The organism is Pseudomonas sp. FW305-28 (assembly GCF_017351395.1).
Taxonomy (GTDB): Bacteria; Pseudomonadota; Gammaproteobacteria; order Pseudomonadales; family Pseudomonadaceae; genus Aquipseudomonas; species Aquipseudomonas fluorescens_AA.
The window spans coordinates 1-57,671 of the sequence record NZ_JACNDD010000007.1; the positions used below are offsets into that span (position 1 = coordinate 1).

Annotated in this window: 48 protein-coding genes, 3 tRNA genes and 1 pseudogene; 14 read left to right on the forward strand and 38 right to left on the reverse strand. The window is 61.0% G+C overall.

Going from position 1 to position 57,671, the window contains the following annotated elements:
• Positions 1-52: 52 nt before the first annotated feature.
• The 3 genes from J4E53_RS03060 to ptsP are packed head-to-tail and all read right to left on the reverse strand — an operon-like array spanning position 53 to position 5,615.
• Positions 53-1,795 (reverse strand): PTS fructose-like transporter subunit IIB, encoded by a 1,743-nt coding sequence (locus J4E53_RS03060; RefSeq protein ID WP_103308372.1) that lies wholly within the window; start codon positions 1,793-1,795, stop codon positions 53-55.
• 14 nt (positions 1,796-1,809) lie between these two features.
• Positions 1,810-2,751 carry a 1-phosphofructokinase gene (pfkB, locus tag J4E53_RS03065; protein WP_103308371.1) on the reverse strand — a complete coding sequence of 314 codons (942 nt, stop codon included), beginning with the start codon at positions 2,749-2,751 and terminating at the stop codon, positions 1,810-1,812.
• Complete coding sequence (gene ptsP, locus J4E53_RS03070; RefSeq protein ID WP_103308370.1) at positions 2,751-5,615, reverse strand: phosphoenolpyruvate--protein phosphotransferase; 2,865 nt, start codon at positions 5,613-5,615, stop codon at positions 2,751-2,753. Before ptsP ends, pfkB begins: the two co-directional genes overlap by 1 nt.
• Before the next feature lie 288 nt (positions 5,616-5,903).
• Here ptsP and cra point away from each other — a divergent pair, with 288 nt between their 5' ends.
• Together cra and J4E53_RS03080 are read left to right on the forward strand one after the other, a co-directional pair.
• Positions 5,904-6,899, forward strand: a complete 996-nt coding sequence (cra, locus tag J4E53_RS03075; RefSeq protein ID WP_060739206.1) for a catabolite repressor/activator — start codon at positions 5,904-5,906, stop codon at positions 6,897-6,899.
• Between the two features lie 20 nt (positions 6,900-6,919).
• A complete protein-coding gene (locus J4E53_RS03080) occupies positions 6,920-7,696 on the forward strand; it encodes a TatD family hydrolase (RefSeq protein WP_103308369.1) in 777 nt (258 codons plus the stop codon).
• 101 nt (positions 7,697-7,797) lie between these two features.
• Here J4E53_RS03080 and J4E53_RS30950 read toward each other — a convergent pair whose 3' ends face one another.
• The 5 genes and pseudogenes from J4E53_RS30950 to J4E53_RS03100 all read right to left on the reverse strand — a co-directional run bounded on the left by J4E53_RS30950 (position 7,798) and on the right by J4E53_RS03100 (position 13,802).
• Positions 7,798-8,727, reverse strand: coding sequence for a methyl-accepting chemotaxis protein (locus tag J4E53_RS30950; protein ID WP_409077842.1), 930 nt, complete (start codon positions 8,725-8,727; stop codon positions 7,798-7,800).
• Positions 8,704-9,795 (reverse strand): annotated as a pseudogene (locus tag J4E53_RS30955) (methyl-accepting chemotaxis protein); the annotation flags it as partial. The gene J4E53_RS30950 and the pseudogene J4E53_RS30955, both read right to left, overlap by 24 nt.
• A gap of 335 nt (positions 9,796-10,130) precedes the next feature.
• Positions 10,131-10,967, reverse strand: coding sequence for a regulatory signaling modulator protein AmpE (ampE, locus tag J4E53_RS03090; RefSeq protein ID WP_103308367.1), 837 nt, complete (start codon positions 10,965-10,967; stop codon positions 10,131-10,133).
• Positions 10,964-11,524 carry a 1,6-anhydro-N-acetylmuramyl-L-alanine amidase AmpD gene (gene ampD, locus J4E53_RS03095; RefSeq protein ID WP_060739210.1) on the reverse strand — a complete coding sequence of 187 codons (561 nt, stop codon included), beginning with the start codon at positions 11,522-11,524 and terminating at the stop codon, positions 10,964-10,966. The genes ampE and ampD overlap by 4 nt, the downstream gene beginning before the upstream one ends.
• Positions 11,525-11,588: 64 nt before the next feature.
• Positions 11,589-13,802, reverse strand: coding sequence for a DUF1631 domain-containing protein (locus J4E53_RS03100; RefSeq protein WP_103308366.1), 2,214 nt, complete (start codon positions 13,800-13,802; stop codon positions 11,589-11,591).
• Between the two features lie 223 nt (positions 13,803-14,025).
• Here J4E53_RS03100 and nadC point away from each other — a divergent pair, with 223 nt between their 5' ends.
• Entirely contained in the window at positions 14,026-14,874 is an 849-nt protein-coding gene (gene nadC, locus J4E53_RS03105; protein ID WP_060739212.1) for a carboxylating nicotinate-nucleotide diphosphorylase, read from the forward strand.
• 38 nt (positions 14,875-14,912) lie between these two features.
• Here nadC and J4E53_RS03110 read toward each other — a convergent pair whose 3' ends face one another.
• Positions 14,913-15,218 (reverse strand): DUF6388 family protein, encoded by a 306-nt coding sequence (locus tag J4E53_RS03110; protein WP_060739213.1) that lies wholly within the window; start codon positions 15,216-15,218, stop codon positions 14,913-14,915.
• A gap of 305 nt (positions 15,219-15,523) precedes the next feature.
• Between J4E53_RS03110 and J4E53_RS03115 the strand changes: the two genes are divergently transcribed.
• Positions 15,524-16,072 (forward strand): hypothetical protein, encoded by a 549-nt coding sequence (locus tag J4E53_RS03115; protein ID WP_060739214.1) that lies wholly within the window; start codon positions 15,524-15,526, stop codon positions 16,070-16,072.
• 14 nt (positions 16,073-16,086) lie between these two features.
• Here J4E53_RS03115 and J4E53_RS03120 read toward each other — a convergent pair.
• The 16 genes from J4E53_RS03120 to rlmE all read right to left on the reverse strand — a co-directional run bounded on the left by J4E53_RS03120 (position 16,087) and on the right by rlmE (position 31,627).
• A tRNA-Thr gene (locus J4E53_RS03120) sits at positions 16,087-16,159 on the reverse strand.
• Positions 16,160-16,284: 125 nt separating this feature from the next.
• Positions 16,285-18,390, reverse strand: a complete 2,106-nt coding sequence (gene pnp, locus J4E53_RS03125) for a polyribonucleotide nucleotidyltransferase (RefSeq protein ID WP_060739215.1) — start codon at positions 18,388-18,390, stop codon at positions 16,285-16,287.
• A 194-nt stretch (positions 18,391-18,584) separates the two neighbouring features.
• Entirely contained in the window at positions 18,585-18,854 is a 270-nt protein-coding gene (gene rpsO, locus J4E53_RS03130; protein ID WP_011332409.1) for a 30S ribosomal protein S15, read from the reverse strand.
• A gap of 143 nt (positions 18,855-18,997) precedes the next feature.
• A complete protein-coding gene (gene truB / locus J4E53_RS03135; RefSeq protein WP_060739216.1) occupies positions 18,998-19,915 on the reverse strand; it encodes a tRNA pseudouridine(55) synthase TruB in 918 nt (305 codons plus the stop codon).
• Between the two features lie 3 nt (positions 19,916-19,918).
• On the reverse strand, positions 19,919-20,320 hold the full coding sequence (gene rbfA, locus J4E53_RS03140) for a 30S ribosome-binding factor RbfA (protein ID WP_060739217.1): 402 nt from the start codon (positions 20,318-20,320) through the stop codon (positions 19,919-19,921).
• Positions 20,321-20,479: 159 nt separating this feature from the next.
• Positions 20,480-22,999, reverse strand: coding sequence for a translation initiation factor IF-2 (gene infB / locus J4E53_RS03145; protein WP_060739218.1), 2,520 nt, complete (start codon positions 22,997-22,999; stop codon positions 20,480-20,482).
• Between the two features lie 27 nt (positions 23,000-23,026).
• Positions 23,027-24,508: a transcription termination factor NusA gene (nusA, locus tag J4E53_RS03150; protein ID WP_003177868.1), complete on the reverse strand. Its 1,482-nt coding sequence runs from the start codon at positions 24,506-24,508 to the stop codon at positions 23,027-23,029.
• A gap of 59 nt (positions 24,509-24,567) precedes the next feature.
• Positions 24,568-25,026 carry a ribosome maturation factor RimP gene (rimP, locus tag J4E53_RS03155; protein ID WP_053118762.1) on the reverse strand — a complete coding sequence of 153 codons (459 nt, stop codon included), beginning with the start codon at positions 25,024-25,026 and terminating at the stop codon, positions 24,568-24,570.
• A 140-nt stretch (positions 25,027-25,166) separates the two neighbouring features.
• Positions 25,167-25,243: transfer RNA gene (locus J4E53_RS03160), tRNA-Met, on the reverse strand.
• A gap of 97 nt (positions 25,244-25,340) precedes the next feature.
• A tRNA-Leu gene (locus J4E53_RS03165) sits at positions 25,341-25,426 on the reverse strand.
• A 21-nt stretch (positions 25,427-25,447) separates the two neighbouring features.
• Positions 25,448-25,831, reverse strand: a complete 384-nt coding sequence (secG, locus tag J4E53_RS03170) for a preprotein translocase subunit SecG (protein WP_003197714.1) — start codon at positions 25,829-25,831, stop codon at positions 25,448-25,450.
• 4 nt (positions 25,832-25,835) lie between these two features.
• Positions 25,836-26,591, reverse strand: a complete 756-nt coding sequence (tpiA, locus tag J4E53_RS03175) for a triose-phosphate isomerase (protein ID WP_060739219.1) — start codon at positions 26,589-26,591, stop codon at positions 25,836-25,838.
• Positions 26,592-26,657: 66 nt separating this feature from the next.
• The gene (glmM, locus tag J4E53_RS03180) at positions 26,658-27,995 is read right to left on the reverse strand and encodes a phosphoglucosamine mutase (RefSeq protein WP_060739220.1); all 1,338 of its coding nucleotides are present in this window, start codon (positions 27,993-27,995) and stop codon (positions 26,658-26,660) included.
• Between the two features lie 16 nt (positions 27,996-28,011).
• Entirely contained in the window at positions 28,012-28,863 is an 852-nt protein-coding gene (gene folP, locus J4E53_RS03185) for a dihydropteroate synthase (RefSeq protein ID WP_060739221.1), read from the reverse strand.
• 8 nt (positions 28,864-28,871) lie between these two features.
• Positions 28,872-30,785: an ATP-dependent zinc metalloprotease FtsH gene (gene ftsH, locus J4E53_RS03190; RefSeq protein ID WP_053118351.1), complete on the reverse strand. Its 1,914-nt coding sequence runs from the start codon at positions 30,783-30,785 to the stop codon at positions 28,872-28,874.
• A gap of 191 nt (positions 30,786-30,976) precedes the next feature.
• Positions 30,977-31,627: a 23S rRNA (uridine(2552)-2'-O)-methyltransferase RlmE gene (rlmE, locus tag J4E53_RS03195; RefSeq protein WP_060739222.1), complete on the reverse strand. Its 651-nt coding sequence runs from the start codon at positions 31,625-31,627 to the stop codon at positions 30,977-30,979.
• Between the two features lie 106 nt (positions 31,628-31,733).
• On the opposite strand from rlmE, the gene J4E53_RS03200 reads away from it, so the two are divergent.
• Entirely contained in the window at positions 31,734-32,042 is a 309-nt protein-coding gene (locus J4E53_RS03200; protein WP_003177852.1) for a YhbY family RNA-binding protein, read from the forward strand.
• A gap of 10 nt (positions 32,043-32,052) precedes the next feature.
• Here the strand turns inward: J4E53_RS03200 and J4E53_RS03205 are convergent, their stop codons facing one another.
• From J4E53_RS03205 to grpE, 8 genes are all read right to left on the reverse strand, one after another.
• On the reverse strand, positions 32,053-32,457 hold the full coding sequence (locus tag J4E53_RS03205; protein ID WP_060739223.1) for a hypothetical protein: 405 nt from the start codon (positions 32,455-32,457) through the stop codon (positions 32,053-32,055).
• Between the two features lie 28 nt (positions 32,458-32,485).
• Positions 32,486-32,962 carry a transcription elongation factor GreA gene (gene greA, locus J4E53_RS03210; RefSeq protein WP_030139783.1) on the reverse strand — a complete coding sequence of 159 codons (477 nt, stop codon included), beginning with the start codon at positions 32,960-32,962 and terminating at the stop codon, positions 32,486-32,488.
• Between the two features lie 2 nt (positions 32,963-32,964).
• Positions 32,965-36,186, reverse strand: a complete 3,222-nt coding sequence (gene carB, locus J4E53_RS03215; protein WP_103308365.1) for a carbamoyl-phosphate synthase large subunit — start codon at positions 36,184-36,186, stop codon at positions 32,965-32,967.
• A 105-nt stretch (positions 36,187-36,291) separates the two neighbouring features.
• The gene (gene carA / locus J4E53_RS03220; RefSeq protein ID WP_053118343.1) at positions 36,292-37,428 is read right to left on the reverse strand and encodes a glutamine-hydrolyzing carbamoyl-phosphate synthase small subunit; all 1,137 of its coding nucleotides are present in this window, start codon (positions 37,426-37,428) and stop codon (positions 36,292-36,294) included.
• A gap of 255 nt (positions 37,429-37,683) precedes the next feature.
• Entirely contained in the window at positions 37,684-38,490 is an 807-nt protein-coding gene (gene dapB / locus J4E53_RS03225) for a 4-hydroxy-tetrahydrodipicolinate reductase (RefSeq protein ID WP_053181926.1), read from the reverse strand.
• Positions 38,491-38,499: 9 nt separating this feature from the next.
• Positions 38,500-39,624: a molecular chaperone DnaJ gene (gene dnaJ / locus J4E53_RS03230; protein ID WP_103308364.1), complete on the reverse strand. Its 1,125-nt coding sequence runs from the start codon at positions 39,622-39,624 to the stop codon at positions 38,500-38,502.
• 322 nt (positions 39,625-39,946) lie between these two features.
• Positions 39,947-41,899 (reverse strand): molecular chaperone DnaK, encoded by a 1,953-nt coding sequence (gene dnaK / locus J4E53_RS03235; RefSeq protein ID WP_256211756.1) that lies wholly within the window; start codon positions 41,897-41,899, stop codon positions 39,947-39,949.
• 65 nt (positions 41,900-41,964) lie between these two features.
• Entirely contained in the window at positions 41,965-42,531 is a 567-nt protein-coding gene (grpE, locus tag J4E53_RS03240; RefSeq protein ID WP_060739227.1) for a nucleotide exchange factor GrpE, read from the reverse strand.
• 243 nt (positions 42,532-42,774) lie between these two features.
• Here grpE and recN point away from each other — a divergent pair, with 243 nt between their 5' ends.
• Positions 42,775-44,448 carry a DNA repair protein RecN gene (gene recN, locus J4E53_RS03245; protein WP_103308363.1) on the forward strand — a complete coding sequence of 558 codons (1,674 nt, stop codon included), beginning with the start codon at positions 42,775-42,777 and terminating at the stop codon, positions 44,446-44,448.
• A 75-nt stretch (positions 44,449-44,523) separates the two neighbouring features.
• On the opposite strand, the gene fur is transcribed toward recN, so the two are convergent.
• On the reverse strand, positions 44,524-44,928 hold the full coding sequence (gene fur / locus J4E53_RS03250) for a ferric iron uptake transcriptional regulator (protein WP_003197684.1): 405 nt from the start codon (positions 44,926-44,928) through the stop codon (positions 44,524-44,526).
• Positions 44,929-45,025: 97 nt separating this feature from the next.
• Between fur and J4E53_RS03255 the strand changes: the two genes are divergently transcribed.
• Positions 45,026-45,553 carry an outer membrane protein assembly factor BamE gene (locus J4E53_RS03255; protein ID WP_060739229.1) on the forward strand — a complete coding sequence of 176 codons (528 nt, stop codon included), beginning with the start codon at positions 45,026-45,028 and terminating at the stop codon, positions 45,551-45,553.
• Positions 45,554-45,612: 59 nt separating this feature from the next.
• On the opposite strand, the gene J4E53_RS03260 is transcribed toward J4E53_RS03255, so the two are convergent.
• From J4E53_RS03260 to J4E53_RS03270, 3 genes are read right to left on the reverse strand one after another with little or no spacing between them, the layout of a single operon-like run.
• A complete protein-coding gene (locus tag J4E53_RS03260; protein ID WP_060739230.1) occupies positions 45,613-45,915 on the reverse strand; it encodes an RnfH family protein in 303 nt (100 codons plus the stop codon).
• Positions 45,912-46,355: a type II toxin-antitoxin system RatA family toxin gene (locus tag J4E53_RS03265; RefSeq protein WP_060739231.1), complete on the reverse strand. Its 444-nt coding sequence runs from the start codon at positions 46,353-46,355 to the stop codon at positions 45,912-45,914. Before J4E53_RS03265 ends, J4E53_RS03260 begins: the two co-directional genes overlap by 4 nt.
• 7 nt (positions 46,356-46,362) lie before the next feature.
• A complete protein-coding gene (locus J4E53_RS03270; RefSeq protein WP_072411349.1) occupies positions 46,363-47,766 on the reverse strand; it encodes a sodium-dependent transporter in 1,404 nt (467 codons plus the stop codon).
• A 118-nt stretch (positions 47,767-47,884) separates the two neighbouring features.
• On the opposite strand from J4E53_RS03270, the gene smpB reads away from it, so the two are divergent.
• A complete protein-coding gene (gene smpB, locus J4E53_RS03275; protein ID WP_042730880.1) occupies positions 47,885-48,367 on the forward strand; it encodes an SsrA-binding protein SmpB in 483 nt (160 codons plus the stop codon).
• A 195-nt stretch (positions 48,368-48,562) separates the two neighbouring features.
• Here smpB and J4E53_RS03280 read toward each other — a convergent pair whose 3' ends face one another.
• Positions 48,563-49,330 carry an FCD domain-containing protein gene (locus J4E53_RS03280; protein ID WP_103308923.1) on the reverse strand — a complete coding sequence of 256 codons (768 nt, stop codon included), beginning with the start codon at positions 49,328-49,330 and terminating at the stop codon, positions 48,563-48,565.
• Between the two features lie 263 nt (positions 49,331-49,593).
• Here J4E53_RS03280 and J4E53_RS03285 point away from each other — a divergent pair, with 263 nt between their 5' ends.
• The 6 genes from J4E53_RS03285 (at position 49,594) to J4E53_RS03310 (ending at position 57,645) form a co-directional block, all read left to right on the forward strand.
• Entirely contained in the window at positions 49,594-51,288 is a 1,695-nt protein-coding gene (locus tag J4E53_RS03285) for a lactate permease LctP family transporter (protein ID WP_103308925.1), read from the forward strand.
• Between the two features lie 150 nt (positions 51,289-51,438).
• Entirely contained in the window at positions 51,439-52,263 is an 825-nt protein-coding gene (locus J4E53_RS03290) for a (Fe-S)-binding protein (RefSeq protein ID WP_103308922.1), read from the forward strand.
• Positions 52,260-53,729 carry a LutB/LldF family L-lactate oxidation iron-sulfur protein gene (locus tag J4E53_RS03295; protein WP_103308921.1) on the forward strand — a complete coding sequence of 490 codons (1,470 nt, stop codon included), beginning with the start codon at positions 52,260-52,262 and terminating at the stop codon, positions 53,727-53,729. Before J4E53_RS03290 ends, J4E53_RS03295 begins: the two co-directional genes overlap by 4 nt.
• A complete protein-coding gene (locus tag J4E53_RS03300; protein WP_103308920.1) occupies positions 53,726-54,397 on the forward strand; it encodes a lactate utilization protein C in 672 nt (223 codons plus the stop codon). The genes J4E53_RS03295 and J4E53_RS03300 overlap by 4 nt, the downstream gene beginning before the upstream one ends.
• The gene (locus J4E53_RS03305) at positions 54,394-57,261 is read left to right on the forward strand and encodes an FAD-binding and (Fe-S)-binding domain-containing protein (protein WP_103308919.1); all 2,868 of its coding nucleotides are present in this window, start codon (positions 54,394-54,396) and stop codon (positions 57,259-57,261) included. The genes J4E53_RS03300 and J4E53_RS03305 overlap by 4 nt, the downstream gene beginning before the upstream one ends.
• A gap of 96 nt (positions 57,262-57,357) precedes the next feature.
• Positions 57,358-57,645, forward strand: coding sequence for a hypothetical protein (locus tag J4E53_RS03310; RefSeq protein ID WP_060739237.1), 288 nt, complete (start codon positions 57,358-57,360; stop codon positions 57,643-57,645).
• Positions 57,646-57,671: the final 26 nt, after the last annotated feature.

Genomic DNA, 57,671 nt, shown 5'->3' on the forward strand with positions numbered 1-57,671 from the left:
ATCGCGAGCAAGCTCGCTCCCACAGAGGGATTTCATTGCTTCAAAGAAGCGATCAGGCCTTGGCCGGCTCCAACGCCATCTCCACCACCTCAGGCCGCTTGAGCAGCGCGTATGCCACTGCCGTCAGCAGGCTCCCCGCCACGATCGCCAGCAAGTACAACAACGCATGGTTGATGGCGTTGGGGATCAGCATCACGAACAGGCCGCCGTGGGGGGCCATGAGCTTGCAGCCGAAGTACATCGACAGCGCACCGGTCAGCGCACCGCCGGCGATGCTCGCCGGGATCACCCGCAGCGGATCCTTGGCCGCGAACGGGATCGCGCCTTCGGAGATGAAGCACAGTCCCAGCACCAGTGCCGCTTTACCGGCCTCGCGCTCGGTCTGGGCAAATTTGCGTCGGGCGATAAACGTGGCGATGCCCAGGCCAATGGGCGGCACCATGCCGGCAGCCATGGCCGCGGCCATCGGTGCATAACTCTGCGAAGCCAGCAGCCCCACCGAAAACGCATAGGCGGCCTTGTTGATCGGCCCGCCGAGGTCGACGCACATCATCGCCCCCAGCAGCACGCCCAGCAGAATCGCATTGGTGGTGCCCATGCTGTCGAGGAAGTGGGTCAGGGCTTCGAGCATGCCCGCCACCGGTTTGCCGACGATGTAGATCATCACCAGGCCGGTGAACAGGCTCGCCAGCAGCGGGATGATCAGGATCGGCTTGAGCGCTTCCAGGCTCTGGGGCAAACGCGCGTAGCGGCTGATCGCCTTGGCCGCGTAACCGGCCAGGAAACCGGCGATGATCCCGCCAATGAAGCCGGCGCCCAGGGTACTCGCCAGCATCCCGCCGATCATGCCGGGCGCCAGGCCTGGCCGGTCGGCGATGGAATAGGCGATGTAGCCGGCCAGCAACGGCACCATCAACTTGAACGCGGTCTCGCCGCCGATCTGCATCAGCGCGGCCGCCAGGGTTCCAGGCTCCTTGAAGGCCTCGATGCCGAACACGAACGACAAGGCGATCATCAAACCACCGGCCACCACCATCGGCAGCATGAACGACACGCCCGTCAGCAGATGCTTGTAGGCGCCGGTCTTCTCCGACTTGGCCGGGGCGCTCGCGCCGCTCGACGCACTTTCCTGGCGAGCTTCGACCAGCGCTTTGTTCAGCGTCGCTTCGGCCTGTTTCAAGGCGATGCCCGTGCCGCAACGGTAGATCTTCTTGCCGGCAAACCGCTCGGTGGCGACTTCAATGTCGGTCGCCAGCAGCACCACGTCCGCTTCGGCGATGGCCTCGGCGCTCAACGGGTTGCGCGCCCCCACCGAACCCTGGGTTTCCACTTGCAGGTCATAGCCAAGCTTCGTCGCCGCCTGCTGCAAGGCCTCGGCGGCCATGAAGGTGTGGGCAACACCTGTTGGGCATGCGGTGATGGCGACCAGACGCGGGGCACGCTCGGCCGACGCCGCCGGCGCTTGCGCGAACGCGTCTGCCTCGCCCAGAACCTCAGCCTCTACGGCGCCACGACGCAGCACCGCATCAACGTCCTGGAGGGCCAGGGCCGGTGTGCTGCGGAAAACCCGCTTGCCGACGAACCGCGACAGGTCCACCGGGCCGCTGGCGACCAGCAACACCCACTCCGCCGCTTCGAGGGTCGCCGCCGACAACTGGCGTTCCGGATGGGCCGCGTCATGGACCTCGACGCTGGTGCTCCAACCCTGGCGCTGCGCCGCGGCGTCCAGCAGGCGGGCGCACAACACACTGGTAACCATGCCGTTCGGGCAGGCCGTCACAATGGCTAGTTTCATTCTTGCGAACCCTCTTATTGTTCTGTCAGGGGGCGCACGCGCACGCCCTGTTCAAGCGACGCCAGCAACGCGGTGTCGTGGATGCCAAAACCGATCTGCGTGACCGCCATGGCGGCGATGGCCGTGGCAGTGCGCAGTATCTGTTCCGGGGTGTCGGCGCTGAGCAGGCCATGGAGCATGCCCGCCAGCAGCGAGTCCCCGGCGCCCACGGTGCTGGCGACGCTGACCTTGGGCGGCGAGGCATGCAGCGCTGCACCGACACTGAACCAGTTCACGCCATCGGCACCGTGGGAAATCACCACATGCTCGATACCCTGGGCATGCAGGCGCTGCGCCGCTTGCGCCTGAGCTGCTTCGCTCACCACCTCGCACCCCAGCGCATCGGCCAGTTCCTCGGTGTTCGGCTTGATCAGCCACGGCCCCGCCGCCAGGGCAACGCGCAAGGCTTCGCCACTGGTGTCGAGGGCCACGTGCAGGCCGAGTGTCTTCAAGCGTGCGATCAATGCCTGCAACCACTGCGGACTGACGCCCCGGGGCAAGCTGCCCGCCACCACGACCACGTCGTGGCCGGGGGCGATCTGTTCCAGCCGCGCCAGCAAGGCCTGCTGTGCGGCGGCATCGACCACCGGGCCCGGCCCGTTGAGGTCAGTGATGCGACCGTCCTGCTCGGCCAGCTTGATATTGCTGCGGGTCTCGCCGGGGACACGGATAAAGGCGTCGACAAAACCCCGTTGGGCGAACAGCGTCTCGAACACCTGGGCATTGTCTTCACCCAGAAAGCCACTGACCGTCAGCGTATGACCCAGATCGGCCAACACCTGGGCCACGTTCACGCCCTTGCCTGCGGCGTGGGCATGCATGGCGTCGCTGCGGTTGACCTGGCCCGGCTCCAGGCGCGCCAACTCTACCGTGAGGTCGAGCGCCGGGTTGAGGGTCAGGGTTAGAATCTTCGCCATTACAGCGCCTCCACTAATGCGCGCACGTCATCGGCGCTGCCCACGGCCAAGGCCGCTTGGGCCAGGTTTTGTACTTGCGCCAGGCTCAGTTCGCGAACCCGCGCCTTGACCTCGGCAATGCTACGGGCCGAGACACTCAGCTCGTCCACGCCCAGGCCCACCAGCACCGGCACCGCCAGCGGATCGGCCGCCAATTCGCCACACACACCGACCCATTTGCCATGGGCATGGGCGGCGCGCACGGTGATGTCGATCAGTTGCAGCACCGCCGGGTGCAAGCCATCGGCCTGGGCCGAAAGGGTCGGATGCCCCCGGTCGATGGCCAGGGTGTATTGCGTCAGGTCATTGGTGCCGACGCTGAAGAAGTCGACTTCCTTGGCCAGCACGGGCGCGAGCAACGCGGCGGACGGCACTTCGATCATGATCCCCAGTTGCAGATCCGCCACCGGGATTTCCAGGCGCAGACGCTCGGTCATGGCCCGGGCCTGGCGCCACTCATCGACGCTGCCCACCATCGGGAACATGATCCGCAGTGGACGGCTGTCCGCCGAGCGCAGCAAGGCCCGCAATTGCGCTTCCATGACTTGCGGGCGCTGCAAAGTCAGGCGAATGCCCCGCACGCCGAGGAACGGGTTTTCTTCTTTCGCGATCGGCCAGTACGGCAGCGGCTTGTCGCCGCCCACATCGAGGGTACGCACCACCAGCGGCCGCCCGGCCAGGCCATCGAGCACCTTGCGGTATTCGGCTTCCTGGGTCGCTTCGTCCGGCGCCTGGCTGTGGGCCATGAAAATCAGTTCGGTGCGCAACAGGCCAATGCCTTCGGCGCCCTGCTCCACCGCGCTGGCGACGCCGGCGCTTTCACCAATATTGGCGAACACTTCCACGGCATGCCCGTCACGGGTCAGCGCCGGTTCGTGGCGCTGCTCGGCCGCGACCTTGAGACGCTGTTCGCGGGTATCGCGCTCTTCCTTGGCGCGCTGCAACGTAGCGGCGTCAGGGTCGACGTGCAGGCGACCGCGCTGGCCATCCAGCAGCAAGGACGTACCCGGCGCCAGCAACAATACCGCCGCACCAGCGCCCACCAGCGCCGGAATGCCCAGGGCGCGGGCGACGATGGCGCTGTGGGCGGTGGCGCCGCCACGGGCGGTGAGAATCCCCGCCACACGGGTCGGGTCCAGGCGGGCCACGTCGGACGGGCCGACTTCGTCCATCACCAGGATGTAGGGTTGATCGGGCTCGTTAGGGGTTTCGACGCCACACAGTTGCGCCAGCACCCGACGGCCGACGTCTCGCAGATCGGCGGCCCGTTCGGCCAGCAAGGCATCCTGCAAGGCTTCCTGCTCTTTGGCGGCGGCTTCGATCACCCCCATCCACGCCGCTTGCGCACTCTCGCCCAGCTTCAAGCGGGTATCGACTTCGTCGGTCAGTTCCGGGTCGTCGAGCATTTCCTGGTGGGTGATGAAGATTTCGCGGATGGCCTTGGCCTTGGCGCGTTCGATCAGGCCTTGGATATCACTGCGCACCTGGTTCAAGGCGTTCTGCAGGCGCTCGCGCTCGATGGCCGCCGATTCACCGCGCAGCGGATAGTCGATGGCCTGCAATACCTGGATGTGAGCCGGGCCGATGGCGATGCCCGGGGCGGCGGCGACGGCCTGGATCAGGCTGCCGGATTCGGGCGCCAGCATGACGGTCGCGACCTCGGCCATCACGGTTTCCCGTGGTGCACTCGGTGGCGGCAGCGGTTCGACCTCTTCGCCCAGGCCTTCTTCGATGGCGGCCAGCAGTGCCGGCAACGCGTCGTTGGCAATGCTCGGTTCGGCGATGAACTCCAAGACCTGGCCGCGACGGGCGCCCAGGCTCAGCAGTTTGCTCAAGCTCTTGGCCGACACGGCGCTGTCCTGGCCGTCGACAATGCGCACACGGATTTCGCCGTCGAAGCTTTTCGCCAACTGGGCGAGGATCTTCGCCGGGCGTGCATGCAGGCCATGGGCGTTGGCCAGGCCGATGCGCGCGCTGGGCCAGTCGGCGGGCAATTCGCCGCCGAGCACTTCCAACACCTTGCGGCTGCTGGTGGCGCGGCCCAATTCGTGGCCGCGGCCCTCGATCAGCAAGGCACAGAGCCTTTCCAGCAAGGCCTGGTGGGCCTCGCCGAGGCTGGCGAGGCAGAACAGTCCGCTCAGCGGTTGGCCCAGGTAACGGATGGGTTTGTCCGGGGTGACGAACGCCAGGCCCGGGCGCTTGACGGTCTGCTCGCTGTGCAACCACCACAAGCCATCGCCCAGGGGCAGCGCATCGACTTGCTGCAACACACCGGCAAAGCCGTTGCTCACGCAGTCGGCCTGGCGCAACAGGCGGGCACCGCGCCATACCAGTTCTTCAAAATCGTCAGCCGACACACCGAGGCCGATCATCTGGGCATCCAGGGCCAGTTCCTGCGGCGCGCCTTGCAGCAGCTTCAGCAGCGCTTCGGCAGAACCGGCGCGGCGCAAGGCCTGGCCCAGGTCCGTCTCGCCGAGGGCGCGGGTCAGCAGTTGCAGCAGGCGCAGGTGTTCGTCGGACTTGGCGGCGATGCCGATGGCCAGGTAGACAATCTGACCATCGCCCCAGTCCACGCCTTCGGGGAATTGCAGCAGGCGCACGCCGGTGGAGTAGACCAGGTCGCGGGTCTGCGGGGTGCCGTGGGGGATGGCAATACCTTGGCCAAGAAAGGTCGAACCCTGGGCTTCACGGGCCTGCAAGCCAGCGAGGTAACCCTCGGCTACCAGACCATCGGCCACCAGTTTGTCGGCGAGCAGTTGCAGTGCAGCGTCTTTATCCACAGCCGTCTGCGCCATGGATATCTGCTCTAGAGTGAGCTCGAGCATGCTTTCTCCTTTTTGGCGTCCGGTTGGCGCCAGGTATTGTTTTGAATGAATCAGCTTAGCGTTACAGGACGGCTTTTGGCGGTATCGCGGCAGCACGGCCAAAAATCCTGCTAGCCTTGAAAATACGCTTGCTGAAACGTTTAATCTAGAAAGATTGGCACGTTACTCGATAATCTCTCATCGTTGAAGTGCAACTTGTCGTAAGCGCTTGGACGGTAACCGTCAGCTTGAATCGGGTAGGATGGCCCTTATCCTCGGGGCTAACTCGAAAAAACAAGGAAAACCGGGTTGAAACTCAGTGATATTGCTCAATTGGCCGGTGTGTCTGTAACCACCGCCAGCTATGTCATCAATGGCAAGGCCGAACAGCAACGCATCAGCAGCGCCACCGTCGAACGGGTGCGGGCGGTGGTCGAGGAACACGGCTTCACGCCCAACCCCCAGGCCGCCGGGCTGCGCAGCCGGCACACCCGCACCCTGGGCTTCATCCTGCCAGACCTGGAAAACCCCAGTTACGCACGCATCGCCAAGTTGCTGGAACAAGGCGCACGGGCACGGGGCTATCAGTTGCTGATCGCCAGCTCCGACGATGCACCCGACAGTGAACGGCAACTGTTGCAACTGTTCCGCGCCCGGCGCTGCGATGCGCTGATCGTCGCCAGCTGCCTGCCGGCCGGCGACGACAGCTACCAGCAGTTGCAGGCCAAGGGCATACCGATCATCGCCATCGACCGGGTGATGGAACCGGCGCATTTCTGCTCGGTAATCAGCGACGACCGCCAGGCCAGCCTGCACCTGACGCGCAGCCTGCTGGAGACCCACCCTCGGCAAATCGCCTTGATCGGCGCCCGTCCCGAATTGAGCATCAGCCAGGAACGGGCCGCAGGTTTTCGCGAAGCCTTGGCCGGGTTCGAGGGCCAGGTGTTGATCGAGCATGGCGAGTCGTTCAGCCGTGAATGCGGCCGGCAGTTGATGGATGAAATGCTCGCGCGCCTGGGGCATCTGCCTGATGCATTGATCACGACGTCCTATGTGCTGCTGCAAGGGGTGTTCGACGCCCTGCATGATTTCCCGCTCAAGTCGCGGCCATTACGCCTGGGCACGTTTGGTGACACGCAGTTGCTGGATTTCCTGCCGCTGCCGGTCAATGCCATGTCCCAACAACATCAGCTGATCGCCGACAAGGCCCTGGAACTGGCCCTGGCGGCCATCGAAAACGATGACTACCAGCCTGGCGTGCAGGCCATCGCGCGGACGTTCAAGCAGCGGATCCACCAGGGCTGACGTTTTCTCAGGATTGATGCATGGAGTTGATCGACACCCACACCCACCTGGACTTCCCGGACTTTGACGCGGACCGCCCGGCGCTGCTGGCCGAAAGCCGCGCCTTGGGCGTGCGGCAAATGGTGGTGCTGGGCGTGTACCGGGACAACTGGCAGCGGGTCTGGGACCTGGTGCAAAGCGACCCGGACCTGCATGCCGCCCTGGGCCTGCACCCGGTGTACCTCGACCAGCATCGACCCGACGACGTGGCGCTGTTGCGCGACTGGCTGAGCCGCCTGGCCGGGCACCGGCAATTGTGTGCAGTGGGCGAGATCGGCCTGGACTATTACATCGAGACCCTGGACCGTGACCGCCAACAAGCGCTGTTCGAAGCGCAGTTGGAACTGGCCGTGGAGTTCGAACTGCCGGCACTGATCCACGTGCGCCGCAGCCATGCCGCCGTGATCGCGACCCTCAAGCGCATCAGCCCCACCCGGGCGGGGATCATCCATGCCTTCGCCGGCAGTTTTGAAGAGGCCCGCGAATACCTCAAGCTCGGTTTCAAGCTCGGCCTCGGCGGTGCGGCGACCTGGCCTCAGGCCCTGCGCATGCACCGGGTGCTGGCGAAACTGCCGCTGGATGCGGTGGTGCTGGAAACCGACTCACCGGACATGGCCCCGGCGATGTTCCCGGGGCAGCGCAACAGCCCGGCGCACTTGCCGGCGATTTGCGAGGCACTGGCCGGGATCATGGCGGTGACGCCCGAGCGACTGGCCGAGGCCAGCACCGCCAACGCCCGCGATTTGTTCAACTGGTAAAAACCCTGTGGGAGCGAGCTTGCTCGCGATAGCGGTGTATCAGTCGAAAAACAGCTTGCCTGACACTCCGCTATCGCGAGCAAGCTCGCTCCCACAATGGTCTACACCCGAAACGCATTGATCAGTTGCTTGAGCTGCACCACCTGGGCAGACAGCTCACGGCTGGCGTTTTCGGTCTGGTGCGCGCCTTCGGCCGTGCGTTCGCCGGCGCGGTTGATCTCGACGATGTTCTGGTCGATGTCATGGGCCACGGCCGTCTGCTGCTCCACGGCGGCGGCGATCTGCTGGTTCTGGTCGACGATCATGCCGACCGCACCGAGGATATTGTCCAGGGCCTGTTGGACCTGTTCCGATTGACCGACCGTGCCGCTGGCCATCTCATGACTGGTGCCCATCGCCTTGACGGCGGCACCAACACCGCCGTGCAGGCGGGTGATCATCGCTTCGATTTCTTCGGTCGATTGCTGGGTCCGCTTGGCCAGGGTCCGCACTTCATCGGCCACCACCGCAAACCCCCGACCCTGTTCACCGGCACGGGCGGCTTCGATGGCGGCATTGAGGGCCAGCAGATTGGTCTGCTCGGCGATGCTCTTGATCACATCCAGCACGCGGCTGATGGCCTGGCTGTCGGTCGCCAGTTGGTTGATCACCTGCACCGACTGATCGATCTCACTGGCCAAGCGGGCGATGCTGCCCTGCTGCGACTCCACCAGCACGCGCCCGCTGAGGGTCTCGTCGTTCACGCTGTGGGCACTGCTCACGGCAGCGGCGGCACTGCGGGCCACTTCCTGGGCCGTGGCCGACATCTGGTTCATCGCCGTGGCCACCAGTTCGATCTGGCTGCGCTGGCCGGCGACGGCCTGGTTGCTCTGGGCCGATACCGTTTCCACCTGCCCGGCCTGGCGTTCGACTTCCGCGACGGTGCGGCCGACCTGTTCGATCAGGTCATGGATCTTCGCCACCGTACCGTTGAACACTTCACCCAATTCGCCCAGTTCATCCTTGCTGCGCGCCACGAAATTGACCGTCATGTCCCCCGCCGCCACTTTGTCCATCATCTGGCCCAAGTGCTGGAGCGTGGTGCGGGTCGACGCGTAGAAGCCGGCGTACAGGTAAAAAATCAACAGGAACACCGCCACCAGCGCCACGGCTTGCAGCACCATATGGCTACGATTCTGCTCAAGCCGCTGCTGCAACTGCACACCGAGAAAACCCTGGGTCGCTTCGTTCAGCCGATACGTCTGCTCCATCAGGCCGCTGACCTGCTCGAAGAACGCCGGCCACGGTGCATCGAGGGTGTCGGCCATCACCACTTGCTCCTCGATCAGCTCCGACGCTTTCTTGAGGCTGCTCTTGCTACCGTCGGCCTGAGCGCCAAGGGTTTGCCCGGCAGCCACGCTGGAGCCGAGGGCGTCCTGCAGTTTCAGGTCGTACTCGCCCTGGAGCTTTTCGATCTGCGCCAGCAACTCGTCGAAGCGGGTGCTCGATGCCGAATTGAGAAACCCCAGCCCCAACGAGGACGCGCCCAGCGCCCGGCCATCGCCGAGGATCTGGGTGACCTTGGGGGTGGTACCGATGATCAGTTCGCTGAGTTGGCGGATGTCGCTCTGGTTGTCGCGGCTCAGCCCCGCCTGGCTGGCGATGATCTGGCTGAACATCTGGGCGCTGTTGAGCAACTTGCCGATCAGCGCACTTTTGCTCTGCAGGGAGTTTTCCGCCTGCTGGGCCTTGAAAGCAGCGATCATCTCATCGCGCTTGGCCTCGAAGGCACTGACCTGCTCGGGCTCGATGGCCATGGCGGTCATGCCTTGCAGGCGCGTGAGGACCTGTTGTTCCAGGCTGCCGATCTTCGCTTCGACATCACCAGCCTTGCCGGACTGGCCCAGGCTGGCGTTGATCTGCACCAGGTTGTTGAGGGTTTCCAGGTCCCGGCGCAGGGCCAGGCTGCTGCCCAGCAGGTCGAGGCTTTGCAGCTCCACTTGGGTGCCCTGGAATTCCCGATAGGAATCACGCACCAGAAAGAAGTTGGTCACCAGCATGGGTAGCAGGAACAGCACGCTGATCAGGCTGAACTTCATGCCGAAGCTCAGGCGGTTCATCAGCGCGACGGCGGGCCAGAGCAAACTTTTCACAAGGAAGCCTCCCGGTAGTGTTCTTATTGTTATGAGCTCGCGCACGGAGACAGCAGAAAGCCACTATTCGGGCGCTGTCCCTGTATAGCCTAAATCGGCGGGGAGATTTGTAACTTAAGGTTAACGAGCCTGGTCGTGGCTCAATCCCTTGTGGCGAGGGAGCTTGCTCCCGCTGGCCTGCGAAGCGGGCCCCCGAGTGCCTTCAGGAAAATCGCTTGCCCAGGTTTGCGGTTGCTGCGCAACCGAGCGGGAGCAAGCCCCCTCGCCACAAAAGCGCCTGGCCACAACCCTGCTTACGTTGATCAGGCCAACACCGTCCACAACGCAAACCCGGCATACCAGAGCACCGCCGCACGCAGCAGCAATTCCCACAGGCGGTCCAGGCTATTGATGCCATCCGGCCCGGCGACGGGCTTGGGGATTTCGCCAGCCACCAGGCCGACCTTGTCGATGAGATCGGCGGCGCTGATGTTCCAGTTCAACAACTCATGCAGCATGACCCGGCTGACCGCGACAAAATTGCCCACCAGGGCGAAGCTTGCCGCCAGCAACCGCACCGGCACCCAGTCGAAGGCATGGCGCATTTGCGCGGCCCGCTCGGCCACGCCGGGGTTCTGGCTGTGCTCGGCGGCCAGCGCCAGCAGTCGATAGCTCAAGGCCGCGACCGGGCCCAACAGGAAGTACCAGAAAATCACCGCGAAAAAGCTCTGGTAGGCCTGCCACAACAAATGCCCCTGGACCCGCTCCAGCAATTGCTCACCGTCATCGGCCTCAATGTCCAGGTCGCGCTTGGCCACATGGGCTGCCGCTTGCAGGTCCTCCCGACGCCAGGCGTCACGAAACGGCCCGAGGGCAGCCAGCAGATCGCCGCGCCCCAGGCTGTAAATCACCACCAGCAAATGCACCGGCAGCGCCAGCAGACCATAGGCCACTGGCTCCAGCACCCACAAAAGCAGCGCCAGCAGGGCCACCGGCAGCAGGACCATTACCGTCAGCACCAGCCAGGGTCGGTTGACCCACCGTGGGCTCGCCTCGAGCTTGTTCAGCTCGAGCAGCCAACCACCGTCGCGCTGGACCCGCTGGCGCAAGGCCGAGAATTTCTCGATCCAGACGGCCAGCAGCAACACCAGAAAACTCATTGTCCTTCCCCTTCTGTCAGGGCCGCGCGATAGCGCACCCAGTCGAATGCCGGTCCCGGATCGGTCTTGCGCCCCGGTGCGATGTCGCTGTGCCCGCAGATACGCTGCACAGTGATCGCCCTGAACGCCGCTTGCAACTGCCGGGTCAGGTCCACCAATGCGACATATTGCGCGTCGGTGAACGGCAGATCATCCGTGCCCTCAAGCTCGATGCCCAGGGAAAAATCGTTACAGGTCTCGCGCCCCTCGAAGCACGAGACGCCCGCATGCCACGCACGGTCCAGACAAGAGACAAATTGGGTCACGGCGCCGTCACGCTCGATCAGAAAATGCGCAGAAACCCGCAGGTCGGCGATACCGGCAAAGTAGGGATGTTCCGTGACATCCAGACGATTCTGGAAGAATTCCTGCACCTTGCCGGTGGCGAATTGTGCCGGGGGCAGGCTGATGTTGTGGATCACCAGCAGGGAGATTTCGCCCTCGGGGCGCCCATTGAAGTTGGGCGATGGGCAATGACGCACCCCCTCGCACCAACCGCTCGCGGAGTCCAACTGCATACAGGTTCCTTCGGTGACGACGGTGAATGCCGTCAGTATGCCGTGATCGGACCGGACTGCGCGATCACTTGCCGCGATTGAGCTGGCGCAGATTGCCCAGCACCGACTCCAGCGCCCGATCGAACAACAGGGTGTCGTCCAACAGCCGCGCCGCGCCGCGACGAAACTCCAGGGCCAGGCTGGTGCGGCTGTGCTCCAGCACCTTGAGGCCGGTGCGATTGACGAAGACGTATTTGCCCGTGGCCTCGATGATCGCCGCCAGTTTGCAACGCAGGGTATTGTCATCGTCCTCCTGGAACTCGACCCAGCTCCCCAGGTGCAACTGATCGACTTGCAGCAGGCCGACATCATCCGCCGGCAAATGCACCGCCACGCTCTCCACCGCCGTTTTTTGCGGAGGGCGCAGGACGATTTTTTCCAGCACCTCGACCATCGCCGGCGAATCGAACGGCGGGGCCTGTTCCGTTGCCTGGCCCGTGCGTTCGAGCGCCTGCACATGCAGGACTTCCAGCTCACTGAAAAACTCGCTGGTGGCGAACGGGTCGAACGCCGAACGGCTCAGGCCGTCACGCAGGGCCTTGAGCAACTCGGGCACCATTGCCAGCAAACGCAGGCCAGCGTCGGGCTCGTCGTGAGGCTGGACGCTCCAGATCAATTGCTCCAGGGTCAGGACGTCGGCCTGCCACTCGGCGGAATACTTGCCGTGCTTGAAGCAGGTCAGCAGCAACACCTGGCTCCAGGCGTGTTGCACGAACTCCACCACCGATTGCGGCAAGACTTTGCCCAGCATCACCTGGTTCAGCGCCCCTTCGACGCGCTGTCGCGCCAGTTCGGCCTTGGCCCGGCCCTCTTCGGCGTCACGGATACGCTGCTCAAGCAACTCGCTGCGGCGCCGCTCGTCACTGGTGAAGGCCAGGAAATCGGCCAGCAGCTCGGAGAAAATCGCCGGGTCATCGACGAAATCATTCAACAAGCGCTGCACGACTTGTTCGATGCGCAAATACAGGCTGTCGCGCTGATGGTCGTCGCAATCGCCCCAGCCCATGGCAGCGGCGGCGATTTCGTTCAGCAGCCGCCGGGCCGGATGATTGCCGCGGCTGAAGAAGCTCTTGTCCTGCACCGCGACCTTGAGCATCGGGATCTGCAGGCGACCGATCAGGGCCTTGAAGGAGTCCGGGAGGTTATGGTCGTCGAGGATGAATTCGAACATCATCGAGATCAGATTGATCACGTCCTCATCGGCGCCTTCGACCACCCGGGACTTGCCACTCCTGACGCTGACCCGGGTCAACAGTTGTTCGAGCTGGCTACGCAGGTCGAATTCATCCTGCACGGCAGGCGCTGGGACGTACTGCTGCAAATGCGAGAGCAACCGCAGCAGGTCACGGGTCGAGATCGGCTGGGGCGACGCGCTGGCTTCCAGGGTCGGCGCCACACTGCCACGCACTTGCATCAACAGCTTCTGCAAGGCGGTGAACACTTCCTGCACGCTGTCGTCGACCTCGGCATCGCTGGGCTTGGCAGCGATTTCGGCGCTGGGCCTGGGGTTATCCTCGGAACGATCCGACGCCCGGCGCGCCGGGGTCACCTTGAGCTCCGGCAAGATGCCCGTGGCGGCCAGCAACTGATTGGCCTCGGTATAGAGCTGGTCGCACTCGCTGAGCACATAACGCTCGAAGAGCTTGAGCAGGATCAGCTTGACCTTGATGCCCACGCCCAGGTTACGCCCGGCCTGCAGGAACTTCTCGCACAGCAGTGCCGGGCTCAGGGGGTTGTACTGGTTGGCCAGCGGTCGGTCCAACAGCACACCGAGCCGGGCCGTCAGTTGCTCCAGCGACACGCCATCGCGCCTGAGCACCCGAGTGACCATGGCCTCGACCGCCAGATGACGTTCCAGCTCATCGTGGGAGCGCTGGGTCTGGCCGTCCGGCGCCAGGGCGGGCGCCAAGCTGGCGTGGGTCAGGTCGTACTGGGCCAGGCTGACGAAGGTCTCGAAAAACTGCTCGATGAATTCCCGCTCGATGCTTTTGCGCTTCAGGCGCAGGTCCCGCATGGCCTCGAAGTACAGGTTCTGCTCGACGTCGTCGCGCGCCCGGTCGGCCATTTCAAACAAGGTGTCGTCGGCGTTATCGAACAGCCCCTGCAAGCCCAGGCGCAACTGTTGGGCGGCCTTGTCGCGAACCTGAAGCAGAATCACAGGCAGGCGGGCGAGCGGCGAGCGATTCGCCTGATCGGTAGGCACCTTGTGTAAAGGCACTACATTCCCGTCGTTGTGCATCCTGGCCTCCTGAAACGGTTTTCGGCTCGCAACGTCAAAGCTATGACGTCAATCGAAAGGCGGATTATCAGGTAAAACAACCCTGTCGTACCAGCAGACTCTGTGATCCAGCTCGAAATACGGCGCAATAAGTGACCGGGAAAATGAGGAAATGTTGCGAGGACGCGACCAAATGCAGGTTTCGACACCCTATAATCGGGCCACTTTGTTTGTGGAGCCCGTTATGCCGAATCTACGCCTCGCCGATCTGACCGCCGAAATCGAAGCCAACGTGCGCCGTGCGTTGCTTGAAGACATCGGCAGCGGCGACATCACCGCGCAACTGATCCCCGCCGAACGCCTGGCCAAGGCCACCATCATCACCCGCGACGCGGCGATCATCAGCGGCACGGCCTGGGTCGATGCCGTGTTCCGGCAACTGGATCCGCGTGTCGCGGTGCATTGGCAAGTGCACGACGGCGACCGGGTCAGCCCCGATCAGGCGCTGTTCCACCTGGAGGGCCCGGCCCGCTCGCTGCTGACCGGCGAACGCAGCGCCCTGAACTTCCTGCAAATGCTCTCGGGCGTCGCCACGCGGGCCCGTTACCTGGCCGACTTTGTCGCCGGGACCCAGGTCAAGCTGCTGGACACCCGCAAGACCCTGCCCGGCCTGCGCCTGGCCCAGAAGTACGCGGTCACCTGCGGTGGCTGCCATAACCACCGCATCGGCCTGTACGACGCTTTCCTGATCAAGGAAAACCACATCGCCGCCTGCGGCGGGATCGCCCAGGCCATCGCGGCCGCCCACAAGATCGCACCGGGCAAACCGGTGGAAATCGAAGTGGAAAGCCTGGCGGAGTTGAACGAAGCGCTGGCGGCCAACGCCGACATCATCATGCTCGACGAACTGAGCCTGGACGACATGCGTGAGGCTGTGCGCCTCAATGGCGGCAAGGCGAAGCTGGAGGCCAGCGGCGGGATCAACGAAAGCACGTTGCGCCCGATTGCCGAGACCGGGGTGGACTACATCTCGATCGGCGCGATGACCAAGGATGTGAAGGCAGTGGACCTGTCGATGCGCTTGAGCCTCTGACAACGAAAAACGCCAGCCTTGAAAGGCTGGCGTTTTTTTCAGACCACCAGATTGTTCATCTCGCAGTACTCATCCCATTCCACACCCAGCACCTCGGCCGCTTCCTTGTGCAACGCAAGGCGCTGCACCTCGAACTCCTCAGGCGTGCTGGTGTACTTGAGCGTCAACTCCCAGGGTTGCAGCCCCTGGGCTTCAGCCTCGTCCTCGAACGCCCATTGGATCTGGTCCTTTTGATCGTCGGCAGACAAGTCCTTGATCTCTTCCAGCAACTGGGGCGCATCCAGCACGTACTTCTTCAGCGCTTCTTCGTGCCTGGCTTCCTGGGTCAATTCTTTAACAGTCATGGCGTTCTCGTTGATCGGGGGAATGGAAGATGGATCTGGATCATCAAGGATCTCTCTGACGCAAAAAACCGTGTGAAGCCCGGTTTATCTGGCCTTCAGAACCATTCGGGGATCATCTGAAAACTGCTGGGCGATGCACATGCAGGCAACGAATATAGGATGTTTTGCCGACGATTTACACGGTTCTTTACATCTATCCCACAAAAAAACCATGCGCCCGAGAAACCAGGGGAGCTTGGGAACATCTGTCAAAATAACCAGTCATAGCCATGTGCCATGCCGGCACTTCACAAGGAACCCCAGTGATGCGCAGCTTTTCGAAACGCTCGTCGATCCAACTTGTCACCGCGACTTTGCTGCTTGGTAGCCTGACCTTGACTGACGTGACTCAAGCGGCGGTTGAAGTCTCCTCCGATGGGCCGTCTGACAACGATGCCATTCCCGCCCTTCACTATGACCAGTTCGATAAGTACAAGCTCGTCAAGACCGATGTCAGCGCCAGCGTCCTGGAAAGCCTGCCGAAAACCGTGAAAAGTAATGCTGACGAACTGGAAAACCAAAAGCGCACCCTCAGCGAGCAAGCCCGCCAGATCGAAGAACTCAAGCGCAACAGCGGCTCCAGCTCCACCTCCAGCAGCAAGGAGATTGACGAGCTCAAGCGCACCGTCAAGGAACAGGAACGCGACCTGAACGACCTTGGCAAGCAAGTGGAAGAACTCAAGCGCAATAGCGGCTCCAGTTCGAGTTCGAGCAACAGCGAGATTTCGTCCCTGAAACGGGAACTCAGCGATCAGGATCGAGAGATGGACCAGCTCAAACGCACGGTCGAGGAACTGAGCAGGAAGGTGAAATAACGAGGGGGAAATCTTGCCCGAGACAGGAATCGAACCTGCGACCTTCGCGTTACGAGTGCGCTGCTCTACCGACTGAGCTACACGGGCGGTGGCTAAAACTAGCACCGTCTCCCGTGGCCAGGCAACCTGCCTGGCAGGGATTTTCGTCACACAGCAAAACGCCCCGAACCAGTCGGGGCGTTTGCTTGTTCAGCGGTCAGGCGATGGGGTGATTAAACGCCCGATGCCTTGGCTGCTGCGACGTCCTTGATGGACAGCTTGATACGGCCGCGGTTGTCCACGTCCAGTACCAGCACTTCCACTTCCTGGCCTTCTTTCAGGATGTCGGTCACTTTCTCGACGCGAGCATCGCTCAGCATGGAGATGTGAACCAGGCCGTCCTTGCCCGGCAGGATGTTGACGAACGCGCCGAAGTCGACGATGCGTTCAACCTTGCCGACGTAGATCTTGCCGATCTCGGCTTCTGCGGTGATCCCCAGGACGCGCTGGCGTGCTGCTTCTGCCGCTTCCTTGGTTTCGCCGAAGATCTTGATCGAACCGTCGTCTTCGATGTCGATCGAAGCCTTGGTTTCTTCACAGATCGCACGGATGGTCGCGCCGCCTTTACCGATGACATCACGGATTTTGTCGGTGTCGATTTTCATCGCGATCATGGTCGGAGCATTTTCCGACAGCTCGGTACGGGACTGACCGATGATCTGGTTCATCTGGCCGAGGATGTTCAGGCGCGCTTCCAGGGCTTGGCCCAGGGCGATTTCCATGATCTCTTCGGTGATGCCCTTGATCTTGATGTCCATCTGCAGTGCGGTGACGCCCTTGGCGGTACCGGCCACTTTGAAGTCCATGTCGCCCAGGTGGTCTTCGTCACCCAGGATGTCGGTCAGGACGGCGAATTTCTCGCCTTCTTTCACCAGACCCATGGCGATACCGGCAACCGGTGCCTTCATCGGCACACCAGCGTCCATCAGGGCCAGGGAAGCGCCGCAGACCGAAGCCATGGAGCTCGAGCCGTTGGACTCGGTGATTTCCGATACCACACGAATGGTGTACGGGAACACGTCAGCGGCTGGCAGCATGGCCTGGACCGAACGACGGGCCAGACGGCCGTGACCGATTTCGCGGCGACCGGCGCCACCCATGCGACCACACTCGCCCACCGAGAACGGCGGGAAGTTGTAGTGCAGCATGAACGGGTCTTTCTTTTCGCCTTCCAGGGTGTCCAGCAGTTGCGCGTCACGGGCGGTGCCCAGCGTGGCAACGACCAGGGCCTGGGTTTCGCCACGGGTGAACAGTGCCGAACCGTGGGTCTTTGGCAGGACGCCGACTTCGATGTTCAGCGGACGTACGGTGCGGGTGTCGCGACCGTCGATACGCGGCTTGCCGTTAACGATGTTTTCGCGAACGGTGCGGTATTCGATTTCACCGAAAGCCGCTTTCACTTCAGCGGAAGACGGCTGGCCTTCTTCACCGGACAGCTTGGCAACGACCTGGTCTTTCAGCTCGCCCAGGCGTGCATAACGGTCGGCCTTGACGGTGATGGTGTAGGCCTGGGAGATCGCTTCGCCGAACTCGGCACGGATCGCGCCCAGCAGCTCGGTGGCTTCGGCTTGCGGAGCCCAGGTCCAGGTTGGCTTGGCGGCTTCGGCAGCCAGTTCCTTGACGGCGTTGATCACCACCTGGAACTCGTCGTGGGCGAACAGCACGGCGCCCAGCATCTGGTCTTCGGTCAGCTCTTTGGCTTCGGATTCAACCATCAGCACCGCTTCGGAAGTACCGGCCACGACCATGTCCAGGCTCGAAGCCTTCAACTGCTCGTAGGTCGGGTTCAGCAGGTAGCCGGTGCTTTCGTGGAACGCGACGCGGGCAGCGCCGATCGGGCCATCGAAAGGAATGCCGGAGATGGCCAGGGCAGCCGAGGTACCGATCATCGCAGCGATGTCCGGATCGGTTTTCTTGCTGGTGGACACGACGGTGCAGACAACCTGCACTTCGTTCATGAAGCCTTCTGGAAACAGCGGACGGATCGGACGGTCGATCAGTCGGGAAGTCAGGGTTTCTTTCTCGGAAGGACGGCCTTCGCGCTTGAAGAAACCGCCAGGGATCTTACCGGCAGCGTAAGTCTTTTCCTGGTAGTGGACAGACAGAGGGAAAAAGCCCTTGCCTGGATCGGCTTGCTTGGCACCGACAACGGTCACCAATACGCTGACGTCGTCGTCAACGGTGACCAGCACTGCGCCGGAGGCCTGACGGGCGATACGGCCAGTCTCGAGGGTAACGGTCGACTGACCGAACTGGAATTTTTTGATTACCGGGTTCACGGTGTCCTACCTTCTTTGTGGCTCTTGGGGAACTTGTCTTCTTGCGAAATTCTTGGGCAATGACGGGAATCGGCCCGACGCCTGTCCAGGGTAAAACGTGTATCCAGATAAAACTTGAGGCTGGGAGCCTGCCATGCGCCAGCGGGAAACCCACTGACGCACGACAGACCACCAACCTCTAGCGCAATCGCTTATTAGCGACGCAGACCCAGGCGAGCGATCAGAGCGCTGTAACGGCTCACGTCCTTGCCTTTCAGGTAGTCCAGCAGCTTACGACGCTGGTTTACCATGCGGATCAGACCACGACGGGAGTGGTGATCCTTACCGTTGGCCTTGAAGTGACCTTGCAGTTTGTTGATGTTGGCGGTCAGCAGTGCAACTTGCACTTCTGGCGAACCAGTGTCACCAACAGCTTGCTGGTAGTCAGCTACGATTTGAGCTTTTTCTTGAACGTCGAGAGCCATGAGGCAATCCTTTTAGTCAGGAAACTGTTCCGAGGAAACAGCTTCAACAGGCCAGGGACAAATCCCTGTATCTATAAATGAGTAGTGACCGTGCCTGTTAACAGCCACACTCGCCAACCTGCTGTTACGCAGGCTGGTTCCGGTCATTCCGACCGAATCAGTCGACGCGGCGCAATGCGCCCGTCTTCGCTCACTTCACCGATACCGATGAAACGACCGTTGTGATCCTGTACCCGGACCATGCCGAACTTCGGCGCATCCGGGGCGCGTACCGGCTGGCCGTTGAGCCAGTAGAACGCACTGTGTTCCGAGAACTGCAAGAGCGGCCAATCCAGCAACCCGCTGTCCGATGGCATCAGGAAACGGTCGACCGCTTCGTTGCCGCCTTCGGCATGCACCGCTTCGAGCTCTTCCAGCGTGACCGTCTGGGCCAACGTGAAAGGCCCGGCCTGGGTCCGTCGCAATTCTGCCACGTACGCGCCACAGCCGAGCTGCTCGCCGATATCCTCCACCAGGGTCCGGATATAGGTGCCCTTGCTGCAATCCACGGCCAGCCGCGCAGTATTACCGTCAAAGGCCAGCAATTCCAAGCGCGCAATAGTAACAGAACGCGGTTCGCGCTCCACTACTTCGCCTGCACGGGCCAGTTTATACAATGGCTGCCCATCACGCTTCAAAGCGGAGTACATCGGCGGTATCTGGCTGATTTGCCCGCGAAAACCCGGCAAGACCGCTTCGATATCCGCCTGACCAACGGTCACCGGGCGTTCCAGCAAAACCTCACCTTCGGCATCCGCCGTGGTGGTGGTCTTGCCCAGTTGCGCCAGGGTTTCATAACCCTTGTCGGAATCGAGCAGGTACTGGGAGAACTTGGTCGCCTCGCCAAAGCACAGCGGCAGCACGCCGGTGGCCAGCGGATCGAGGCTACCGGTGTGCCCGGCCTTTTCAGCATTGAGCAGCCAGCGAACCTTCTGCAACGCCGCGTTGGAGGTGAACCCCAGCGGCTTGTCGAGCAGGATGATACCGCTGACGTTACGACGGATACGTTTGACCTGAGCCACCGATTACTCCTTGGTGTCTTCGGGGTCAGCCGCAACCGGGTGCTGGCTGTCTTGCGCCACGGCGCGCTCGATCAGTGCCGACAGATGCGCACCCCGTGCGACGCTTTCGTCGTAGTGGAAGTGCAACTGTGGGACGCTGCGCAGCTTCATCTCCCGGGCCAGCTGCATACGCAGGAAGCCGGCGGCCGAGTTGAGCACCTTGATGCTCTGGGCGATTTCTTCGGCGCTGTCCTGCCCCATCACGGTGATGAAGATCTTGGCGTGACCGACGTCACGGCTGACTTCCACTGCGGTGATGGTGACCAGGCCGACGCGCGGGTCTTTGACTTCGCGACGGATCAGCTGGGCCAGCTCGCGTTGCATCTGATCGCCGATTCGTTGGGTACGGCTGTATTCTTTTGCCATGTCTTGTTACCTGTTACTGCCCCACGGTGAAACCCGCGAGGTCTGAAAGCGGCAAACGCCCGGCCTGGCAAAAGCCAGACCGGGCGTTGCGTTTAGAGTCCGCCAGCCAGGCAGTGCATGTTCATGCGGCTGCCCGGTGCGGCTCTTGAAGTGCGCGAGTTAGAGGCTGCGAGCAACCTGGACCTTCTCGAAGACTTCGATCTTGTCGCCGACCTTGACGTCGTTGTAGCTCTTGACGCCAATACCGCACTCCATGCCGGCACGTACTTCGGAAGCGTCATCCTTGAAGCGGCGCAGGGATTCCAGCTCGCCTTCGAAGATCACGATGTCTTCACGCAGTACACGGATCGGACGGTTACGGTGAACGACACCCTCGATCACCATGCAACCGGCGATGGCGCCAAACTTCGGCGAACGGAACACGTCGCGAACTTCGGCCACGCCCAGGATGTTCTCCCGCACGTCGCTGCCCAACATACCGGTCAACGCTTTCTTGACGTCTTCGATGATGTCGTAGATCACGTTGTAGTAACGCATATCCAGGCCTTCCTGCTCGACGATCTTGCGAGCGCCGGCATCGGCACGCACGTTGAAGCCGAACAGTACAGCGTTGGAAGCCAGTGCCAGGTTGGCGTCGGACTCGGTGATACCACCGACACCGCCGCCGACCACACGCACTTGCACTTCGTCGTTACCCAGGCCATTCAAGGCGCCGTTCAACGCTTCGAGCGAACCACGGACGTCGGATTTGAGGACGATGTTGAGCGTCTTCTTCTCTTCCTGGCCCATGTTCTCGAAGATGTTTTCCAGCTTGCCGGCGTGAGCACGAGCCAGTTTGACTTCGCGGAACTTGCCTTGACGGAACAGAGCCACTTCACGGGCTTTCTTCTCGTCAGCCACAACGCTCATCTCGTCGCCAGCATCCGGGGTGCCGTCCAGGCCGAGGATCTCGACCGGGATAGCCGGACCGGCTTCCTTGATGGACTTGCCGTTCTCGTCGAGCATGGCACGCACGCGGCCATAGTTCGAGCCGACCAGCACCATGTCGCCTTGACGCAAGGTACCGTCCTGGACCAGGACGGTCGCAACCGGGCCACGGCCCTTGTCGAGACGGGATTCAACAACCACACCACGGCCAGGAGCCGAAGGTGTAGCGGTCAGTTCCAGAACCTCGGCTTGCAACAGAACGGCTTCGAGCAGTTCGTCAACGCCGGTACCCATCTTCGCCGAGACCGGAACGAATGGAGTGTCGCCACCCCACTCTTCGGAGGTCACGCCGTGGACCGACAGTTCGCTGCGGATGCGATCGAGATCGGCGCCCGGCTTGTCGATCTTGTTCACTGCAACCACCAGCGGCACGCCAGCTGCCTGGGCATGCTGAACGGCTTCGATGGTTTGCGGCATGACGCCGTCGTCCGCTGCAACCACCAGGATCACGATGTCGGTCGCCTTGGCACCACGGGCACGCATCGCGGTAAACGCGGCGTGACCCGGGGTGTCGAGGAACGTCACCATGCCGCGGTCGGTTTCAACGTGGTAGGCGCCGATGTGCTGGGTAATACCGCCAGCCTCACCTGCTGCTACCTTCGCACGACGGATATAGTCGAGCAGGGAGGTTTTACCGTGGTCAACGTGGCCCATTACGGTCACGACCGGCGCACGGGAAACCGCCTCACCTTCAAACTTCAGAGACTCGGCCAGGGAATCTTCCAGGGCGGTGTCGCTGACCAGGGTCACTTTGTGGCCCAGCTCTTCAGCAACCAGTTGGGCAGTTTCCTGGTCCAGTACCTGGTTGATGGTGGCTGGCGTACCCAGCTTGAACATGAACTTGATGATTTCAGCAGCCTTGACCGACATCTGCTGGGCCAGATCGCCCACAGTGATGGTCTCGCCGATCTTCACTTCACGCACGACTGGGCCGGTAGGGCTCTGGAAACCGTGGGCGTTGCGCTTCTTCAGCTTGGCCTTGCCGCGACCGCCGCGACGGAAGCCATCGCTTTCCTCGTCGGTGGTACGTGGCGCAACACGAGGTGCTGGTGCCTTTTCCTTGACCGACGCACGGTGAGGCGCGTTCTTGCGCTCGCCATCGCCACTGCCACGACGGTTGTCGTCGGCACGTGGTTTGTCCGGACGACGCTGTTCATCGCGCTTGCGAGTATCGGCTGGAGCCGGCGCCGGTGCCACGACTGGTGCGGCTTCGCGCACAGGTTCGGCGACCGGGGCAACAGCCTCGACGGCTTCTACCGGAGCGGTTTGCGCAGCAGCAGGCTGGCGGCGCGCTTCTTCTTCGGCGCGACGCTTGGCTTCTTCTTCAGCCTTCTGACGAGCAGCATTTTCTACTGCGCGACGTTCTTCCTGTTCGCGTTTGCGCTCGGCTTCGATTTCTTCCGGGCTGCGTTGTACGAAGACTTTCTTCTTGCGTACTTCAACGCTGATGCTTTTGCTACCGGCAACACGCAGGGTGCTGGTGGTTTTACGCTGCAGAGTGATCTTGCGCGGTTCTTCCACTTTAGCCTTGTGACTGCTCTTCAAGTGAGTCAGCAGGGACTGCTTCTCACTGTCGGTCACATGTTCCTCGGCGGCGGTGTGCGGCAGACCTGCCTCACGCATCTGCTGCAACAGGCGCTCTACCGGTGTTTTGACCTCATCGGCCAGTTGTTTCACCGTGACTTGCGTCATGCACTTCTCTCCTCAGGCCGCGCCTAATTACTCGAACCAGTGGGCTCGGGCGGCCATGATCAACTTGCCGGCACGATCATCGTCAATGCCGTCGATGTCGAGCAGATCGTCAATAGACTGCTCGGCCAGGTCTTCGCGGGTAATTACGCCGCGCACCGCCAGTTCCATCGCCAAATCCTTGTCCATGCCCTCAAGCGAGAGCAGGTCTTCGGCCGGATGGGCGTCTGCCAGCTTTTCCTCAGTAGCGATGGCTTTGGTCAACAAACGATCCTTGGCCCGAGCGCGAAGCTCGTTGACGATTTCCTCGTCAAAGCCGTCGATGTTGAGCATTTCCTCCACCGGTACGTAGGCAATCTCTTCCAGGCTGGTAAAGCCTTCATCCACCAGCACCTGCGCCAGCTCTTCATCGACTTCAAGCTCTTCGATGAAGTTGCGCAGGATGTCGCCGGTTTCAGCTTGCTGTTTAGCCTGGATGTCCGATTCGGTCATCACGTTCAGGGTCCAGCCAGTCAATTGGCTGGCCAGACGCACGTTCTGACCACCGCGACCGATGGCCTGAGCCAGATTGTCTGCGCCAACGGCGATGTCCATGGCGTGGGCATCTTCGTCGACGATAATTGCCGCCACTTCAGCAGGCGACATGGCATTGATCACGAACTGAGCCGGGTTGTCGTCCCACAGGACGATGTCCACGCGCTCGCCGCCCAACTCGCCGGATACGGCCTGGACACGCGAACCACGCATGCCGATGCAGGCACCTTGCGGGTCGATGCGCTTGTCCTTGGAGCGGACCGCGATCTTGGCACGCGAACCCGGATCACGGGAGGCGGCCATGACTTCGATCAGGCCTTCAGCAATTTCCGGCACTTCGATGCGGAACAACTCGATCAGCATTTCCGGCGCTGTACGCGACAGGATCAGCTGCGGGCCCCGGTTCTCGGTGCGGATTTCCTTGAGCAGCGCACGCAAACGCACGCCAACCCGGAAAGTTTCGCGAGAGATGATGTCTTCGCGAGCCAGCAACGCTTCGGCGTTGTTGCCCAGGTCGACGATCACGTTGTCGCGGGTCACTTTTTTCACGGTGCCGGAGATGATTTCCCCCAGGCGCTCGCGATAAGCGTCGACCACTTGCGCACGCTCGGCTTCGCGAACTTTCTGCACGATGACCTGCTTGGCAGTCTGTGCAGCGATGCGACCGAACTCAATGGATTCGATTTTTTCTTCGACGACATCACCAACCTTGGCGCCCGGGTGCGTTTCTGCAACCTTGCTTGGCCAGGTTTCGATAGCCGGATCGTCCAGGTCGGCTTCCTCGACGACCGTCCAGCGACGGAAAGTCTCGTAGGCACCCGTGTGGCGATTGATCTCCACACGCAAATCAACTTCGTCTTCGAACCGCTTCTTGGTAGCAGTGGCCAGAGCCAGCTCCAGCGCTTCAAAAATAACGTTAGCCGGTACGCCCTTTTCATTGGATACCGACTCAACAACCAGCAGTACTTCTTTGCTCATCGTACGCCTCGCCTTTCGCAAGCCATTGGATCCGCGGGATCCGCAGTATCTGGCACGTATCAGTCAAAACTGGGAATAATGTTGGCCTTGTCGATCATATCGATCGGCAACAGGAACTCATGGTCATCTACCTGCACCACGACGTCCTGCTCTTCTACACCGCGCAGAAGGCCTTGGAAGTTGCGTCGACCCTCGAAAGGCGAGCGCAGCTTGATCTTCACTTGTTCACCGGCAAACAAAGCGAACTGTTCAAGTGTGAACAGGGGGCGCTCCATGCCAGGCGAGGAAACTTCAAGGGTGTATTCGGAGGTGATTGGATCTTCGACATCCAGTACACCGCTGATCTGACGGCTGACGATGGCGCAATCATCCACCAACACGCCGCCTTCCTTATCGATATAAACGCGCAACAGTGAGTGGCGACCTTGAGCCGAAAACTCAATACCCCAGCATTCATAGCCAAGGGCCACGACCACCGGGGCCAACAAGGCCTGCAACTGTTCTAGCTTGCTCGACACCTGAACCCCCTCGTGCATGTTTGTGCATGCTGTGCAAATAAAAAAAAATGGGCGAATCGCCCATCCCTGAAACGCCGTCGAATAGCGGCGTTATAAAGTGTCCAGCTAACAAAAAGCCCCTTGGAAGGGGCCCCTGAAACTGGTTGCGGGAGCCGGATTTGAACCGACGACCTTCGGGTTATGAGCCCGACGAGCTACCAGACTGCTCCATCCCGCGACAAAGCTGGGGCGGAAGTATACGACCGATCCCTTACAGGGTCAATGTAACCCTTCCACCTACAAGAAAGCCCGCAATCGCGGGCTCTCCTGATAATTGGTACCGAGAAGGGGACTCGAACCCCTACACCCTATGGGCACAACCACCTCAAGGTTGCGTGTCTACCAATTCCACCACCTCGGCAATACAGCGTTTGAAACCTTCTTACTTCTGCTCTTGAGCTGGAGGCACGTCAGTCGCCGGGTTGGCCGACTTTTGCTCTTGAAGCACCGGGACATCATCAGAAGCCGGTTGTTGCTTGGGCGCTTCCAGTACCGCTGGGTTTGGCAAACCTACTTGAGTCAGCTCGTGAGCTTTCTCTTTAGCAAAGTAACCTAACCCTAAGCTGGTCATGAAGAAACCGGCGGCAAGTATAGCAGTAAACTTACTAAGAAAGGTAGAGGAACCTTGGCTTCCGAACACAGTATTTGAAGCACCTGCACCGAAAGACGCACCAGCATCCGCACCTTTACCCTGCTGCAGCAATACGAGGGCAACTACGCCCAGTGCACCCAGCAGATGAAAAACGACTACGACTGTTTCCAGCATTTTTTCAGTTTCCCGCGGCGCGACAGATCGCACCGAACTCATCTGCATTCAGGGACGCTCCACCAATGAGCCCCCCATCGATATCCGGCATGCCGAACAGTTCGGCCGCATTGGCCGCCTTCACGCTGCCGCCGTATAGAAGCCGCACACCTCGTGCCACTTCAGAATTCTCTTCCGCCAACTGCGCGCGGATGGCTGCGTGCACATCCTGCGCCTGTTGCGGCGAAGCCGTCAGCCCGGTACCAATGGCCCAGACCGGCTCGTAGGCAATGACTGCCTTTGCAAAAGCACCAACACCCAGGTCTTCGATGATGCTGCCGAGCTGACGCCCGACAACTTCAAGGGTCTTGCCGGCTTCACGCTGCGCGAGGGTTTCCCCTACGCACAACACCGGAATCAGACCACAGGCCTGGGCCGCAGCAAACTTGCGGATCAAGGTCTTGTCCTGCTCGCCCATGATCTGGCGACGCTCGGAATGTCCAACCAGGACCAGGGAGCAACCTGCATCCACCAACTGACTCGGTGCAATCTCACCGGTCAACGCACCTTGCATGGATTCCACCGCAGAGTTCTGCGCGCCGACCGAAATCGACTTGCCTTTCAAGCCATCAATCACTTGATTGATATACAAGCAAGGCGGGAATACCGCGACATCAACACCGCTTGGCAAGGCCAGATGACGAAGGCCATTGATCAGCTCAGCGACGCTGGCGCGGGTACCGTGCATCTTCCAGTTACCAGCTACCATAGGGCGACGCATGCTGTACCTCGTCGGTCAAAGTGGGCGCAGATGTTACCCAACCGATTCATGACTGGCAAGCCGAATTCAGGCAGAAACTTCAGTAACCAGTTTTGCCAGCTCTTCGGCATAACCGCGAACTTGCGCTTCGTCCTCGCCTTCGACCATGACACGCACCAAAGGCTCTGTACCGGACTTGCGCAACAACACGCGACCACGCCCCGCCATCGCCTCTGTCACACGCTCGCTGGCCTGCTTGACCTTCGCATGTTCGAGGGGGTTCACACCGCCACCAAAACGCACGTTGATCAACACTTGCGGACATTTACGCAATGCCTGGCGCGACTGAGCAAGCCCTTCGTTGCGCGCCTTGAGTGCCATCAGTACCTGCAGGGCCGCAATGATCGCATCACCGGTGGTGGTATGGTCGAAGCACACGATGTGGCCGGAGTTCTCGCCCCCGATCACCCAGTTGCGCTCCAGCAACTCCGAGATCACGTAGCGGTCGCCCACGTTGGCTCGCACGAACGGGATATCCAGGTCCGCCAGGGCCAGTTCAAGCCCGAGGTTGCTCATCAACGTGCCGACCACGCCGCCCTGCAACTTGCCGCGCCCATGCAGGTCACGAGCGATGATGAACAGCAATTCGTCACCATCGACGACCGTACCGGTGTGATCGACCATCAGCACCCGATCACCGTCGCCATCGAAGGCGATACCGAGATCGGCCTGCTCGGCCAGCACTGCAGCCTGCAACGCCTCGGTATGGGTGGAACCACAGTTGTGGTTGATGTTCAGGCCATTGGGCTGGGCGGAAAGCACCACCACGTCGGCACCCAGCTCGCGAAAGACGCTCGGCGCGACTTTATAGGTGGCGCCGTGAGCACAATCGACAACAATTTTCAGGCCGGAAAAGCTCGTACCGGTCGGCACGCTGCCTTTGCAGAATTCGATGTAGCGACCCGATGCATCGTTGATCCGCGACACCTTGCCGATCTTGCTCGACTCGACCACGGTCATCGGCGTGTCCAGCAGCTCCTCGATCATCAGCTCGATATCATCCGGCAACTTGGTACCCTGGCCGGAGAAGAACTTGATGCCGTTGTCATCATGGGGGTTGTGCGAGGCACTGATCACGATGCCTGCCTGGGCCTGGAACGTACGGGTCAGGTAGGCAATGGCCGGCGTCGGCATCGGGCCCAGCAGCATCACATCGGCACCCGCCGACGTCAGGCCGGCCTCGAGCGCCGATTCGAACATGTAGCCGGAAATTCGCGTGTCCTTGCCGACCAGCACCTTGCAGGCGCCCATCTTGCGGAACGCCATGCCTGCCGCCCAGCCGAGCTTGAGCATGAAATCGGGGGTAATAGGGTATTCGCCGACCCGACCACGAATACCGTCGGTGCCAAAGTATTTCTTGCTCATAAGTGCTCCGTCATTCTTATTCGGCTGAATCCACAGCTGCGATCATCCGCACGACATCCATCGTTTCGGCTACATCGTGCACGCGCAATATGCGTGCACCTTTGGCAAGGGCCAAGGCCGCAAGGGCAAGACCACCATACAGGCGCTCTCCCACCGGCCGCCCCAGGGCATTGCCTATCATGCTCTTTCGCGAAACCCCAACCAACAGGGGCCGCCCCAGGGCGTGCAAGGCTTCCATATGTTTGAACAGGCTCAGGTTGTGCGCCAATGTCTTGGCAAAGCCGAACCCGGGATCAAGGATGATCCGCTCGGCAGGAATACCCACGGCAGCACATTGGTCCAGACGCGCCACCAGGAACTCACCCACCTCCCTGGTCACATCATCATAGTGCGGGTCGTTCTGCATGGTCCCCGGCTCGCCGAGCATATGCATCAGGCATACCGGCAATCCGGTGGCCGCCGCGGCATCCAGGGCACCATCGCGCTGCAAGGACCGAACATCATTGATCAGGCCCGCCCCCAGTCGCGCAGTCTCGCGCATGACCGCAGGCGTGGACGTATCGACCGAGATAATGACATCGAGTTCGCGATGGATGCGCTCGACAATCGGCGCCACCCGCTCCAGCTCTTCGGTGGGCGAGACCGAGCGCGCACCTGGCCGGGTCGATTCCCCCCCCACATCGATCAGCGTTGCGCCAGCGGCCACCATGGCCTCGGCATGCCGCAGCGCGGCATCGAGCTGGCTGAATCGACCACCATCGGAAAAGGAATCAGGCGTGACATTGAGAATGCCCATGACATGTGCATGGGCCAAATCAAGAACCCGGTTGCCGCAAGGCAACCGGGTCGAGGACTGAACAGAAGTCATTTCAAGCCTTAGACATCAGCGGCCGGACCGCCAATCGGTGTTTCCGGACGCTCACCCTGTACCGCCGGAGGTGTACCGGAAGTACCGGTACCACCGCCCGACCAGTCACGAGGCTCGCGAGGTTCGCGACCTGCCATGATGTCGTCGATCTGCTCGGCATCGATGGTTTCGTACTTCATCAGGGCATCGGCCATGGCATCGAGCTTGTCACGGTTGTCCGTGAGGATCTGCCGGGCAGTGCCGTAGCACTGGTCGATGATGCTGCGCACCTCGGAATCGATCAGCTTGGCCGTCTCGCCGGAGAAGCTTGCATGCTGGCCACCGCCACCACGACCGAGGAACACTTCCCCTTCTTCTTCGGCATACATCAGCGGCCCCAGCTTCTCGGACAGGCCCCACTTGGTGACCATGTTCCGAGCGATCTGACTGGCGCGCATGATGTCGTTGGATGCCCCCGTGGTCACACCGTCGAAGCCCAACGTCATCTCTTCAGCGATACGACCGCCGTACAACGAACAGATCTGACTGATCAATGCACGCTTGGACAGGCTGTAGCGATCCTCTTCCGGCAGGAACATGGTCACGCCCAGGGCACGACCGCGCGGGATGATCGAGACCTTGTAGACCGGATCATGCTCGGGCACGACACGACCAACGATCGCGTGACCCGCCTCGTGATACGCGGTGTTCTGCTTTTCTTTCTCCGACATGACCATGGATTTGCGCTCCGCGCCCATCATGATCTTGTCCTTGGCCAGCTCGAATTCCTTCATTTCCACGACGCGCTTGCCGGTACGAGCGGCGAACAACGACGCTTCGTTGACCAGGTTCGCCAGGTCGGCACCGGAAAAGCCCGGCGTGCCACGCGCGATGACGGCCGGAGCGACGTCGTCACCCATCGGCACCTTGCGCATATGGACCTTGAGGATCTGCTCGCGACCACGAATATCCGGCAGCCCCACCACGACCTGGCGGTCGAAACGACCTGGACGCAACAGCGCAGGGTCGAGCACGTCAGGACGGTTGGTGGCGGCGATCACGATGATGCCGTCGTTCATTTCGAAACCGTCCATCTCGACCAGCAGCTGGTTGAGGGTCTGTTCGCGCTCGTCGTGACCGCCACCCATGCCGGCGCCACGATGGCGACCAACGGCGTCGATTTCGTCGATGAAGATGATGCACGGCGCGTGTTTCTTGGCCTGTTCGAACATGTCGCGGACACGACTGGCGCCCACGCCGACGAACATTTCGACGAAGTCGGAACCGGAAATCGTGAAGAACGGCACCTTGGCTTCACCGGCAATCGCCTTGGCCAGCAAGGTTTTACCGGTACCTGGCGGGCCGACCATCAGCACGCCGCGTGGAATACGACCACCCAGGCGCTGGAACTTGCCCGGATCGCGCAGGAACTCGACCAGTTCGCCCACTTCTTCCTTGGCTTCGTCGCAGCCTGCGACGTCAGCCAGGGTGGTTTTCACCTGGTCTTCGGAAAGTAGCCGGGCCTTGCTCTTGCCAAAGCTCATCGGCCCGCCCTTGCCACCACCGCCGCCCTGCATCTGGCGCATGAAGAACATGAACACGGCGATGATCACCAGGATCGGGAAGCTGGCCACCAGGAGCTGGGTCCAGATGCTTTGCTGCTCAGGCTGCTTGCCTTCGACCACGACGTGGTTGTCCACCAGGTCGCCAATCAGGCCATTGTCCTGGATTGCCGGACGAATGGTCTTGAAGCTGTCGCCGTCGGTGCGCTTGCCGGTAATCACATAGCCATCAACGGCTACGCGCTCGACCTTGCCATCCTTGACCTGCTGGATGAAGTCGGAATAGTTGAGGGTCTGCGGCTCGTTAGGACTGGAGAAGTTGTTCATCACGGTCACCAGGACAGCGGCGATGATCAACCACAGGATCAGATTCTTTGCCATATCGTTCAATTAACTACCCTCTGAAGCAAGCTCCGCTACTGGCGCGCGCTTCGCATGATATTCACCGGCCTAACTTACTACATTACCTACGACTCTGGCAGGCGCCGTCTGTAACCCTTTGTGAAACTTTGACCGCATAATTTTGGTTACGCGGCTTTTTCAATGCGAGACAAAAAAAACTATCGCCCTGCTCAAAGACGCTCATCACTGGCCGCGCCTTCAACACCGCGAAACCCCCGCGCCAGCAGATACTGCTCGCGAGAACGGTCACGGGACGACAATGGCTTGCGCATCTGCACCTTGTCGAACAACTTGCGGATGCCCTTGTGGTATTCGTCGAAGCCTTCACCCTGGAAGACCTTGATCAGAAAATCACCGCCTGGACGCAGAACCCGCCCGGCAAGATCCAGGGCCAGCTCGCTGAGGAACATGGCACGAGGCATGTCGACAGCCGCTAATCCACTCATATTGGGGGCCATATCGGAAATCACAAGGTCAACTTGTGTATTTCCGACGGCTTCCAGGATTTTCGCCAGTACGGCGTCTTCCGTGAAATCGCCCTGGATAAAGGTCACATCAGGGATGCTGTCCATTTCCAGGATGTCGGAAGCGATCAAGCGGCCCTGACCACCAATCAGACGACTGGTAACCTGGGACCAGCCGCCCGGCGCCGCACCGAGGTCGATCACGGTCATGCCTGGACGGATCAGGCGATCCTTTTCCTGGATCTCCAGCAATTTATAGCTGGCACGAGAGCGATAGCCGTCTTTTTGCGCCATTTTGACGTACGGATCGTTGAAATGCTCTCTGAGCCAGTTCTGGCTAGTCTTGGAACGGGCCACGGGCCACCTCTAAAAATAAAACGGGTCGTGATTAAGTGGGCGGTCCCGGACTTGCTCGGGTAAACTGGCCGCCGCTTTTTACAAGATCAGACGCAGGGGTCAGATTATGCCGCTCACTCAAGAGCAGAAGAAACAATACAAATCCATTGGCCACCATCTGAAACCGGTTTTGACTGTGGCTGACAACGGTTTGACTGAAGGTGTACTCGCCGAACTGGAACGCGCCCTGGGCGATCACGAGCTGATCAAGATCAAGCTCAACATCCTCGATCGCGAAGCCCGCCTGGCTGCCGTTGCCGAACTGTGCAAGACCGGCAAGGCAGACCTGGTGCAGGTCATCGGCAAGATGGCGCTGATTTATCGCAAGAACTTCAGCGTCAACAAGCAACTGTCGAACGTTCACCGCTTCAAGTGATGCCAAAGGGTCAAGGGTGTGCTTCGCACACCCTGCCGCTCCACCCCGGAACCGGCTGCAAGACCAGTACCAGACCGGAAAAACCCAGCACCAGGTAACTGAATACCTGCCACTGGCTCGCATCCGGCCAGCCGAAATGCACGGCAAAGAACATCCCGCACGCATACAACGACATGAGCAGCAATTGCCCACGAATGTCGCGCCATAGACTGGCAAGGCCTTCGGCCTGAACCAGCACCAACGCCTGAAACATCACGCACGCCGCGGAAAAACCCACCAGCAGCGCCGTCAGCATGCCTGCGATTTCATCGATGAGCAGCGGTGCCAGGCCCACTCGACCCAGCACCGGCAGCAAACCGATGTGCAGCAACCAGACGCCGCCCACCCACAACATCTGGGTGAGCTGCCAGATCATGGCACCCGCTCGCAGCGGGCGCCTTCGTTCAGATGTGACGGACTTCGACAATCTCATACTCGATGACACCACCCGGTGTCTTCACCGCCACCACATCGCCCTCTTCCTTGGCAATCAAGGCACGAGCAATGGGTGAACCGACGGAAATCTTGCCGAGCTTGATGTCTGCCTCGTCCTCGCCAACGATCTGGTAAGTCACGCTTTCATCAGTCTCGACGTTGGCGATTTCCACCGTGGTGCCGAAAATCACTTTGCCGGTATGTGGAATCGTCGTGACATCGATGATCACCGCATTCTGCATGCGGCCTTCGATGTCACGGACACGCGCCTCGACCATCCCCTGCTCCTCTCGGGCAGCGTGGTATTCGGCGTTTTCCTTGAGATCGCCCAGCTCACGCGCTTCACCGATAGCCTGGCTCAAGCGCGGGCGCTCGACCTTGGTCAGGAAAGCGTGTTCTTCTTCCAGGGCCTTCGCGCCCTGAACAGTCATCGGGTACTTGGTTATGCTCATGCCTTCAATCCTGCATGTAGATCCTGCAAGCGACGTACGGTCTTCTCGGGACCGAACTTGAGCGCTTCGCAGATCGCTTCGCCTGCCGCAATGGTCGTGGTGCAGTAGATCTTGTGCTGCAGCGCATTGCGACGAATGGAGTAGGAATCGGCGATCGATTGACGACCTTCGGTGGTGTTGATGATCAGCGTGACTTCGTCATTCTTGATCATGTCGACCACGTGCGGACGCCCCTCGGTCACCTTGTTCACGCGGCGCACTTTCAGGCCAGCGGCTTCGATCAGCCTGGCCGTACCGGCAGTGGCGACCACTTCGAAGCCCAAGTTGATCAGATCACGGGCCACGCCTGCAACCAGTGGCTTGTCGTCATCACGCACGCTGATGAACGCCGTGCCGCCAGTCGGCAACACTTCGCTGGCGCCCATCTGGGCCTTGGCGAATGCCTCACCGAAGGTATCGCCCACGCCCATCACTTCACCGGTGGACTTCATTTCCGGGCCGAGGATCGGGTCCACGCCTGGGAACTTGGCGAACGGGAACACCGCCTCTTTCACGCTGTAGAAGTTCGGAATGATTTCTTTGGTGAAGTTCAGCTCTTTCAGGGTCTTGCCGGCCATGACTCGCGCCGCGATCATCGCCAGGGAAACGCCGATGCACTTGGAGACGAACGGCACGGTCCGAGAAGCGCGCGGGTTGACTTCGATGACGTAGATGTCTTCGCCCTGCAGGGCCAATTGCACGTTCATCAGGCCGACGACGCCCAGCTCCAGGGCCATTTTCTTGACCTGCTCGCGCATCTCGTCCTGGATGTGCGCCGGCAACGAGTAAGGCGGCAGCGAACAGGCGGAGTCACCGGAGTGAACACCGGCCTGCTCGATGTGCTGCATGATCGCGCCGATCACCACATCCTTGCCGTCGCTGACCGCATCCACGTCCATTTCGATGGCGCAGTTGAGGAAGTGATCCAGCAGCACCGGGCTGTCGTTGGACACCTGGACCGCTTCGCGCAGGTAGCGCTTGAGTTCGTCTTCCTGATAGACGATTTCCATCGCACGGCCGCCCAGAACATAGGACGGACGCACCACCAGCGGGTAACCGATCTTGGCGGCGGCACGAATCGCTTCGTCTTCGCTGCGCACGGTAGCGTTTGGCGGCTGACGCAGGTTCAGGCGCTCGACCATCTGCTGGAAGCGCTCACGGTCTTCAGCGCGGTCGATCGCATCCGGGCTGGTACCGATGATCGGCACGCCAGCGGCTTCCAGGGCACGGGCCAGTTTCAACGGGGTCTGGCCGCCGTACTGGACGATCACGCCTTTTGGCTTCTCGACGCGGACGATTTCCAGCACGTCTTCCAGGGTCACTGGCTCGAAGTACAGGCGATCGGAGGTGTCGTAGTCGGTGGACACGGTTTCCGGGTTGCAGTTGACCATGATGGTCTCGTAACCGTCGTCGCGCAGGGCCAGTGCCGCGTGCACGCAGCAGTAGTCGAACTCGATGCCCTGGCCGATCCGGTTAGGACCGCCGCCCAGGATCATGATCTTGTCCCGGGTCGATGGCGCGGCTTCGCACTCTTCTTCGTACGTGGAGTACAGGTAGGCGGTATCGGTGGCGAACTCGGCCGCGCAGGTGTCGACGCGCTTGTAGACCGGGAACACTTCCAGCTTGTGGCGATGGGCGCGCAGGCTCTTCTCGGTCACACCCAGCAGCTTGGCCAGGCGCATGTCGGAGAAACCTTTGCGCTTGAGGCGGAACATCGTGTCGCGATCGATGCTGGACATGCCCAGGGTCTTGACCTTCTCTTCTTCCTTGATCAGATCTTCGATCTGTACCAGGAACCAAGGGTCGATCATGTTCATGCCGAAAATCTGCTCGACGGTCAGGCCGGCGCGGAAGGCATCGGCCACGTACCAGATGCGCTCGGCACCCGGCACGGTCAGCTCGCGCTTGAGCACGCTCATGCTTTCGGGGTCGTTCAGATCCAGCTTCGGATCGAGGCCACAGACGCCCACTTCCAGGCCGCGCAGGGCTTTCTGCAGGGACTCCTGGAAGGTGCGGCCGATGGCCATGACTTCACCGACCGACTTCATCTGGGTGGTCAGGCGGGCATCGGCCTTGGCGAACTTCTCGAAGGCGAAGCGTGGCAGCTTGGTCACGACGTAGTCGATGGACGGCTCGAAGGACGCCGGGGTCTTGCCGCCGGTGATGTCGTTCGACAGCTCGTCCAGGGTGTAACCCACGGCCAGCTTGGCCGCGACCTTGGCAATCGGGAAACCGGTGGCCTTGGACGCCAGGGCCGACGAACGGGAGACCCGCGGGTTCATCTCGATGACCACCATGCGACCGGTGTTCGGGCAGATGCCGAACTGGACGTTGGAGCCGCCGGTTTCCACGCCGATCTCGCGCAGTACCGCCAGGGAGGCGTTACGCAGGATCTGGTATTCCTTGTCGGTCAGGGTCTGGGCCGGTGCGACGGTGATCGAGTCGCCGGTGTGCACGCCCATCGGGTCGAAGTTCTCGATGGAGCAGACGATGATGCAGTTGTCCTTTTTGTCGCGGACAACTTCCATTTCGTATTCTTTCCAGCCGATCAGGGATTCGTCGATCAGCAGCTCCTTGGTCGGCGACAAGTCGAGACCACGGGCGCAGATTTCTTCGAATTCTTCACGGTTGTAGGCGATGCCACCACCGGTGCCACCCATGGTGAAGGACGGACGGATGATGCACGGGAAGCCGAGGCGTTCCAGGACGGCGTTGGCCTCTTCCATGCTGTGGGCGATGCCCGAGCGCGGGCAGTCCAGGCCGATGGATTTCATCGCCTTGTCGAAGCGCGAACGGTCTTCGGCCTTGTCGATGGTATCGGCGTTGGCGCCGATCATTTCCACACCGAACTTCTCCAGGACGCCTTCGCGCTCCAGGTCCAGGGCGCAGTTCAGCGCGGTCTGGCCGCCCATGGTCGGCAGCAGCGCGTCCGGGCGCTCCTTCTCGATGATCTTGGCAACGGTCTGCCACTTGATCGGCTCGATGTAGGTGGCGTCGGCCATGGCCGGGTCGGTCATGATGGTGGCCGGGTTGGAGTTCACCAGGATGACGCGGTAGCCCTCTTCGCGCAGGGCTTTACAGGCCTGGGCGCCGGAGTAGTCGAACTCGCAGGCCTGGCCGATCACGATCGGGCCAGCGCCGAGAATCAGGATGCTTTTTATGTCTGTACGTTTTGGCATGGGTTTGTCACTCAAATCCGCAGGTCAGTCGGCTAGGCCGTCGAACAATCTTTGAAGCGCCCGAAGGGGCCGCCGCACTCGGGGCCGCCCTCGGGCTTCACGCGGTCAGCGTCGCTTGGCCATCTCGTTGATGAAGCGATCGAACAGCGGCGCCACATCGTTCGGGCCCGGGCTCGCTTCAGGGTGGCCCTGGAAGCTGAACGCGCTCTTGTCGGTACGCTCGATACCTTGCAGCGTGCCGTCGAACAGCGACTTGTGAATCGCACGCACGTTGGCCGGCAGGGTCGCCTCATCCACCGCAAAACCGTGGTTCTGGCTGGTGATCATCACCACGCCGGTATCCAGGTCCTGCACCGGGTGGTTGGCACCGTGGTGGCCGTGGCCCATTTTCAAGGTCTTGGCGCCAGAAGCGAGGGCCAGCAACTGGTGACCGAGGCAGATACCGAACACCGGGATCTCGGTTTCCAGCACGTCCTTGATCGCCTGGATCGCGTAGTCGCAAGGCTCCGGGTCACCCGGGCCGTTGGACAGGAACACGCCATCAGGCTTGAGGGCCAGGACATCGGCGGCCGGGGTCTGGGCCGGTACCACGGTGACGCGGCAGCCACGCTCGACCAGCATGCGCAGGATGTTCAGCTTGACGCCGTAGTCGTACGCCACCACGTGGTAGGGCAGCTCGGAAGCCTCGATCGTCGCGTGACTGTCGGTCTTCAGGTCCCAGACCGTGGAGCGCCATTCGTACTGTTTCTGGGTGCTGACGACTTTCGCCAGGTCCATGCCCTTGAGGCCAGGGAAGCCCTGGGCCGCGGCAATGGCGGCTTCTTCGGAAATGTTATCGCCAGCCATGATGCAGCCGTTCTGCGCGCCTTTTTCCCGAAGGATGCGGGTCAGGCGGCGCGTGTCGATACCGGCGATCGCCACGACGTTGTTGGCTTTCAGGTAATCGGACAAGGACATCGTGTTACGCCAGTTGCTCGCTACCAGCGGCAAGTCACGGATGACCAGGCCGGCGGACCAGACACGATCGGACTCGGCGTCTTCCGGCGTGGTGCCGGTGTTGCCGATGTGCGGGTAAGTCAGGGTAACGATTTGCTGGGCGTAGGAAGGATCGGTAAGAATTTCCTGATAGCCGGTCATTGCGGTGTTAAACACCACCTCACCAACGGTCTGACCGTCGGCTCCAATGGCTTCGCCGCGAAAAATGCTGCCATCAGCAAGGGCGAGTATGGCTGGCTTAGTCAAGAAGACCTCCCGTAAATAAAGCCTGAAAGGGCGATCGCAGGTTGTAAAAAAGCGGAGTGACGTATGGACACGTCACCCCGCTTGTTCACTGAATTATTCTGCGCGCTTTTAGTGGACACACTAAAGCTGTAGCTTACAGAAAAAGGCTTTTTTGGTCCACCGCTAATGAGCCTTAAAGGCAGGGGAATGCGACAGGCCGTCGCGAAGCGGTGTAAAACGGGGCGCAGTATAACCTGAACCCCGCCTTCAATGGCATCAACGCAGGTCGAGAACGTCCTGCATGTCGTACAAACCAGGCTCGCGGCCATCCAGCCACAGCGCGGCACGTACGGCGCCCTTGGCGAAGGTCATCCGGCTGGATGCCTTGTGGGTGATCTCCAGGCGCTCGCCCTCAGTGGCGAACAACACCGTGTGATCACCTACCACATCACCACCGCGCACAGTGGCGAAACCGATGGTGTCGCGCTCGCGAGCACCGGTATGCCCTTCACGCCCATATACGGCGACTTTCTGCAGATCACGCCCCAGCGCATCGGCAATCACTTCACCCATGCGCAAGGCCGTTCCCGAAGGTGCGTCGATCTTGTGCCGGTGATGTGCCTCGATGATTTCGATATCGGCATCGTCACCCAAGACCCGGGCCGCCATGTCCAGCAGCTTCAGCGACAGGTTCACGCCCACGCTGAAGTTCGCCGCGAACACGATTGCGATGTCGTTGCCCGCCTCGGCCAGCAGTTGCTTTTGCGCAACATCCAGCCCCGTGGTGCCAATCACCATGGCCTTGCCATGCTTGCGGCAGATCGCGAGGTTTTTCAACATCACGTCCGGCAGGGTGAAGTCGATCAGCACATCGAACTCGTCCAGCACCTTCTCCAGGCCGCCGGACATCGGCACGCCGATACGCCCCAGCGAAGCCAGCTCGCCAGCATCGGCGCCCACCAGCGTACTGTCGGGCCGCACGATGGCCGCTGTCAGGCCGGAGAGCGGCGAGCGCTGCTGCACCGCCTCGACCAGTGCCTTGCCCATGCGCCCCGCAGCGCCCATCACAGCTATACGTCGCATGCGAACTCCTTACAGGTCGCCGAAGAAGCGCTTCACGCCTTCGAACCAACCGGTGGTTTTCGGGGAGTGACTGTTGTCATCCGCCAACGTGCCGCGGAACTCTTCCAACAGCTCACGCTGACGCCGACTCAGGTTGACCGGTGTCTCCACCGCCACACGGCACATCAGGTCACCCGCACCACCGCCACGCACTGGCGCGACGCCTTTGCCACGAATCCGGAACTGTTTGCCGGTCTGCGTGCCCTCGGGAATTTTCAGCTTGACGCGACCGTCGAGGGTCGGGATCTCGAGCTCGCCACCCAAGGCCGCGTCGACGAAGCTGATCGGCACTTCGCAGAACAGGTGCTTGCCGTCGCGCTGGAAAATCGCATGCTCGCGCACGTTGATGACCACATACAGGTCGCCAGTCGGACCACCCTGGGCACCCGCCTCGCCTTCGCCGGACAGGCGAATGCGGTCACCCGTGTCGACACCGGCCGGCACTTTGACCGACAGCGTCTTGTACTCTTCGACACGCCCTTCGCCATGGCAGGAGTCGCACGGGTCGGAAATGATCTTGCCTTGGCCATGGCAACGCGGACAGGTCTGCTGGACCGAGAAGAAGCCCTGCTGCATGCGAACCTGGCCGATGCCGCCGCAAGTCGGGCAGGTCACGGGCGTGGAGCCCTTCTTCGCACCCGAGCCATCGCACGGCTTGCAGTTGACCAATGTCGGCACACGGATATTGACGGTGGTACCGCGCACCGCTTCTTCCAGGTTCAGCTCCAACGTGTAGCGCAAGTCGCTGCCACGTTGGGCGCCACCACGGGCACCGCCGCGACCGCCGCCGAAGAAATCGCTGAACACGTCGCCGAAAATATCGGAGAAGTTCTGGCCGCCGAAACCGGCACCGCCGCCGCCCATGCTTGGGTCGACACCGGCATGCCCATACTGGTCGTAGGCCGCGCGCTTGCTGGAATCGGACAGAACCTCGTAAGCCTCGTTGGCTTCCTTGAACATCTCTTCCGACGCTTTATCGCCGGGATTACGGTCCGGGTGGTGCTTCATCGCCAGGCGACGGTAGGCCTTTTTCAGCTCTGCCTCGCTGGCCCCCCGCTCGACACCCAATACTTCGTAAAAATCACGCTTCGCCATTAGTCTTTGCACTCTTATAGGACGTCCGGCAAACCTCTCCTGAACCTTGCCAAACTCGTTGAGCCCCAATACAGGCCCGGACCCAACTCACGTCAATTCAACGATCCTGGTCTTTAAATATTTCAGCCAGGGCCCCGGCCAAAACGCAGTGCCCATCGCCGGAAAGCAGGAGCATTCCCGAACGCACCGCCAACATCCGAACACTGTCGCATGCTGTAAAAATTCCCTAGCTCCAGACACGCCAACGCGGGAGCAAGCCCCCGCGCGGCGACATCCTACCAGCCACCGCACAAATGCAGTCAACCGGCCGACCAACAAGCAGTTACTTGTGGTCTTTCACTTCTTCGAACTCGGCGTCCACGACGTCGTCGGCTTTTTCGGCCGATTCGCCCTGGGCAGCCGCGCCTTCAGCGGGCTGAGCCTGTTCGGCGTACATCTTCTGAGCCACTGGCGCGGAGACCTTGGACAGCTCTTCGATCTTCGCCTCGATGGCCGCCTTGTCGTCGCCTTTCACAGCGGCTTCCAGGGCAACCACGGCCGCTTCGATGGCGGTTTTCTCTTCCGCGGTCACTTTCTCGCCAGCATCAGCGATCATCTTGCGGGTCGAGTGCACCAGGGCATCACCTTGGTTACGGGCGCTGGCCAGCTCTTCGAACTTGCGGTCTTCCTCGGCGTTGACTTCAGCATCGCGAACCATCTGCTGAATTTCTTCCTCGGACAGGCCGGAGTTGGCCTTGATCACGATCGACTGAGTCTTGCCAGTGGCCTTGTCTTTCGCGCCGACGTGCAGGATGCCGTTGGCGTCGATGTCGAAGGTCACTTCGATTTGTGGCACGCCACGTGGTGCTGGTGGAATCTCGGCCAAGTCGAACTTGCCCAGGGATTTGTTCTGGGCAGCCTGCTTGCGCTCACCCTGCAGCACGTGGATGGTCACGGCGCCCTGGTTGTCGTCAGCCGTCGAGAACACCTGGGATTTCTTGGTAGGAATCGTGGTGTTTTTCTCGATCAGCGCGGTCATCACGCCGCCCATGGTTTCGATACCCAGGGTCAGCGGGCTGACGTCGAGCAGCAGAACGTCCTTCACGTCACCGGCCAGAACAGCGCCCTGGATGGCAGCGCCCATGGCAACGGCTTCGTCCGGGTTCACGTCCTTGCGAGCTTCTTTGCCGAAGAAGTCGGTCACCAGCTTCTGAACCAGCGGCATACGGGTCTGGCCGCCCACCAGGATCACGTCGTTGATCGAACCAACGTCGATACCGGCGTCTTTCATGGCGATACGGCAAGGTTCGATGGTGCGCTGAACCAGGTCTTCCACCAGCGCTTCGAGCTTGGCGCGGGAGATTTTTACGTTCAGGTGCTTAGGACCGGTGGCGTCTGCAGTGATGTACGGCAGGTTCACGTCGGTCGACTGGCTCGAGGACAGTTCGATCTTGGCTTTTTCAGCGGCTTCTTTCAGGCGCTGCATGGCCAGCGGGTCACCTTTGAGGTTCATGCCGCTTTCTTTCTTGAACTCGTCGACGAGGTAGTCGATCAGGCGGATGTCGAAGTCCTCACCACCGAGGAACGTGTCACCGTTGGTGGCCAGTACTTCGAACTGGTGCTCGCCGTCGACTTCAGCGATCTCGATCACGGAGACGTCGAAGGTACCGCCACCCAGGTCGTAGACGATCACGGTGTGATCGCCCTTGGCCTTGTCCATACCGTAGGCCAGAGCGGCCGCGGTCGGTTCGTTGATGATACGTTTTACGTCCAGGCCCGCGATGCGGCCGGCGTCTTTGGTCGCCTGGCGCTGGCTGTCGTTGAAATAGGCTGGAACCGTGATGACCGCCTCGGTCACCGCTTCGCCGAGGTAGTCTTCGGCGGTTTTCTTCATTTTCTTGAGGATTTCAGCCGAGATCTGTGGCGGTGCCATTTTCTGGCCGTTCACTTCAACCCAGGCGTCGCCGTTGTCAGCCTTGGCGATTTTGTAAGGCACCATCTTGATGTCTTTCTGAACGACTTCTTCGTCGAACTTGCGACCGATCAGACGCTTCACCGCGTACAGGGTGTTATGCGGATTGGTCACTGCCTGACGCTTGGCCGACTGGCCAACCAGAATTTCGCCATCATTGGCGTACGCGATGATCGACGGCGTGGTACGCGCGCCTTCAGCGTTTTCAATAACCTTGGCCTTGCCGTTTTCCAGCACGGAGACGCACGAGTTGGTGGTCCCCAGGTCGATGCCGATAATCTTGCCCATGTTAACTCTCCCGGAACTTGGATTTGGTTGCCGCAGCAGTGGTGGCTAACTGCGGTAGCACTTAAACGCTTGACTTATAGATGGGGCCGCTGCGCCCGATTTCAAGCCTGCTCATCAATAGAAGGCGAAACCGGTGCCGGCGCCTTGCTGACCACGACCATGGCCGGGCGCAGCAGACGGCCGTTAAGCAGATAGCCCTTCTGGAAAACCTTCAAGACACTGTTTGGCTCGACGTCGGCACTTTCCTGCATCGCCATGGCCTGGTGATGTTCGGCGTTGAAGGGCTCGCCATGAGGATCAAGGGCTTCGAGCTGATAACGCTTGAGGGTGTCCTGGAACATTTTCAGGGTCAGCTCGATGCCTTCACGCATCGGACGGATGTTTTCGTCGTCCGGGTTGGACAGCTCCAGGCCGCGCTCCAGGCTGTCGATGATCGGCAGCAGGTCGCCGGCAAAACGCTCCAGGGCGAATTTATGGGCCTTTTCTACATCTTGCTCGGCGCGACGGCGGACATTCTGCAGGTCGGCGGCTACACGCAACGCCTGATCCTGCGCACCGGCCAGTTGCTCCTCGAGCACTTGTACACGTGCCGCCAGGTCTTCACCGGAATCCTGGGAAGCCTGATTGGCGTCTAGATTTTGCGTGTCCTGCGTCTGTTCGTCAGCCATAGAGATTTCTCCTTTCAACTTCGTCCGCGAGCTCGACTCGCGCTTCTGCCCCGGTATATGGGGCCGGGTTTTCCAGCTTCAAGGGCCAACTGACGAATTAACCTTACAAAAAGCAGCTGCATAATCATTCCTCGCAGCGCTAAGCAAATCACTTTCCCAAGCAAATCGAGCTAAGCGCGGGCATTGTCAGGCCGAAACAAAACACTGTATAAATAACCAGACCTAAAGCCTGGGAGCGGCCTTATGCTAGTGCACCTGTCCGTACACAACTACGCCATCGTCGAACATCTCGACCTCGAACTCGATCGAGGCATGAGCGTGATCACCGGTGAAACCGGCGCGGGCAAGTCGATCATGCTCGACGCCCTGGGCCTGACGCTGGGTGACCGCGCCGACAGCGGCGTGGTGCGCCCCGGAGCGGACAAGGCCGACATCCTGGCGACGTTCGACCTGGTCGACATCCCCGAGGCCAGCGCCTGGCTGGCCGAACGCGACCTGGACACCGACGGCCTGTGCATCCTGCGCCGGGTCATCACCGCCGAAGGCCGCTCCCGAGGCTACATCAACGGCACACCCTGCCCCCTGGGCGATCTCAAGGCCCTCGGCGAACTGTTGATCGACATCCACAGCCAGCATGAACACCAATCCCTGCTCAAGACCGATACCCATCGTCGCCTGCTGGATGAATACGCCGGCGCCACCGACCTGGCCCGGCAAGTCCAACTGGCCGCCCAACGCTGGCGCCAGACTCGGCAGGAACTCGACCGCCTTTCCAACTCCGGCGACGAACAGCGTGCCCGTCACCAGCTATTGAGCTACCAGCTCGAAGAACTGGAGAACCTGTCCCTGGGCGAAAATGAACTGGAAGAACTGGAGCAGGAACACAAGAACCTGACCAACGCCGAAACCCTGCTGGGCATCTGCCGACAGGTGGTCGAACAATGCAGCGAGAGTGATTCGGGCAATGTGCTCAATGCCCTGACAGCGAGCCTGAACCGACTCTCCAGCGTGAACAATTCGGCGGGTTCCCTGAACGAAGCGACCAACCTGCTGACGAGCGCGCAGATCCAGGTCGAGGAAGCCGTTGGGGAACTGAACCGTTTCCTCGATCATTTCGATGCCGACCCGGCGCGCCTGCAGTACCTGGAAGAGCGCCTGGACACCATCTATACGCTGGCACGCAAGCACCGCATCCAGCCAACCGACGTTGCCGAACTCCAGCAGCGCCTGCTGGAAGAACTGGAAACCCTGAACGCCAACGATGAATCCATCGAGCGCCTGGGGGACGAACTGGCTTCTTATGCCCGTCATTACCAGGAAAAGGCCAAGGAGCTCAGTGAACTGCGGCGCCAGGCCGCGACAGGGCTGGCCAGTGCCGTGGAGCAGGAGATCCAGCGCCTGGGCATGCCGGGCGGACGCTTCACCATCGAGTTGCGCCCCAACGCTGGTGACGAGCTCCAACCCAATGGACTGGAACAGGTGGAACTGCTGGTCAGCGCCAACCCCGGGCAACCGCTCAAGGGCCTGGCCAAAGTCGCCTCCGGCGGTGAGTTGTCGCGAATCAGCCTGGCTATCCAGGTCATCACCGCGCAGACCTCTCGGGTGCCAACACTGGTATTCGACGAAGTGGACGTGGGCATCGGTGGTCCAACCGCGGAAATTGTCGGCCAGTTGCTGCGCCGACTGGGGGAACGCGGCCAGGTGCTGACCGTCACTCACCTGCCCCAGGTCGCCGCCCAGGGACACCAGCATTTATTCGTGCACAAAGTGCGTGGCGAGGACGCGACTCGCACCGCCGTGTCCAAACTCAACAAAAACGAGCGAGTGGAGGAGGTGGCGCGAATGCTCGGGGGTATCGACCTCACCAAGGAATCTCTGGCCCACGCGAAAAAAATGGTCGTTACCGCCAAAATCTGAGAGCGACAGAAAGCACGAAGGCGACCCTGGGGTCGCCTTCGTTCGTTTCGCGAACCTCAAGTCCGCGCGACATGCTTACTTTTTCTTGCGTACGTACAGCACAAGATTGTGATCAACCATCTCGAAACCATACTTGTCGACGATTGCTTTCTGCAGCCGCTCGATTTCTTCGTCGAAGAATTCGATGACTTCACTGGTCTCGACGTTGACCATATGGTCGTGATGCTTGCCATCGTCCAGCTCGAAGACCGCATGGCCTCCGTCGAAGTTGTGTCGCACCACAAGGCCAGCTGCCTCGAACTGGGTCAGAACACGGTAAACCGTGGCCAGACCGACGTCCTCGCCAGCCTCCATAAGCGCCTTGTAGACATCCTCGGCACTCATGTGGCGTTGCTCTGCGGAATCGAGCATTTGTAGAATCTTGACCCGTGGCAGGGTCACTTTGAGGCCGGCTTTGCGTAGTTCGCTATTTTCAACCATGGTCAGCTTTCTCGCGATGCTGCTTCGCAGCTTCTCTTAATGCGGGTATGATCGGCGTTTACGTTGTCCCAGCCAAGATAGTGGAAGTCGCCCACCGATGCAAAACACCAAGCTCTTGCTAACCAGTTTCACCTTTGTGGGACTGCTCGCACTCGCCGGTTGTTCATTCCCCGGGGTTTACAAAATCGACATCCAGCAGGGCAATGTCGTCACGCAGGACATGATAGACCAGTTACGCCCGGGAATGACCCGCCGGCAAGTACGGTTTATCATGGGTAACCCTCTGCTGACCGACACGTTCCATGCCGATCGCTGGGATTATCTGTACAGCTTGCAGCCTGGCGGCGGTGAGCGCCAACAGGAACGCATCAGCGTTATCTTCAGTCCTGACGACCAACTTGTCAGCCTGTCGGGCGATTTCATGCCTGGCGTGAGCCGCGACGAGGCCATCATGGGCAAGGACAGCGGCACCACCGTGACCGATCCGACCCAGAACGCCGAACAGCCGAAACCGGAAAAACCGGTCAAGCCAGGTTCGTTGCTGGACCAGATCCAGAAGGACGTGGACAAAGTCGAGACCGTACCGGTCCCGACACCAGAGCCGCTGGACACCTCGCCGCAATAAATTGCGACATGAAAAAACCCGGCATGCCGGGTTTTTTATTGCCTGCCATTCAAGCCAGGTCATTGCTCCGATTGTCGCGCCTGGGCAGCCTTGGCCGCGCGCAGGCGACGAATTTCCTTCGGATCAGCCAACAAAGGTCGATAAATCTCCAATCGATCCGCCGCTTGCACCACTTGATTAGCCGGATCGGCAACCACCTTGCCAAAAATCCCCACCGGGCACGTCGCCAGGTCCAGCTCCGGGAATGCATCGGCAATCCCCGAGCCCAGCAGTGCCGCGCGAACACTGGTGCCTTCCTGCACCATGCACGTGCGCAAGACCTGGCGGTCCACCGCGGCATACACCACTTCTATCTCAATCAACGCTTGAGCTCTGCATTCTGCTTGGCCCGCTGGCAGAACGCGTCAACCAGCGTATTGGCGGCCTGATTGAACAGCGGCCCCAACGTCGCTCGCACCAGCGGACCGGCGTAGTCGAACGACAGGTCCAGGCTGATCTTGCAGGCCTTCTCACCCAACGGCTTGAACACCCAGACGCCGTGGAGCTGGTTGAAGGGCCCCTCTTCCAGGTTCATTTCGATGGACTGCCCCGGCACCAGCGTATTACGCGTGACGAAGCGCTGGCTCAAGCCACTCTTGGCAATGTTGAGGCTGGCGCGCATCTGGGTTTCGGAGCTTTCCAGCACCTCGGCGGATGAGCACCACGGCAAGAACTCCGGATAGCTCGCCACGTCGTTGACCAGGTCATACAGCGCCTGCGCCGGGTAGGGCAGCAAGGCCGAGCGTTGAATATGTGTCGTCATGTAAGCGTCACTTCCACAGCTGGGCGGCAAACACTACGAGAATGCCGATGGGCGCCACATAGCGCATCAAGAACAGGCTCAAGGCAAACAATACCGGGCTGCGCAGCGACAGTTCATCACGCACTGCTTCACGCCCCATGACCCATCCTGCAAACACCACGAAACACAAACCACCCAATGGCAGCATGATCCGTGATGTGAAGAAATCAATCACACCGAAGAAATCCAGCCCTCCGGTCGCCCCCCACTGATAGAGATGGAACAGCCCGCCTTCGTTCACGAAAAACTTCGCTTGCTTCCATATATTGAAGGAAAACACCGTACCCAGGCCGACAAACCAGCAAGTGAAAGCCAGCCAGAACGTCACCCAGGCGCGGCTGATGCGGGTCCGCTCAACCAAGTAAGCCACCATCGGCTCCAACAGGGAAATGGCCGAACTCCAGGCCGCGATGGCCACCAGCACAAAAAACACCACGCCCATCACTTGGCCGAAAGCCATGCTGCCGAAGGCGAAGGGCAGGCTGACAAACATCAACCCCGGCCCCTCACTGGGGTTCAGGCCTGCGGCGAACACAATCGGAAACAATGCCACACCCGCCAGCAGCGACACGAAAGTGTCCAGCAGCGCGACGCCAAAGACGGTTCGGGTCAGGGAGGCGTTCTTGGGCATGTAGGCGCCGTAGATCATGATCGAACCGACCCCGACGCTCAGGGAGAAAAACGCATGCCCCATGGCCGGCAGCAGGCCGTCCAGGACTTTCTCCGGCTGGAAGTCGAACATGAAATGCACGCCTTCCATGAAATGCCCGGTGGTCATGCTGTAGCCCAGCAGCACCAGGATCATCACGAACAGCAATGGCATCATGATCCGCAGGCTGCGCTCGAGCCCGGCCACCACGCCCCGGGCAATCACCACCGCCGAGAGGACCATGAAGATCGTGTGCCAAAGGGTCAGCCTCCAGGGATCGGCGATCACATTGCCGAAGTAGGCGCCCACCTGATCCGGCGTGGCCCCTTGGAAATCCCCGCGCCCCATGTCGATGATGTAGTCCAGGGACCAGCCACCGACCACGCTATAGAAAGACAGGATCAACAGCGCCGTGATCATCCCGGCGAAGGCGCCCCACGACCACTTGGTCGAATGTCCAGCCTCTACCGCCAGTACCTTCAGGGCATTGGCCGGGCTTTGTCGGGCCCGACGCCCGATCAGCGTCTCGGCCAGCATCACCGGTGCGCCGATGAGCGCGATGCACGCCAGGAACATCAACACGAAGGCGCCGCCACCGTAGACGCCGACCATGTACGGAAACTTCCAGATACTACCCAGCCCCACGGCAGAACCGGTCGCCGCGAGTATGAAGACCCAGCGGCTAGCCCAACTGCCGTGGACAGAAACCTTGTCTGTCGACATCGTGATCACGCCCAAGCGTTCAAAAAAGAAGCCGCATTGTCCGGGATTCACTCAACGTGCTCAAGCACGCAGGTTCACCGTAGCCGACACGCCCGCAACTGCCTATAATGCCGCCCCTATGGCTAAACAGAAGAAACACCCCACAGGGACCATCGCGCAAAATAAAAAGGCGCGACACGATTACTTCATCGAACAGCGTTTCGAGGCTGGCATGGTCCTGGCCGGCTGGGAAGTAAAGAGCTTGCGTGCTGGCAAGGCGCAGTTGGTCGACAGTTATGTACTGCTCAAGGACGGCGAGGCCTGGCTGCTGGGCAGCCATATCACGCCGCTGACCACCGCCAGCACCCACGTGATTGCCGACCCGGTGCGCTCGCGCAAGCTGCTGCTCAACAAGCGCGAGCTGGAAAAGCTCTTCGCCTCCGTGCAGCAGAAGGGCTACACCTGCGTCTGCACGTCGTTGTACTGGAGCAAGCACCTGATCAAGTGCGAAATTGCCCTGGGCAAGGGCAAGAAGGAGTACGACAAGCGCGATACCGAACGCGAACGCGACGCCGGCCGCGAGCTGCAGCGTGCGGTGCGCAACAAGGGCAAGGAAGACTGATTCTTTCGTCCTTGGGACCGCTATCGCGAGCAAGCTCGCTCCCACAGGATCACGGCGATACGCAAACCCTGCGGTCACCGAAGATCCAATTGTGGGAGCGAGCTTGCTCGCGATGGCGTCGACTCATTCAACATTGATGGGTCAGACTGACCGCATTCGCGAGCAAGCTCGCTCCCACAGGCTTCGCAAGCACGCTCACATCCCCTTGCGCCGCTCCGCCCGCGCCACCCGCTGCACTTCCTGGCGCACCTCCTCCAAGACTTCCTGCACATACAAGATATGTCGGCTGGACACTTCCCGCGCCTGTTCGGCATGCCCGTCCATAATGGCCTGGTACAACTCCCGATGCTGGCTGATCAGCATGTCGCGGGTTTCACTGCGCTGCTTGTACATGCCGCCGATGTTGGTGACGACGTTGCGCTTGAGCAGGTCGAACAAGCCCCGAATGGTGTGCAGCAAGACTGCGTTATGACTGGCCTCGGCGATCGCCAGATGGAACCGGGCATCTGCCGCGCCCTCCTCCGCCCGGCTGACCTCGTCGTGGCGCGAGTAACAATCCTGCAGCTCGCCGAAGGCTGCTGTCAGCCGTTCGCGATCCACATCCGTGGCCCGTTGTGCCGCGTAATACGCACAGGACGCCTCCAGGGTGTGGCGGAACTCCAGCAAGTCACGTTGCGCTTCGGGATTGCTTTCCAGCAGTTGCAGCAGCGGATCGCTGAATGTCGAGCCCAGTGACTCGACGACATAGTTACCGCCGCCCTGGCGACTGACGAGCAAGCCCTTCGCGGCCAGTTTCTGGATCGCCTCGCGCAATGAAGGACGTGACACGCCGAACTGTTCGGCCAGGGTCCGTTCGGCCGGCAGGCGCTCGCCGGACTTCAGCGTGCCCTCAAGGATCATGCCTTCAAGCCGCTCGACAATATCGTCAGACAAACGGCGCTGACGAATCTGATCAAACCCCATAACTCAATTCTCCACGATCCCGACGGCTCGCCGGGCTCTCTATTCTGGCCCATCCGGGCCGTACCTACACCCACCAAAAGCCATTTGTTCGAACGGATCAGATGCACTCTGCACCGCTTATTCGACGAAAGTTTCAGGGCGGCAAATTGACACACGACAACCAAGGCTTTTACCCTAGCCAACAGCGCTTGTAAATTGGTATTACCAATTAACCAAATCCGCTGACCAGTGCCTGACCAACAACAATTAGGGGCCCACCCATGATGCAAACCTGGCAACAGCTCTACAGCCCGCTCGGCAGCCTCGGCTTGTCCGCACTCGCGGCCGTTATTCCCATCGTATTTTTCTTCCTGGCCTTGGCGGTGTTTCGCCTCAAGGGCCATGTGGCCGGCAGCATCACCTTGGCCCTGGCGATTGCCGTGGCGATTTTCGCGTTCAACATGCCCGCCGACATGGCCTTCGCCGCCGCCGGCTATGGCTTTGCCTACGGCCTGTGGCCCATCGCCTGGATCATCGTCGCCGCGGTGTTTCTCTACAAACTGACCGTCAAGAGCGGCCAGTTCGAGGTGATTCGCAGCTCGGTGCTGTCGATTACCGATGACCAACGCCTGCAAGTGCTGTTGATCGGTTTCTGCTTCGGCGCATTCCTGGAAGGTGCCGCCGGCTTCGGCGCACCCGTGGCGATCACCGCCGCACTGCTGGTCGGCCTGGGCTTCAACCCCCTGTACGCCGCGGGCCTGTGCCTGATCGCCAACACGGCCCCGGTGGCGTTCGGCGCCCTGGGCATTCCGATCATCGTGGCCGGCCAGGTCACCGGAATCGATGCCTTCAAGATCGGCGCCATGACCGGTCGCCAACTGCCCCTGTTGTCGCTGTTCGTACCGTTCTGGCTGGTGTTCATGATGGACGGCCTGCGCGGCGTGCGGGAAACCTGGCCAGCAGCGCTGGTGGCCGGCTTGAGTTTCGCCATCACCCAGTACTTCACCTCCAACTTCATCGGCCCGGAACTGCCGGACATCACCTCGGCCCTGGCCAGCCTGATTTCCCTGACCCTGTTCCTGAAAGTCTGGCAGCCCAAGCGCACCGCCGGCGCCCAGATTGCCGGCGCGACTTCCAGCGCAACGGTCACCGCCAGCGTCGGCGGTTTCGGCCAGCCGCGCAGCACCGTGGCTTCGCCCTACAGCCTGGGGGAAATCATCAAGGCCTGGTCGCCGTTCCTGATCCTGACCGTGCTGGTGACGATCTGGACCCTCAAGCCGTTCAAGGCCATGTTCGCCGCGGGCGGCTCGATGTACGGCTGGGTGTTCAACTTCGCCATCCCGCACCTGGACCAGATGGTGATCAAGGTCGCCCCCATCGTGCTCAACCCCACCGCCATCCCGGCTGTGTTCAAGCTTGATCCGATTTCCGCCACCGGCACGGCGATTTTCTTCTCCGCACTGATCTCGATGCTGGTACTGAAGATCAACATCAAAACTGGTCTTACCACTTTTAAAGAGACGCTTTTCGAGCTGCGCTGGCCGATCCTGTCCATCGGCATGGTGCTGGCCTTCGCCTTCGTCACCAACTACTCGGGCATGTCGTCGACCATGGCCCTGGTGCTGGCCGGCACGGGCGCAGCGTTCCCGTTCTTCTCGCCATTCCTGGGTTGGCTGGGCGTGTTCCTGACCGGTTCCGATACCTCGTCCAACGCGCTGTTCAGCTCGCTGCAAGCCACCACCGCGCACCAGATCGGCGTCAACGACACCTTGCTCGTCGCGGCGAACACCAGCGGCGGCGTCACCGGCAAGATGATTTCACCACAATCGATCGCGGTGGCCTGCGCGGCGACCGGGCTGGTGGGCAAGGAATCGGATCTGTTCCGTTTCACCCTCAAACACAGCCTATTCTTTGCAACGATTGTCGGCCTGATCACGTTGGCCCAGGCCTACTGGTTTACCGGCATGCTGGTTCATTAAGTCCTACACGCGATACTGGAAAAACCGACGCCGAACCGTGATTCGGCGTCTGCTATTCACAACCGGGTCTGCAAGGCTGCTGAAAGATTTCCTGGCTATATTCAGCAGCCTCAGCGGACGGATAACCGGGACCACCCGGAGACACGCCTGATGAGCGAGCTTTTTTACAACGCCGTACCGAACGCGACCCGTGTCGCCCCGCCCTTGCCCGAACCTCGGCAATACCCCAGCGAGAAGCCGCGTCGGGTCTACCTGTTCGGCACGTGCGTGGTGGACCTGTTCTATCCCGAAGCCGGGATGGATGCGATTCATCTGCTGGAACGCGAAGGGATCCGGGTGGACTACCCGCAAGGGCAAAGTTGCTGCGGACAACCGGCCTACACCTCGGGGTACACCGAGCAGGCGCGGACGGTGGCACGGTCGCAACTGGCCCTGTTTGCCGAAGACTTTCCGGTGGTGGTGCCCTCGGGTTCCTGCGCCGGCATGCTGCGCGAGCATTACGCCGACCTGTTCAAGGACGAGCCGGAGACCCTCAAACAGGTGCAGGCCCTGGCGGCCCGGACCTATGAACTGGCCGAGTTCCTGCTGTTGGTCTGCAAGGTGCAGTTGAACGACAGCGGCGAGCCGGTGAAGGTCGCGCTGCATACGTCTTGCTCGGCACGGCGTGAGATGAATACCCACTTGCACGGCCGCGCGTTGTTGGCGCAGTTGCGTAATGTGGAGCGAGTCGAACACAGCCACGAAAGCGAGTGCTGTGGGTTTGGCGGGACGTTCAGTGTCCGCATGCCGGATATTTCCGGCGCGATGGTGGCCGACAAGACCCGGGCGCTGAAGGAATCCGGCGCACATCAGGTCCTCAGCGCCGACTGCGGTTGCTTGATGAACATCAACGGCGCATTGGAAAAACAGCAGGAGGCGTTGCGCGGCAAGCACCTGGCAAGCTTCCTCTGGCAGCGTACCGGAGGTGCCGCATGAGCACGCCGACGCTGATCCCCACCGTTGAAGTACCGGTTGAGGCGCAGGAAGATTTTCGCGCCCGGGCCCACAAGGCCCTGGACGACACGCAACTGCGAAACAACTTTCGCAGCGCGATGGATTCACTGATGACCAAGCGGGCAGCGTCCTTCAGCGATGCCCACGAAAGAGAACACCTGCGGGTGCTGGGCAATGCCGTCCGCGCCCGTGCGCTATCCAAGCTGCCCGACCTGCTCGAGCAACTGGAAACCAACCTGACCCGCAACGGTGTGAACGTGCACTGGGCGGAGACGGTGGACGAAGCCAATGGCATCGTCCTCTCGATCATCCGCGCTCACGAGGCGCGGCAAGTGATCAAGGGCAAATCGATGGTCAGCGAAGAGATGGAGATGAACCATTTCCTCGAGGCTCGGGACATTGAATGTCTCGAATCCGACATGGGGGAATACATCGTCCAGCTCGACCACGAGAAGCCTTCACACATCATTATGCCGGCGATCCACAAGAATGCCGGTCAGGTCGCGTCCTTGTTCCACGACAAACTCGGCGTGGAGTACACCAAGGACGTCGACCAACTCATTCAGATCGGTCGCAAGGTATTGCGGCAGAAATTCTTCGAAGCCGACATCGGCGTCTCCGGCGTCAACTTCGCCGTCGCCGAAACCGGCACGCTGCTGCTGGTGGAAAACGAAGGCAATGGGCGGATGTCCACCACCGTGCCGCCGGTGCACATCGCCGTGACCGGTATTGAAAAAGTGGTGGAGAACCTGCGCGATGTCGTGCCACTGCTCTCGCTGCTGACCCGCTCGGCCCTCGGCCAGCCCATCACGACCTACGTCAACATGATCTCCGGGCCACGCAAGGCCGATGAGCTGGACGGTCCCCAGGAAGTCCACCTGGTCCTGCTCGATAACGGCCGCAGCCAGGCGTTTGCCGACAGCGAACTGCGCCAGACGCTGAACTGCATTCGCTGCGGCGCCTGTATGAATCATTGCCCGGTCTATACCCGAATCGGCGGCCATGCCTACGGCGAGGTGTACCCGGGGCCTATCGGAAAAATCATCACGCCGCACATGGTCGGCCTGGCCAAGGTGCCGGACCACCCGAGCGCCTCTTCGCTGTGCGGCGCCTGTGGTGAAGTGTGTCCGGTGAAGATTCCGATCCCCGCGCTGCTGCGGCGACTGCGGGAAGAAAACGTCAAGGCGCCGGACAGCCCGAACCAGGTGATGCGCGGCCAGGGCAGCAAATACTCGCCCAAGGAGCGCTTCATCTGGAATGCCTGGGCCTGGCTCAACAGCTCGCCGCGGCTGTACCGACTGTTCGGGTTCCTCGCCACGCGCTTGCGCGCCCTGATACCCAAAAACGTCGGCCCATGGACCCAGAACCACAGCGCCCCCCAACCCGCCGCCCGCTCATTGCATGACCTGGCCCGCGAACACCTGAACCAGCAGGGAGACCGCCAATGAGCGCCAAGGAAAATATCCTCGCCAAGCTGCGTAAAAGCCTGACGGGCACCACGCCGGTTGCCGACAATTTCGATGTCGAACTGGTGACGCAAACCTATCGCTACGCGCCGGAGGAACGCATTCCTCAGTTGCGCAAGCTGATGGAGGCGGTGCACACGGAAATCCATCTGACGTCCGAGGACGGCTGGCCGGCCCTGCTCGCGCAATTGCTGCGCGACCGTCAATTGCCGAGCCTGCTCATCGCCCCGACCACCGCACACGGGAAAAAAATCGCACAGTTCTGGGCGAACAATCCGGACCTGCCCACTCTCAAGGCTTACGACCGACCGATAGAGGAATGGAAAGCCGAGTTGTTCAACGACACCCCGGCCAGCCTCACGGGAACCCTCGGCGCCATTGCCGCCACCGGCAGCCTGATTCTGTGGCCAACGCTGGAAGAGCCACGGCTGATGAGCCTGGTGCCACCGGTGCATTTCGCCCTGCTCAAGGCCAGCGAAATCCGCGACAACTTTTATGAAGTGCAACAGGAATTCGAGTGGGCCCAAGGCATGCCCACCAATGCCCTGCTGGTGTCCGGCCCGTCGAAAACCGCCGACATCGAACAAGTCCTGGCCTATGGCGCCCATGGTCCGAAGGATCTGGTGGTCTTGATTCTGGAGGACCAATGACCCTTCCGACCCCTTTCCTGCGCGACGTCCAACAGCTGATCCCACAGAAGCGACGTTTCGACGATCCCTTGTCGACCTTGGCCTTCGGCACCGACGCAAGTTTCTATCGGCTGATTCCGAAACTGGTGGTACGCGTCGAGTCCGAAGATGAAGTGATTGCCCTGCTGAAACTGGCCCAACGGGACCAGGTCCCGGTCACGTTCCGCGCCGCCGGCACCAGCCTGTCCGGCCAAGCCATCAGCGACTCGGTACTGATTGTGCTGGGGGATAACTGGAACGGTCGCGAGATTCGCGAACAAGGCACGCAGATTCGTTTGCAGCCCGGCGTGATCGGCGCCCAGGCCAACGCCTGGCTGGCTCCGTTCGGGCGCAAGATCGGCCCTGATCCGGCGTCGATCAACGCCTGCAAGATCGGCGGCATCGTCGCCAACAACGCCAGCGGCATGTGCTGCGGCACCGCGCAGAACACCTATCACACCCTGGCCGGCATCCGCCTGGTACTGGCCGATGGCACACGCCTGGACACCGAAGACAACAACAGCGTGGCGGCTTTTCGTACAAGCCATGGCGAACTGTTGGAACGCCTGGCCACCCTCGGTCGCGAAACCCGCGCCAACACCGAATTGGCCGCCCGAATTCGTCACAAATACCGTCTGAAAAATACCACCGGCCTGTCACTCAATGCCCTGGTGGATTTCGACGAGCCTGTGGATATCTTGAGCCACCTGTTGGTGGGCTCCGAAGGCACCCTCGGCTTCATCAGTGCGGTGACCTACAACACCGTCATCGACCATCCGAACAAGGCGTCGGCGCTGATCGTATTCCCGGATGTGGAAACCTGCTGCAACGCCGTCACCGTGCTGAAAAGCCAGCCGGTATCGGCCGTGGAACTGCTGGACCGCCGCAGCCTGCGCTCGGTGCAGGACAAACCGGGCATGCCGGATTTCGTACAGCATCTGTCGATTAATGCCTGCGCCTTGCTGATCGAATCCCGCGCGGCTTCTTCGTCATTACTACAAGAACAGCTGGCCCGCATCATGACCTCCCTGACCGGCTTTCCGGTGGAAAAACAGGTCGACTTTACCGAAGACCCACGGGAAAACGCCCGGCTCTGGGCGATCCGCAAAGACACCTTTCCAGCCGTGGGGGCGGTACGCAAGACCGGGACCACGGTGATCATCGAAGACGTGACCTTTCCGGTGGAGCAACTGGCCCTCGGCGTGAACCGCCTGATCGAGTTGTTCGACAAACATCACTACGACGAAGCGATCCTTTTCGGACACGCGCTGGAGGGCAATCTGCACTTCGTCTTCACCCAGGGCTTCAACAGCGTCGAAGAAGTCGCACGCTACCAGGCGTTCATGGATGACGTGGCGCACTTGGTGGCAGTGGAATTCGGCGGCTCGCTGAAAGCCGAACACGGCACCGGGCGCAACATGGCCCCGTTCGTCGAGCTGGAATGGGGCAGTGATGCCTACCAGTTGATGTGGCAGCTCAAACGACTGCTCGACCCCAATGGCATCCTCAACCCGGACGTGGTGCTCAGCGAAGATCCGCAGATCCACCTCAAGCACCTCAAACCGCTGCCGGCCGCCGATGAGATCGTGGACAAGTGCATCGAATGCGGCTTCTGCGAGCCGGTGTGCCCGTCCAAAGACCTGACCTTGAGCCCGCGCCAGCGCATCGTCATCTGGCGGGACATCCAGGCGAAAAAACGCGCCGGCACGGACACCACCGAACTGGAACGTGCCTACCAATACCAGGGCATCGACACCTGCGCCGCCACGGGCCTGTGTGCGCAACGTTGCCCGGTAGGCATCAATACCGGCGAGCTGGTGAAAAAACTGCGCAGCCGCGACGCGACGAAGACGAAAACCGCCAACTGGATTGAAGGAAATTTCGCCACCACGCTGCAAGGCGCACGCTTTGCCCTGCACGTCGCCAACGGTGCGCGCATGCTGTTGGGCACTGCCCGCCTGGCGAAACTGTCGGCCTCGTTGACGCGCCTGTCCAAGGGCCAGGTGCCACAATGGACCAGCGCCATGCCGCAGCCGGAAAAGGCCATCCGTTTCAGCCCCACCGCGCCGGACGAACGCCCGCGCGTGGTGTACCTGGCGGCTTGCGTGTCGCGGGTCATGGGCCCGACGGCGGCAGACAAGGAGCAGATGTCGCTGTACGACAAAACCCGCAGCCTGCTGGAAAAGGCCGGCTACCAGGTGGTCTTTCCAGACAATGTGGACAGCCTCTGCTGCGGCCAACCCTTTGCTTCCAAAGGCTACACAGAACAGGCCGAGCACAAGCGCCAGGAACTGATCGGTGCCTTGCTGCATGCCAGTCGCGGCGGGCTCGACCCCATCTACTGCGACACCAGCCCCTGCACGCTACGGTTGGTCCAGGACCTTGGTGACGTGCGCCTGGACCTGTACGACCCGGTGCGCTTCATCCGTACCCATTTGGTGGAGCGTCTCGACTTCATCCCCCAAGAGGCGCCCATCGCCGTGCACGTCACCTGCAGCACGCAGCACCTCGGCGAAAGCCAGGCGCTGATCGACCTGGCGCGCAAGTGCAGTAAAAACGTGGTCATCCCCGAAGGCATCCATTGCTGCGGTTTCGCCGGCGACAAGGGCTTCACCACACCCGAGCTGAACGCCCACTCGCTGCGAACCCTCAAGGACGCGGTTCAATACTGCACCGAGGGCATTTCCACCAGCCGTACGTGTGAGATCGGTCTGACGCGTCATGGCGAAATCGACTACCACGGATTGGTGTATCTGGTGGACCGGGTGACACGCTCCAAAACCGCCACCATGGAAGGAGGGTCTCCGGTATCAGTTAAAAAATCGAATTCCTGCGATTCGTTGTAGTCACTTGAATAGGCCCGGTTCCGCTGGGCCATCTACCGACTCGGCCCGGCCGCGACTGTCCAGCGGCACCGAGACCATACGTTTAAGGAGATACACATGAAGCGCACCGCACTTGCTGGCTTGTTCATTTCCGCTGCGATGTTGGCCTCTCCGGTGTTTGCAGGGAGCCAGGATGACCTTTGCAAAATCAATCTGCAAAAGATCAGCGACGCCAAAGTCAGCACCGAGCAAATGAGCGAAGGTCTGAAGACCGACATCGACGCCACCGTTGGACAAGCCAAGGCTGAGCATGCCAAAGGCACCAAAGAAGGCACCGAAAATTGCATCTCGTTGACCAATCAGGCCATCCAGAAGCTACAGAACAACACCAAAGGCGGCCAGTGACACCGCAGTTGGCCAACCTTCGGGTT

What these genes read in the sequence shown, in the direction of transcription:
- J4E53_RS03060 (WP_103308372.1), bottom strand. Translation starts at nt 1,795, where the DNA reads ATGAAACTAGCCATTGTGACGGCCTGCCCGAACGGCATGGTTACCAGT.
- pfkB (WP_103308371.1), bottom strand. Translation starts at nt 2,751, where the DNA reads ATGGCGAAGATTCTAACCCTGACCCTCAACCCGGCGCTCGACCTCACG.
- ptsP (WP_103308370.1), bottom strand. Translation starts at nt 5,615, where the DNA reads ATGCTCGAGCTCACTCTAGAGCAGATATCCATGGCGCAGACGGCTGTG.
- J4E53_RS03080 (WP_103308369.1), top strand. Translation starts at nt 6,920, where the DNA reads ATGGAGTTGATCGACACCCACACCCACCTGGACTTCCCGGACTTTGAC.
- J4E53_RS30950 (WP_409077842.1), bottom strand. Translation starts at nt 8,727, where the DNA reads ATGACGGTCAATTTCGTGGCGCGCAGCAAGGATGAACTGGGCGAATTG.
- ampE (WP_103308367.1), bottom strand. Translation starts at nt 10,967, where the DNA reads ATGAGTTTTCTGGTGTTGCTGCTGGCCGTCTGGATCGAGAAATTCTCG.
- ampD (WP_060739210.1), bottom strand. Translation starts at nt 11,524, where the DNA reads ATGCAGTTGGACTCCGCGAGCGGTTGGTGCGAGGGGGTGCGTCATTGC.
- J4E53_RS03100 (WP_103308366.1), bottom strand. Translation starts at nt 13,802, where the DNA reads ATGCACAACGACGGGAATGTAGTGCCTTTACACAAGGTGCCTACCGAT.
- nadC (WP_060739212.1), top strand. Translation starts at nt 14,026, where the DNA reads ATGCCGAATCTACGCCTCGCCGATCTGACCGCCGAAATCGAAGCCAAC.
- J4E53_RS03110 (WP_060739213.1), bottom strand. Translation starts at nt 15,218, where the DNA reads ATGACTGTTAAAGAATTGACCCAGGAAGCCAGGCACGAAGAAGCGCTG.
- J4E53_RS03115 (WP_060739214.1), top strand. Translation starts at nt 15,524, where the DNA reads ATGCGCAGCTTTTCGAAACGCTCGTCGATCCAACTTGTCACCGCGACT.
- rpsO (WP_011332409.1), bottom strand. Translation starts at nt 18,854, where the DNA reads ATGGCTCTCGACGTTCAAGAAAAAGCTCAAATCGTAGCTGACTACCAG.
- rbfA (WP_060739217.1), bottom strand. Translation starts at nt 20,320, where the DNA reads ATGGCAAAAGAATACAGCCGTACCCAACGAATCGGCGATCAGATGCAA.
- infB (WP_060739218.1), bottom strand. Translation starts at nt 22,999, where the DNA reads ATGACGCAAGTCACGGTGAAACAACTGGCCGATGAGGTCAAAACACCG.
- nusA (WP_003177868.1), bottom strand. Translation starts at nt 24,508, where the DNA reads ATGAGCAAAGAAGTACTGCTGGTTGTTGAGTCGGTATCCAATGAAAAG.
- secG (WP_003197714.1), bottom strand. Translation starts at nt 25,831, where the DNA reads ATGCTGGAAACAGTCGTAGTCGTTTTTCATCTGCTGGGTGCACTGGGC.
- tpiA (WP_060739219.1), bottom strand. Translation starts at nt 26,591, where the DNA reads ATGCGTCGCCCTATGGTAGCTGGTAACTGGAAGATGCACGGTACCCGC.
- glmM (WP_060739220.1), bottom strand. Translation starts at nt 27,995, where the DNA reads ATGAGCAAGAAATACTTTGGCACCGACGGTATTCGTGGTCGGGTCGGC.
- folP (WP_060739221.1), bottom strand. Translation starts at nt 28,863, where the DNA reads ATGACTTCTGTTCAGTCCTCGACCCGGTTGCCTTGCGGCAACCGGGTT.
- ftsH (WP_053118351.1), bottom strand. Translation starts at nt 30,785, where the DNA reads ATGGCAAAGAATCTGATCCTGTGGTTGATCATCGCCGCTGTCCTGGTG.
- J4E53_RS03200 (WP_003177852.1), top strand. Translation starts at nt 31,734, where the DNA reads ATGCCGCTCACTCAAGAGCAGAAGAAACAATACAAATCCATTGGCCAC.
- J4E53_RS03205 (WP_060739223.1), bottom strand. Translation starts at nt 32,457, where the DNA reads ATGATCTGGCAGCTCACCCAGATGTTGTGGGTGGGCGGCGTCTGGTTG.
- carB (WP_103308365.1), bottom strand. Translation starts at nt 36,186, where the DNA reads ATGCCAAAACGTACAGACATAAAAAGCATCCTGATTCTCGGCGCTGGC.
- dapB (WP_053181926.1), bottom strand. Translation starts at nt 38,490, where the DNA reads ATGCGACGTATAGCTGTGATGGGCGCTGCGGGGCGCATGGGCAAGGCA.
- dnaJ (WP_103308364.1), bottom strand. Translation starts at nt 39,624, where the DNA reads ATGGCGAAGCGTGATTTTTACGAAGTATTGGGTGTCGAGCGGGGGGCC.
- grpE (WP_060739227.1), bottom strand. Translation starts at nt 42,531, where the DNA reads ATGGCTGACGAACAGACGCAGGACACGCAAAATCTAGACGCCAATCAG.
- recN (WP_103308363.1), top strand. Translation starts at nt 42,775, where the DNA reads ATGCTAGTGCACCTGTCCGTACACAACTACGCCATCGTCGAACATCTC.
- fur (WP_003197684.1), bottom strand. Translation starts at nt 44,928, where the DNA reads ATGGTTGAAAATAGCGAACTACGCAAAGCCGGCCTCAAAGTGACCCTG.
- J4E53_RS03255 (WP_060739229.1), top strand. Translation starts at nt 45,026, where the DNA reads ATGCAAAACACCAAGCTCTTGCTAACCAGTTTCACCTTTGTGGGACTG.
- J4E53_RS03265 (WP_060739231.1), bottom strand. Translation starts at nt 46,355, where the DNA reads ATGACGACACATATTCAACGCTCGGCCTTGCTGCCCTACCCGGCGCAG.
- J4E53_RS03270 (WP_072411349.1), bottom strand. Translation starts at nt 47,766, where the DNA reads ATGTCGACAGACAAGGTTTCTGTCCACGGCAGTTGGGCTAGCCGCTGG.
- smpB (WP_042730880.1), top strand. Translation starts at nt 47,885, where the DNA reads ATGGCTAAACAGAAGAAACACCCCACAGGGACCATCGCGCAAAATAAA.
- J4E53_RS03280 (WP_103308923.1), bottom strand. Translation starts at nt 49,330, where the DNA reads ATGGGGTTTGATCAGATTCGTCAGCGCCGTTTGTCTGACGATATTGTC.
- J4E53_RS03285 (WP_103308925.1), top strand. Translation starts at nt 49,594, where the DNA reads ATGCAAACCTGGCAACAGCTCTACAGCCCGCTCGGCAGCCTCGGCTTG.
- J4E53_RS03290 (WP_103308922.1), top strand. Translation starts at nt 51,439, where the DNA reads ATGAGCGAGCTTTTTTACAACGCCGTACCGAACGCGACCCGTGTCGCC.
- J4E53_RS03295 (WP_103308921.1), top strand. Translation starts at nt 52,260, where the DNA reads ATGAGCACGCCGACGCTGATCCCCACCGTTGAAGTACCGGTTGAGGCG.
- J4E53_RS03300 (WP_103308920.1), top strand. Translation starts at nt 53,726, where the DNA reads ATGAGCGCCAAGGAAAATATCCTCGCCAAGCTGCGTAAAAGCCTGACG.
- J4E53_RS03305 (WP_103308919.1), top strand. Translation starts at nt 54,394, where the DNA reads ATGACCCTTCCGACCCCTTTCCTGCGCGACGTCCAACAGCTGATCCCA.
- J4E53_RS03310 (WP_060739237.1), top strand. Translation starts at nt 57,358, where the DNA reads ATGAAGCGCACCGCACTTGCTGGCTTGTTCATTTCCGCTGCGATGTTG.